Genomic DNA, 56,457 nt, shown 5'->3' with positions numbered 1-56,457 from the left:
TGCTACTGTTGGTGGAATTCTCGTTGGGACATTTCTTGCATTAATGCGTTTATCTGGTAAGCCTGCATTAGCTTATCCGGCAACCATCTATGTCAATACGATGCGATCCATTCCATTAGTCATGGTAATTCTTTGGTTCTTCCTATTGATTCCCATGTTAATTGGTCGGCCGATCGGCGCTGATTTATCGGCAACAATTACCTTTATTGCATTCGAAGGCGCATTCTTCTCAGAGATTGTTCGTGCAGGTATTCAGTCTGTACCAAAGGGGCAGGGATATGCAGCGCAGGCCCTGGGGATGACCTATAGTCAGAATATGCGCTTTATTGTTTTACCGCAGGCATTTAGAAACATGATTCCTGTCTTTATGACGCAGACCATCATTTTGTTTCAAGATACCTCGTTGGTTTACGCAATTGGCGCTTATGACCTATTAAAGGGCTTTGAAATCGCCGGTAAAAATTATGGTCGACCAATCGAGACCTATATTTTGGCTGCATTTACATACTTCATTATTTGTTTTTCACTTTCTAAGATTGTTCGTAAAGTGCAATCGAAAGTGGCAATCATTCGCTAATTTTTTAATGTCCACACCATAATTCATCATGATTGAACTTCAAAACGTTTCTAAGTGGTACGGCGACTTCCAAGTCTTAACGGATTGCAGCACCTCAATCAAGAAAGGTGAGGTTGTAGTTATCTGCGGTCCCTCTGGATCCGGTAAATCAACCCTCATCAAAACGATCAATGCATTAGAGCCTTTCCAGGCTGGACAAATTATTGTTGATGGCACGCCTTTGCACGACCCAAAGACTAATTTGCCTAAATTGAGGGCGAGGGTGGGTATGGTGTTTCAACACTTTGAATTGTTCCCGCATTTAAGCATTACAGAAAACCTCACTTTGGCACAAATGAAGGTATTGGGTCGTACAGCTGACGCCGCCAAAACTCATGGATTGAAATACTTAGAGCGCGTTGGCTTAATTGCGCACAAAGATAAATTTCCAGGCCAACTCTCTGGTGGACAACAGCAACGTGTTGCCATTGCTCGTGCATTGAGCATGGATCCCATTGTGATGTTATTTGATGAGCCCACCTCAGCACTTGATCCAGAAATGGTTGGTGAAGTTCTGGATGTGATGGTGAAGCTGGCAAATGAAGGTATGACAATGTGTTGCGTTACCCACGAAATGGGTTTTGCTCGCAAGGTAAGTAATCGTGTGATTTTTATGGATCAAGGCCGCATCATTGAAGATTGCCCTAAAGAAGAGTTTTTTGGCAATCCAGATGCGCGATCTGATCGCGCTAAAGATTTCTTGTCTAAGATTTTGGCGGGATAGTGTTAAACCTATCTTTGCCGAATGTTTTGAGTATTAAGTTCTGCATAACAGTTACTCTGGGTATTTGCATTACTGCTTGCTCAACAGCAAAACTAGAGGCTAGATTAGAAGCCAATCCTCAGTGTAAGGATATCGTGAATCCAAAGACTGGTGCTGTTATGCCATGTCCTGGATCTGATAAGGCGTTTTATAAATCAGTAGGACTAGAGGCAGCTAAACCAGCTCAAACCGCCGCAAGCGCGCCATCTGTTACCCAAAATTCAACTCAATTGTCATCTGAGGCCACTACTGCAGCTGCAGTTACTCCAAACCACTCTTCTCAAGCTACATCAGCAGACTGCAAGCCATCCTTACATAAAAAGACCGGCGGGATTCTGCCGTGCCCATCTCCTAATTAGCCCTCTCTTTAAAGAATATATATGCGCATCAATCATCGACTTTCTTTTGTGGCACTCATTATTACTGTCCTTGTGGCATGTAGTAATACTCCAAAGCTAGCATCAGAGCCAATGCCGCGATCCGGTTTTCTTCCCAATTACGCCTTATTGCAACCTGTAAGCATTATCCATACCGATACTCGCATTTGGAGATATCGCAAATCTGGAGTTAGCCCGACAAGTTATACAGCGGTAATTTTGGATCCCATTTACTTAAATCAAAGTGCAACAAAGGAAATTTCGCCTGAGGCGATTTCTCAAGCTCAAATTGCATTGCAAGATTCAATGGTTGCAGCGGTGAATGCTCGTGGCAATGTAAAAATTGTGACAAGCCCAGGTCCTGGCGTTGCTCGATTTACAGTTGGCATCACAGGTGCAGAAAGCTCAACTGATAGCTTGCAACCATGGAATTTCACTCCTATTGGTCTTGCAGTAAGTGCAGCTACTTATGCTGGTGGTGTGAATTCGAAAACACCAGCATTACTAGTGGAAAGCAAAATTACTGATAGCCAAACTAAAGAATTATTGGGCGAAGGGTTGGTCACCGTGCAGGGCGAATCTTTTAGGACTGCTTCAGGCTCGGTTGATTCGTTTATTGAGATGGCAAAAAAGGTTGTACGCGTTGCAATGGAGGTTTCTGCAAACGCTACTCCAACTAAATAATCAGCCTCTTATTTTTATTAAAATTTCATAACCTATGGCCGTTACTTTTCCAGGCTTTGAACAAAAGCAAGTTACCGTCTCATCGGATGATGGGCCTGTTGAAATCGCTTGTTTGGTTGGTGGCACTGGGCCAGCATTGCTTTTGTTACATGGCTTTCCACAGACAAAAGCAATATGGCATCAGGTAGCCCCGGAGCTTGCAAAATCTTTTACCGTTGTAGCTGCTGATCTTCGTGGATATGGCGCATCCTCTAAGCCGCATGGCAAACCTGATCATTCCACTTACTCCAAGAGGTCTATGGCAAAAGACCAGCATGACCTAATGAATGCATTGGGTCACAAGCATTTTTATGTTTTGGGTCATGATCGAGGAGCAAGGGTGTCACATCGCCTAGCGATAGATTTTCCGCACAGCGTTCTCAAGCTTATGCTTTTGGATATTTCGCCGACATTAACAATGTATGACAAGACCACAATGGCATTTGCAAGGGGTTATTGGCATTGGTTCTTTTTGGTTCAGCCTGAACCGGTACCCGAAACCATGATTGGTGCAAATCCAGAGTATTGGCTGAAGAATCACATGGGGCGTCATGCTGGTACAGGAATTTTTTCGCCTGATCGATGGTCTGAGTATCTTGCTGGAGCAAGCAATCCACAAAGCATGCATGCGATGTGCGAAGACTACCGCGCTGCTGCAACAATAGACCTTATTCATGATCGCGCGGACCGCAAGGACGGCAGAAAGCTAGAAATGCCGGTTCGAGTTTTATGGGGTGAGCATGGGCTGGTGAATCAGTGTTTTGCCCCTGTTGATGATTGGCGGGAGGTTTCACATGCAGAGGTCACCGGTAGGGCGATAGCTTGTGGGCATTACATCCCAGAAGAGCTTCCTGAGCTCGTTATCCAGGAAGCAATAGATTTCTTTCGGTAGAAAATTCAGCTTAGTAAGGAAAATCCCTAAATAAATCATTTATTTAGGGATTATGGCATTTGATTTTGCTTATTCTGGATGGAAATTGTTGCTAGCCATGAAGCTGATGGTGCGCTCAAAACCCAGAATTCGGATGTAACGCCATGCGATATCACGGTATTTGCTGTCTAAATAGCCAATCGCAACCTCAGGGGTCCTCTTGGATAGGTCAATTTGTTGAATAGCACGGGCCCAACGTTTAAGTCTTGTTGACATATTTGCCACCTCCATACCCCTTTAACGCAACAAAAAGGGTTTGGGATGACAAGAATCACAAATAAATCTGAAAAAAAGGGGGCTGAAGTCTTTAAATAGACACAACCTTGTGGGGATTCAGAAGATTTTGGGGGTCTAGAGCCTTTTTTACGCTTTTCATGAGTTCATGGGCAACTTCGCCCTTATGAGCCCGTAAACCCTCTAATTTGAGCTGCCCAACCCCATGTTCAGCGGAAATTGATCCTTTAAAGCGCTCTACTTGGGCGTAGACCATCTCATGAATAGGTTTTTCGTTTAAGCGATTGAACTCCTTCGGCTCAACCCCATCAGGGGCGGCGATGTTGTAATGCAGATTCCCATCACCCAGATGTCCAAAATTGATAATGCGCACACCTGGATATTGAGTTCTGATCAATGCATCAGTCTCGCGCATAAAGTCATCCAAAGCAGATAGGGGGATGGTGATGTCATGCTTCAGGTTTGCGCCTTCTTCTGCTTGAGCAAGCGTGATGTGCTCGCGCATATGCCAAAACGCATTTGCTTGAGATAAATTGCTAGCAATAACTGCATCGGAGATTAGTTCGGATTCAAATGCTTCCTGCAATATATCTTCCAAGAGTTGCCGAACATGGGCCTCGCTCTCATGGTCTGATAACTCGATCAACACCGTATATGGTGGATTACCTTTCAAAGGATTTGCCTTCTGAGGAAAATGCTTTTCAGTGAGGACGAGCGATTCATTGGTCATCATCTCAAAACCGGTTAGCAGTGAAGTAGCGCGTTTTTGGAAAAGATTGAGCAGGGCAATTGTTGAGGCAACATCGTCGGCTGCCACAAGGGTTGTCCATTGAGAAATTGGCAACGGGTACAGCTTCATTACGGCTGCAGTAATAATTCCCAGAGTGCCTTCAGACCCAACAAAAAGATCACGAAGATCATACCCTGTGTTGTCCTTACGTAAACCTTTTAAACCATTCCAGATTTCACCTTTTGCGGTAACCACTTCAAGACCCAAACAGAGATCGCGAGTATTGCCATAGCGCAATACATTTGTGCCGCCAGCATTAGTGGCCAAGTTTCCGCCAATCATGCAGCTTCCTTCTGCACCCAGGCTTAATGGAAACAAAAATCCTTTTGCTGCTGCAGCTTCTTGAATATTTTGCAGAATGCAACCAGCCTCTACAGTAATAGTTTGGTTTGCTTCGTCTATCTCTAGAATGGAATTCATGCGCTTGAAATTCAAAACGATCTGATTTCCGGTTTGATCGGGTGTGGCAGCGCCGCAAAAGCCCGTGTGACCACCTTGAGGAACGATGCAAATCTTATTGGTCGCACAAAGCTGAACTATCTGGGCAATCTCTGAAGAAGTGCGTGGAAGAACGATTGCAAGTGCTTTACCAGTGTAGCGTTTACGCCAATCAGTAAGGTAGGGCTCTTTGTCATGATCGGCTGTTAAAACATATTGCTGATCAATGATTTGTGATAATTGTTCTAGGAATTTATCTGTCATGAAGACGATTCCTTGTTATTCTTTGCCAAGTTTTTTGCTTCCTTCTTGATTGGTTTCAAGTAAATTAAGAGGCAAATAAAAGCGGTAGTTGCTAAAACCGTCTCCAACAATGCCAACCAAAAATTTGCACCACTTTCCATTATCCTGACTAAGCCCTCGGTCACGAAGAGCAATATCATCATTGATGCCCATTGCATGGTGTAAACCTTGCCTTTCCATATTCCCGGAATTGCAAATAAAAGGGGGATCCCCTTCAATATGAGCCATGAGCCACCTGGGCGCAGTGGGGAAATAAACCATTCCCACGCAACGCACAAAATAAAAAGATCTACGAATGCCGCTGCAGCAAGTAATTGGTATGGGTTTTTGTTGAGAATGAGTTTATCCATTGCCAGTTGATCTAACCAATCAGTTTTAAAGCTGTCAAAGCAAGGCGCTTACCTTGTGCCTTGGCTAGCCTTGCTTCCTCTGGGCTAATAGGAGCACGACCATCAGCATGCGCATGATGAGTTACACCATAAGGACTGCCACCAGTGGTTGATGACATGAGATCTGGCTCACTATAGGGTAGACCCAACACCATCATGCCGTGATGCAGCAGTGGGATCATCATTGTTAGTAGGGTGCTTTCTTGGCCGCCATGCATGCTTCCCGTGCTGGTAAATACACAAGCCGGCTTTCCAATTAAGGAGCCGCCCATCCATTCTGAAGAGCTACCATCCCAAAAATATTTCATTGGCGCTGCCATATTGCCAAACCGAGTAGGGGAGCCCAGAGCTAGGCCTATGCAGTCTTTTAAATCGGAATACTCTACATAAGGCGCCCCATCAGTTGGTACAGATGGTTCTGATGTCTCACAAACGGTGGATACAGCAGGAACAGTTCTGATTCTTGCATTGACCCCCGGAACAGTCTCAATTCCCTCGGCAATCAGCCGTGCCAGTTCTTTGGTGGCTCCATAGCGGGAGTAATACAAAACTAAAATGTCATGATTATTCATAGTCTTTTATGATACGGCGATGCGTCTAATTCGTAACCCCCAATTATGGCTCTCTCTTGCAAAAGAGATCTGGGAGGGTAATCGCGACCAAAAACTCAATCAAATTGCCGCTAGTCTGGCCTACACCACGATTCTTTCTTTGGTTCCCATGATAACGATTGCAACAATTTTGATCGGGTATTTGCCCAGGGTGATACAGGTTAAGAATGCATTTAAAACTTGGTTGCTAGATACTTATATGCCAGGCGGCATCAATCAACAAGTATTTATCTATCTGGATCAATTCTCAGCTCAAGCCAGAGGGCTGACGCTTTTGGGTATTGCTGGGTTATTTGTGACTGCCATCATGACCTTATCTGTTATCGAAAAGGCGTTTAATCAAATTTTCAAAGTTAATCGAAGTCGACCTTTATTTAAAAAGGTGCTGATTTATTCTGCAGCCACGTTTCTTGGGCCAATTCTTCTTGGTGCTGGCATTTACCTTAGTGGCGCTTTATTCAGCGCTACCGAAGGCTGGACAGAAGCTCTGTCAATAGGATTTAGCTTAGTAGCCACAATTGCCCCGATTGTTTTGGCGGTATTGGTATTCGCAGTGGTTTATAAAGTTTTGCCTTATTCGCAGATTCTGTGGAAAGACGCAATCTCTGGGGCATTGTTTGCTGCTATCAGTTTTGAGCTCATGAAGTTTGGTTTTGCTTTGTTTCTCACCCACACCGCGTTCTATAAGACGGTTTATGGAGCCTTTGCCATATTTCCTTTGGCCTTACTCTGGATCTATTTGACGTGGTGGATTACTCTCGCAGGAGCCGTCCTGGTGGCCAATCTACCCGCCATACGAAGTGGCGTCATTAGGGTTATTCGTTACTAAAACGAAGACTTAAACCCTTGATTCAGCAGATAGTTGGGTCTATATTGAGTCTATAAATCCACCGCATTCGGAGACAAAATGAAAGTTCGGGACATCTTACGCGTTAAAGGGAGCACTCTATTTACGGTTGCACCAGACACTGCATTGCAAACAGCGGTGCTCGTGATGAGCGAACATGATATTGGCTCTTTGGTTGTTATGGAATATGACAAGCTCGTCGGCATCTTAACCTTCCGCGAAGTGATTGCAGCATTAGCCAAGCATCATGGCAAATTGGATGGTTTGCAGGTGAGATCCGTCATGAATCAAAAGCCCCTGACTTGCAATATGGAAACCGAAATTGATGAGGTACGTCGCATGATGCTGGTTGACCATGCTCGCTACTTGCCTGTAATGGACCAGAAGGTGCTCATGGGCGTCATCTCCTTCTATGACGTAGCAAAGTCAGTTGTAGAGGCTCAAGATTTTGAAAACACCATGCTCAAGGCCTATATTCGTGACTGGCCTGAAGATGCAGAAAAAACGACAAATTAAGGCTTTCTAGTCCAAGATTTCCGACAAATGACATAATGTTGATATGTCAGGAAATACATTAGGCCTTCTCTTTACTGTTACTACTTTTGGCGAATCACACGGTCCAGCAATTGGGGCAGTGGTGGACGGTTGTCCTCCGGGCATGTCTTTAACAGAGGCAGATCTACAGGTTGATCTAGATCGCAGGAAGCCAGGAACCTCTCGTCACGTTACACAGCGCAAGGAAGAGGACAAGGTAGAAATACTTTCTGGAGTTTTTGAGGGAAAGACCACTGGTGCACCAATTGGCTTACTCATTCGCAATACAGATCAACGTAGCCAGGATTACGGCGATATATTGCAAACATTTCGTCCTGGCCACGCTGACTATGCATATCACCATAAATATGGCCTAAGAGATCCTCGTGGCGGTGGAAGATCTTCTGCTCGCTTAACCGCTCCAGTTGTTGCCGCTGCGGCAATTGCAAAAAAATGGTTGCGTGAACAATATGGCACTGAGTTTTATGGCTTCATGAGCCAGCTTGGAGAAATTGAGATTCCGTTTATTGATGCTGCTCATATTGAGGCAAATCCTTTTTTTGCCGCAAACAATCAAGTCATTCCTCAATTAGAGGCTTACATGGATGAACTGCGTAAAGCTGGGGATTCTTGTGGGGCTCGCATTGAGGTGAGGGCGCGTAATGTACCCATTGGCTTAGGTGAGCCTTTGTTCGACAAACTTGATGCTGATATCGCTCATGCCATGATGGGCATCAATGCCGTCAAAGGAGTTGAGATCGGCGCTGGATTTAAGTCGGTCGCTCAAATGGGTAGCGAGCACGGCGATGAATTGTTCGCTGATGGATTCTCCTCAAATAATGCCGGTGGGACTTTGGGTGGCATTAGTACCGGTCAGGATTTGCGGGTATCTATTGCAATCAAGCCAACTTCTAGCATTATGAGTCCTAAGCAATCAATTGATTTGCAGGGGAAGCCTATAACCGTCCAAACCAAAGGCCGTCATGATCCTTGCGTAGGCATTCGTGCAACACCAATTGCAGAAGCCATGCTAGCACTAGTTATCATGGATCATGCATTGCGACATCGTGCACAGTGCGGTGATGTCAAGTTAGATCTTAAGCCAATTCCCGCTGCGAGACCAGGCGCAACACGTGATTAATTGATTGCTTAAATGACGCCTGTTCTTCGCTGGGCCTTCGGGTCCTTTTTCTTTTTATATTTTGCTTACGTAGGCTTGGTTTCTCCTTATGCAAGCCTTTTCTTTTTAGATCGCGACTTTAACGTTATTGAAATTGCAGTGCTGATGTCTATGCTGCAAATCACCCGAATTGTGGGCCCATTTAGCTGGGGATGGCTTTCAGATTACCTGTCAAATCGCATCGGCATCATCAGGGTCTGCGCCTGCATAGCGGCGCTGGTGTTCCTGTGCATTTTTTATATACAAACCTATATTGGCTTTTTCATTTGGATGTTTGTTCTACACACTATTTTGAGTAGCCAAATGCCTTTGGGTGAGACTGCAACTATCCACGCCTTATACAAAGACAATTCTTTTGATAAACGTTATGGGCGCTTGAGATTATGGGGCTCTATAGGTTTTATAGCGATGGTTCTCATTGCAGGCGAGTTATTCCAGCACAAAGGAATTGAGCTGTATCCCTATGTTGGTACTGTAATTTTATTTGCACTGGCGGCAATTACTTTTTGCCTTCACGAGCCTAAAATGGAACGTCGCAAAATGGTCAAGGGTGAGCTGTTCGCGGTGCTACTGAATCCTGATGTGCGTTGGTTTCTAGTTTCAGGCTTCTTTATGATTTTTGCTCATGCATCTTTGTATGTGTTTTATTCGCTTTATCTATCAAACTTGGGCTATGATAAATTTCAGATTGGGCTATTTTGGGCTCTGGGTGTTGCAGCAGAGGTTCTCTTCTTCTATTTCCAAAACAAAATACTTAGTCGTGTTGACTCAGAAGTCATTCTTCAAGGCGCTTTTGGTGTCGGGGTAATTCGATTTATTTTGATTGCATTCTTTCCAACAGCCATAGTACTTATTCTCGCTCAGCTCATGCATGCTGGAACTTTTGCCGCTCACCATAGTGCCGCAACTAAACTTTTGCAACGTTGGTTTACGGGACCATTGCAAGCAAGAGGGCAGGCCATCATGGCGACCGTATCCTATGGCTTAGGCGGGACGATTGGGGGATTGTGTGCAGGCTGGATATGGGACTTATTTCAGCCTAGAGATGTCTTTGTAATGTCCGCACTTGCTTGCGGTATAGCGGGTATGGCGATTCAGAAACTTCGACCTCGCCGATACCCATCTAGAAAAGCGTAACTACTACTATTGCTACCTTTATTGAACCCTGGCTTTAGAGCGCAGTTTTTGCATCATTTCTGCAAATTTAGCCTTTTGCCAATTCTGATCTGAGGTAATCATTTGCTTTAACTCAGCCTTGAGTTCATCAAAACTAGGTGCCTTCATATCTCGGGAGTCGACCATTTTGATAATGTGCCAACCGAATTGAGATTTCACCGGCTTATCAGTAACTTGACCATTTTTAAGCTGCACCATTGACTTGGAAAACTCTGGAACAAGCGACTTTTCAGTAACCCAGCCTAAATCACCGCCATTTGGCGCAGAGCCAGGATCTTTTGACTTGGACTTTGCAATATCCTCAAAATTTCCACCAGCCTTGATCTGGGCGATGATGGCTTTCGCATCAGCCTCTTTTTCTACCAAGATGTGTTCAACATGGTATTCCTTACCGGTGTATTGATTCTTAACAGATTCATAAGCGGCTTTTAGTTCAGCCTCTGTAACACCTTCTTTTTCAACATAATCCTCAAAAACAGCAGCAACTAATATGCCAACTCGAGACTGTTCTAATTGTTCACGAACTGATTCTTTTTGAATAACGCCACGCTTATCTGCTTCCTGAAGAATGAGTTCTTTGGTAACCAACATTTCACGTGCTTGATCGCGTACTTGAGGATTGTCAGGCTGGCCTGATTTCTGAACCAATTTATCAAGCTGCGCTTTAGGAATGGCTTTGCCATTCACAATAGCAGCGTTTTGAGAAAATGCAGATGTAGAGATAAGGGCGGCAATAGTGCTAATGGCTAGAAAGTGACGATTTTTTAACATGTTGACTGTAGGTTATGAATAATGAACCCTAGTGTAAAGCAGTCTAGAGACCTGCCTCCTTGGGGGTTAGGGCGGAAATAGTTAAGGCATGGATTTCCTTGGGAATATGCCGATTTAATGCGGCATATACAGCACGATGCCGGGCTACAGTGGATAAGGAGTCAAATTCAGGGGCGACAATTCTGAGTCTAAAGTGGCCGCCGCCGCTTGCTGCGCCGGCATGACCTGCGTGCAAGTGACTCTCATCCTCAATACTTAATTGCAAGGCAGTAAATGCCTGTTCAAGGTCTGTTTTAAATAGCTTGATGCGCTCCTCATTGATGCTCATGACTCAGGATGCTCCATGTGCTTGGATAGCCAGATACCTTGAGTAATAACAAAAACTATTAGCAGACCAGTACTACCAAATAACTTGAAGTTCACCCAGGTGTCTTCTGAAAATTCAAAGGCAATATAAAGATTTAGTGCGCCCATAACAAAAAAGAAAGCAGACCAAGCTAGATTGAGTTTGTGCCACACCGAATGTGAGTGATTGGGTTTAAGAGTCACTTGCTTGCCCATGAGAATTTGAATCCAATTCTTGTTAAAGAATTGGGCGCTGATTAATAGTGCGCCAGAAAAAAGCCAGTAAAGGGCGGTTGGCTTTAGTTGAATGAAAGTTTTGTCATGCAAAAAGATGGTTAAGCTGCCAAATACAATAATCATGACAAGGCTAACCCACTGCATAGCATCAATCTTTCGATGTCGATAGTAAACCCAGAGGATTTGGCCGATAGTAGCAACCATCGCAACGATGGTTGCTGTATAAATATCACCGAACTTAAAGGCGATGAAAAAAAGGATGATTGGGAAGAGGTCGAATAAGAATTTCATGGATGATTTATTGAGTTTGATATCTAAAGCTTTGGGATTTATTAATCTTTTTTAGTGTCTTGCGCATTATCACTCGGCTCGAACTTAAGTGATGCTGAATTAATGCAGTAGCGTAGGCCGGTTGGCATAGGACCATCATCAAAAACATGTCCGAGATGGGCATCACAATTTGCACATCTCACCTCGGTGCGAATCATGCCGTGCGATGTATCTCGAAGCTCCTTAATGGCGGATTCGTTCTGAGGCGCGTTATAGCTTGGCCATCCACAACCTGCATCAAATTTTGTATCCGATAAAAATAGTGGTGTACCGCAACATACACAAGAATAAGCGCCTCTATCCCAATGATCCCAATACTTTCCCGTAAAAGGCCTCTCTGTTGCAGCCTCACGTGTGACGCGGTATTCAATATCGCTTAATAACTGTTTGTATTCTGAATCGGTCTTTTTCATAGATAGATCTCCGTGCTTAGGACGAACAGCTCACTTCAACTCTTTCTAAATTGGGAGGAGGAGGCATGGCGTAGGCATCATATTCGGCCTGCTCATCATAAGGGTTGGTGAGTATTTTGAGTAAAGTTTGGATCTCTGAATAATCGTGTTGCTTAGCCTTATCAATTGCGACCTGGGCAAGATGATTTCGCAAGACAAATTTGGGGTTGACTAAATTCATAGCCTTTTGCCTCGCTTCATCAGAACTGTTTTCTGATTTCAAACGATAAATGTAATCAGCAAACCATTGATCAATTAATTCTCGATTCAAAAAATGATCTCTCAATACAATTGTTTGTAATTCCTGTTCTTTACGAACTTGACTTAGCATCCTAAAGAAATATGTGAAATCCACACTCGAATCATGCATTGCCTGGAGAAGGCGTTCGATCAGATGAGTATCCCCATCCTGAGCAGTCGTAAACCCCAATTTTTGTCGAAAAAGGGATTGCCATGCCTCTGCATAGCAAACCGCGAATTCCTCTAGCGCTTCACGTAACAGCGATTGAGCGTCATTGGGAGCATGAATAAACTCAAGCAGTGGTAAAAATGCACTAGCCAAGCAGGCCATATTCCAGTGCATGATTTGCGGTTGACGATGATATGCATATCGACCGTCTTGATCGCTATGATTGCAAATATGGTCAATTTGAAACTGATCCATAAATCCAAATGGTCCGAAATCCATAGTGATGCCAATAGCACTTATGTTGTCGCTATTGAGAACACCATGACAAAAACCCACCGCCTGCCATTGCGCCACAAGCTTGGCGTTACGGTTGCATATTTGCTTAAATAATTCTAAATAGGGCTCGGCAGTATTTTGACATTCTGGGTAATGATCTCGAATCAATAAGTCTGCAAGCTCTTTTAGGCGTGAAGTATCTTGTAGTGATGCAAAATGTTCAAAGTGACCAATTCGCAAAAAGCTTGGGGCAAGTCGAGCACAAACCGCTGCCGTTTCAATGATTTCACGTCGAACTGGCAATTCAGAGCCGACCACGGATAGAGCGCGGGTAGTTGGTATTCCCAATGAATACATGGCCTCACTACACAAAAATTCTCGGATAGAGGAACGTAGAACAGCACGCCCATCTCCCATCCGGGAATAGCGTGTTTTACCGGCACCCTTAAGTTGTAGTTCCTGGCTGTTCACTTCCCCCAGCAGAATCGCACGACCATCGCCCAGTTGGCCTGCCCACACGCCAAACTGATGCCCGCTATAAACGGTTGATAGGGGACTTCTAAATTGATAGCTTGCACTTATCAATGAGTTTCCTGCGCAAATCTCAAGCCATGCTGGATCGGCAGGCAATCCATTTGGGCCCAACTCTAGACCAATCAGTTTTGCTGCAGAGGATGAAAAAGCGACCCAATACGGATTGGGAATTGGGCTAGGGTGCGTTATCTGGCAGACATCATCGCCACTCAAAGTAAAAGCCATATGGATATTCTAGGTGACTTCCCAATTTGGCGCTAAAGACCCTAAAATCGTCTTATGAATAAACAAGTCCAAATTAATCCACAAACTCAACTCGCTAATTTAGGTGAGGAATTAAATGTTCCATTCTTAAAACTGTTGGGGGTACGTTTTCTTAGTGCTGAGATGGGCAAAGGGGAGATCCTTCTTGCCCTTAAGCCAGAGCACACCAATACTTGGGCTGTTGCTCATGGTGGAGTTTTGCTAACGCTAATGGATGTTGCCATGGCTGTAGCAGCCCGCTCTGGAGACCCAAGTGATCGAAGCGTGGTCACGATTGAACTAAAAAATAACTTTATGCAAGCCGCTAACGGGATATTGCGTGTGAAGGCAGATACCGTTCGTAGAACTGCCACAATGGCTTTTTGTGAATCCAAGCTCTACAACGATCAGGGCGAGATTTGCTGTATGGCTACAGGAACATTTCAGTATATTAAAAGACTGCCAACTAGGAATTCAAAAGGTGAACGTGTAGTTAACGAAGATCTACGTTCCGAGTAAGCAACTTCTCTAAATAATTAAACCGAAAGGTTTGAATCGGGTGCGGTGCTGAGGGCGCCAATTATGACGTCGTGCCCAACTGTGCCGGTAGCATCAAAGCGACGCTCTACCATTTCAAAGTTTCCATCTTTGCGCACCCTGAGCAAGGTGCTCGAACGCGTTCCATAAGAGGGCGTTTTAATAAATGCTGGGGAGAGGGCTTTTTCCCACTCCTTGCTGACACCAGTGCTAGGTAGTTCGTGATCGCTGGCATAACGCGTATCAGCTAGCACTTTGAGGTATTGGTCAGCATTTTTAAGTTCGCCATGATCCATTGCGAGAGCTTGAGCGAATGCGGCAACACGATGATTTACTTTGGGCCACGGGGTATCCAGCATGGCATTGGACAGCCCATAGACACCAGGGGCTAAGGGTTGATGTGGAAATACTTTTCTAGGGCGAATACTTTGCCCCATCAACATCCGATTGCTAACCCAATGCATCTCTGCATTTTTAGGGTCACTTAAGTCGGCCATCAACAAATTAAATCCGTTATAAAGACTAAAGCGCTTAGATTGTTGCTCTACAAAAGATGAAGGCTTGTCTTTACTAGTCAAATACATTAGCGATAGTTCGCCTCTAGTGCGTGCATCAGGATTTTTTTCGCTAGGCGCTCGTACATTAGTAAGAGCAGCAAACTTACCGGCTTTGCTAAAGCCAAGCCAAGTTCCTGGACTTCCCAATACATCTGCTCGATCTCTTCCAGCAAGAATATCTGGGTGCTCTGACCAATAAGAAATTCCTTCGGTATCGCGTTCATAAAACTCATCACGATTCGCAGCTACTACTAGCGAGTAGTCTGGATGAGAATTCCAGGCGAAAAGGATGAGGCACATAGTATTGGCGGGCTTTTTAAATTTCGATCAAAGGGTAGGGCAATGGATCCATTTTTAACACAGGCCCATCGATACTTCCTAGTCGTATTTCCCCATGCTTCAGGGCTTCCAATTTGCACTCAATTTGAAGGTCTATGCGGCTGGGGTCAAAAACACTTTGCGCTGATAAAACAACGATTCCGGCCGGCTGGCTAGCATCATCCCCATGAAAAATCTCGACGCCAGGATTAAAAGAAGCCCCATTAAGTTGATCCCTCGAAACATGAGCCAATCTTAAGCGTCGTTTAATAACGCCACGATACTGACTGCGGGCCACAATTTCTTGGCCTGGATAACACCCCTTTTTGAAATCCACCCCCGCTACGGACTCGAAATTAATCATTTGCGGCACAAATTGCTCTTGCGTCGCCTGAACAATTCTAGGGATGGCACTAAGAACCTCTAAGTCATTCCAAGTTTCAAAAATTTCATTTTGAATGACTTTTGGGTCTGTAGAATTGGGTTGGGCAATTAATGCTCGACCATAGACTTGATCATGGACTCGAACATCAGGAAGTTGAAGGCCAATTTGCGAGTCTTCAAGTGTCAATGGATTTAACTGATTGTCTGTGGAGCAAAATCCTAAAACACTCCAATCATTCGATACATCAATTACCTTTACTTTAGAACGCAATACGTACATTGATAAACGTTTAGCAGTGCTTGCAGCGATATCTTTAGAAATAAACAGCGCAAATCGATCCTCTGAAGAAGAGTCTCTTGGAGCTAATGTTAGCCAAGCACTAGCTAGCAATCTTCCTTTTGGGCTGCAGTATCCAGCTAATCTAACTGAAGATGGCGTACGCGCCATTTCAGGTGGAATGGTCTTATTCAGGCCTAAAACGGAATTGGTTAGTTGATTTTGTAGAAAACTAACAGCATCAGACCCCTCAACGAAAATCAAGCCCCAGTCGGGTAGGGCACAAAGCCCGATATCAATTGGCATATCGCGTTCAAGGGAGTTTTGGTCCTTAGTAGTCATCTTCCTTTTATCATAGCCTGATGCGTAAAAAAATTCAGGGAAGGTCTCTTTTTCACCGAAAGAAGTCCAAAGCCCCCAAGCTGCTTTCTTACACTTTAGCCCTCATTGGATTTGTAGTTACCATTTATGCTGCCATCTTCTTATGGCCGGTGGTGCCAAGTTACTCTAATGCGCAGAATGATTTAGCGTACAAGGTAAAGATTGCCCCTCAATCTGGTCTAGCAAGTATTTCAGAACAGCTAAAAGAGCAGGGGCTGATTCTTTCAAGCCTTCCTTTTCAAATAAGTGCGCGAGCCTTATTTGTTGGATCAAAACTAAAGCCAGGAACTTATCTGCTACCCAAAGGTGCCAGCCTTGGAAAGGTATTGCTACAGATAGCACGCGGTGATCGAGTACGCGAGAGTATCGCAATCATCCCAGGCATGACAATTTGGCAGGTCCGTAATTTAATAGACTCACACCCTGCACTAATCCATCAAACAAAGGGTATTAGCTCAAAAGCGTTACTGCAGGCATTAAAACTTAACTATTCGAGTGACGAAGGTATTTTTTATCCGGATACATACGTCTTTGATCCCGATGAGATTGATATCAACATCTATCAACGCGCATCTCAGGCCATGCAAAGGCAGCTTGACCTGGCATGGCAGCAAAGATCACCTGGTTTGCCACTAAATAGCCCCTACGATTTATTGATACTTTCCTCAATTATTGAAAAAGAAACTGGTAAATCTAGCGATAGAGACTTAATTGCAGCTGTTTTTGTAAATAGGCTTAATAAAGGGATGATGCTCCAAACCGATCCAACCGTCATTTATGGTATTGGGCCTCGATTTGACGGTAATCTGCGTAAAGCAGATCTACGCAAAGATAGTCCCTACAATACCTATATGCGCAAAGGTCTACCACCAACCCCTATAGCCATGCCTAGCAAAGAATCGCTTTTGTCTGCTACACATCCCGCACAAAGCAAGGCTTTATATTTTGTCGCAAAGGGCGATGGTAGCAGCCACTTTTCAGATACGCTGAATGAGCATGAATCGGCCGTTGATCGATATCAACGCAAATTAATGCCTAAATCAGATTAGCAAAATAGACTTATATAATTATGAATTCAGGATATTTCATTAGTTTTGAGGGCATTGATGGTGCGGGAAAAAGTACGCACATCGATAGCTTTTGCAAGTTGATGCAAGGTCGCCACCCAGAACGAGAGGTGGTTGTAACTCGCGAACCTGGCGGAACTGCTTTGGGCGAACAACTGCGAAGCCTGTTGCTTGACTCTCCCATGAATATTGAAACAGAAGCGCTCCTTATGTTTGCAGCGCGACGCGAGCATATTGCACAGGTGATTGAGCCCGCCTTAAAGGCTGGAAAGATTGTGATTTCAGATCGATTTACTGATGCCAGTTTTGCATACCAAGGGGGAGGTCGGGGTTTGAGCATCACCAAATTAAATGATCTAGAACGTTGGGTTCAGGGCCAATCAGATGGCTCATTGCTTCAACCAAATTTAACTATATTGTTTGATTTGCCCGGTGAAGTGGCAGAGGCTCGTCGCTCAAAAGTACGCGCTCCAGACAAATTCGAAAAAATGGATCTCAACTTTTTTGAAAAGGTTCGGCAAGAGTATTTGAGGCGAGCCAAAGAAAATCCAAAGCGCTTTCATTTGGTAGATGCGACCCAAACCCCAGAAGCAATCTGGAACGGGTTAGAGGGTCTAGAAATAAAGATTTGATCGACATTTAATGATTCCTGCTATTGAACAAGAAATCAAAATTGCTCCGTGGCTTAAGCAGCTGTGGTCGAGCTTGGATTTTGATCATTTTCCCAATGCTGTTTTGATTCATGGGCAATCTGGAATAGGTAAATTCGCATTCGCTATCGAGCTAGCCAAAGCGTTGTTATGCGAATCCACCAATCCATTAGGAAAGCCATGCAATCTATGCGATGGTTGTCATTGGTTTAATACAGGAAATCATCCAGACTTTACGGCTTTGGTCCCAGAAACTCATCGCAAATTGCTGCCACAATCAGACTACGAATCGGATGAGCCAACCAAGAAATCACGCAATACAAAAGATAACGATTCAGAACCTAACGAAAAAAAAGAAAAAAAGAATATTTCAATAGAGGAGACCAGAAGCGCCATTGAGGGCCTATCCATAGGATCCCATCGAGGCGGCAATCGCGTCATTTTGATTTATCCGTTGGAGATGTTGCGCTCTGACTCTGCTAATACCTTGCTCAAGTCCCTTGAGGAACCGCCAAATAAAACTATTTTTATCTTATTGGCTGATAGGGTAGATCGGGTTCTTCCAACAATACGTTCGCGTTGCAGATTATTAACCGCTCCTAGACCCGACCGATCGGCTGGCTTAGCCTGGCTTAAATCCCAACTAAGCGCTTCTCCAGAAATCAACGTTGCTGATAGCGATGTTGAAACTATTTATGACGAGCAGGGCGGGGCACCCTATGCGGTTCTGGAATCCTTGATTGCTAGACATTACAAAGATGACAAGGATGAACTCACTATCTCTATTGCAGCATCTCGACTGTTGCTTCAATCCATGGCGCAGGGCGGTCGAATTAATTGGCTGGAAACTTCAGAGAAAATTCATAAGGCGCAATATGCATTCCTATTGGCCACTATGCAACGCTGGGTTTCGGATCTTCAACTGGTGAATGGCGGTAGCATACCCCGGTACTACCCAAAGCATATTAGTACGCTGATGAGTCTCTCGCAATCAGCCCACACTATAAAACTGCTTCAATTTTGGAAATCTCTCATTCAAGCCCGACGATCTGAAAATCACCCCTTGGCCGCCCGTATCCAACTTGAAGCTTTACTGTCTCAATACCAACAAGTTTTTGAGGTCTAGACTAGGTCCTTAACCAACCCAGACAGTCTAAAATGGGGCTCATGTTCATTGATTCCCATTGCCATCTCGATTTTCCAGAGTTCCAAAGCCGCCTACCTGAAGTATTGGCGAACATGGAAGCTGCCAAAGTAACTCATGCACTTTGTGTTTCAGTAGATATTCCAGATTTTCCTAATGTCCTGAAACTGGCTCAGGAGCATGACAATCTGTATGCCTCGGTAGGAGTCCATCCAGATTATGAAGATACTCCAGAGCCTACAGAAGAATTTTTAGTAGATACCGCTTCTGCAAATCCCAAAATTGTCGCAATTGGTGAAACTGGCCTCGATTACTACCGCATGGGAGATCGAAGCTATGATTCCATGGAGTGGCAACGTGATCGATTTAGAACTCACATCCGCGCTGCTTTAAAGGTCAGGAAACCATTAATCATTCATACCCGTTCAGCTTCAGCCGATACCATTCAAATCATGAAAGAGGAGGGTGCTGATGCTATCGGCGGTGTAATGCATTGCTTTACCGAAAGCTATGAAGTGGCTAAGCAGGCAATGGATTTAGGCTTTTATATCTCTTTTTCTGGAATTGTGACCTTTAAGAGCGCTAGAGAGCTTCAAGAGACTTGCAAGAAAATCCCCCTTGAACGTATCCTAATTGAGACTGATTCCCCATATTTGGCACCCATTCCGTATCGCGGCAAAACCAATGAACCAGCTTGGGTATCCAAAGTGGGTGAATTTGTTGCGAATCTTAAATATGTACCTGTTGATGTTCTTGCAGATCAGACTGCAAAGAATTTTTATCAATGTTTTCAAATAAATAGAGTAATTAAATAATGTATTTACTTAAGATTCAGTCCATTACTTTTAGCTTTCTTTTTAGTGTAGCGAGTCTCCAGACATTCGCCCAAACTCCATCGCAAGCAGAAGATTTTGCAAAAGCAGCGAAATTTGATGATGTTTCTGAAGTGAAATCTTTGATTTCCAAGGGTGTCAGCCCAAATACGGTGGATTCAAAGGGCAACCCCATGCTGGTATTGGCTATCAAGGACCGATCTGCCAAGGTTACAGAATTGTTACTTCAAAACCGCAATATTGACGTAGATTTATCGAATAAATATGGTGAAACGCCTCTAATGATGGCCTCCATTGAAGGAGATTTGCCTGTAGTCAAAACACTAGTTCTGCAAAACAAGGCTCGCATTGACCATATTGGCTGGACACCTCTACATTACGCATGCGCCAAAGGAAATCTGGATGTTGCTAAGTTTCTCGTGGCAAATGGTGCCGTAGTAGATTCAAATGCCTTGAATGGTACGACACCATTAATGATGGCTGTTCAGTCTGGCAATGAGGATCTTATCCGCTTCCTGCTTGAGAACGGCGCTGATATTCGTTTGCGTAATACACAGGGGTTCTCGGCTATTGATATTGCTGATATCTACGATAAGCCCTGGATTGCTGACGGCCTTAAATCACGCTGGCTGAAGTTATATAAGCAGCCATATCCAGGCCCTTTAAAACAACTTCCTACTAAAGCCTCATAATTGCTATTTGCGTATAATCATTATTATGTCAAATAAGATATCTTTGTAATAAAGCATATAAACCTAGCCATGTTCAACTTCATTCAGAACGCTGACCTTCCGAGCTTTGTCACTCTATTCAACGAGATCAATGCGGATATCGCCAATAGTCATATATGGATAGTATTGATCAGCGCATGTCTAATGCTGGCAGTTCACGCAATTATTGTTTTAGGAATTGCTGGTGCATTTCATTGGATTGACGGCGTAATGACTCGCCATAGAATTTTTGGGGCAAGCTTTCTTTCCTATTTCATAGCAATCTTCTTAGTTATAGCCATCCATTTCTCTGAAATTATCATTTGGGCCTACATTTGCGTAGGCATGAAGGTATTTCCTACAAACCCGCAAACTTTCTTCTTTGCTGGCGAAATGTATACAACCGTCGGTTATGGTGATTACAAGCTGACTGAACAATGGCGCATATTGCCAATCATCATCTCTTTCACGGGCATTTTTGCCGTATCCATGTCTGGCGCAGCCTTGTACACCATGATGGGATCGCTAATTAATAAAAGCAGTTCCCAAAACGGAAGCATTGGAGGTTAGTTAAATCCAGGTATTGGGCTTGGATTTAGGGCGATTGGATTCTTTTGTTTAAAGACCAGCTCAAGCACCCGTCCATTAGCCTCGAGTGAGCGAATGCGCCCAGGAAGCCACTCTAAGTCTTTTGCTAACCAAATGTCTACCTGTCGTTTATAAGGGTCGTTTTCTCGTTGCATCAATGCGTAATGTCGATTTACTGACTTACCTAAGCTCGGTATGTCTTCGTTAATGGCCTCCCCATAGCTTTTGAAATGCCACTGATCTAGGGTGTTGTAATCAACAACGGGAATGGATCGAATAGTTCCTGGCTCATCAATTTTGCTGTCACCGTTAAGAAGCGATGCTAATTGAAACATTAGACTAAATCGATCTTGAGTACCCGGAACAATATTGGGGGTAAATTCGGGCTTCTCCGAAAAGAACATCTGCCCTCCTCCATTTAGATCTCGATCAAAGCGGGAATAACGAGGCGCTCTAGTGCCACGTTGTGACCAATAAATAGCTGGGGCAATGCCGAATGAGTCAACGGTTCCTCTTGATTCAAAGATAAATGGTCCAACAAATGCATAAGGAATGTTTACGTATAGACGATAGAAGTTGCCATCCACAATCCAATCAATTTCGCCTGTTTGGAACTTTTGACCATCAACGAAGGAATCGTAATAAATGGTCCCTGATTCTGGCAGCTTAAATGGAACTCCAGCCTGGTTGAATGCGCCTCCTTGGGCGCTTGAGTATGAGGATTGGTTATTCAACAAATCATTTGAAGAACTTTGCTCCTTAGGTTTCCGTTTGGGAGCACTAGTCATTTGAATTTTCTTCGGAGGCTCCGATTTCAATTCAGATCTGATGATCAAATCATCAGAGACATCCGAAGTGGTAGAAAAGGAAATGAATGGCAAGCCAAAAAATAGAACGAGATGCCCCAACAAGGACAGGAGCAATGCAATTAGAAGTACACACAAAGATTGTTTGCGAAAAAGTGAGCTCATACTAGATCGCAATACTAGCAAAGCGCCGATTTTATGTGAGACCCTCGAGGAGGCGGCTATTTTTGGGAAGATTTGCCGCTAAGAAATCCATTTGATCCGCCAAGATATTGCGCCCCTTCAGAATCATATCTTCATAGAGGCTGGGTAGATACGGCGCATACAGCAAACTCATTCCAGCCTGCTCGGGAGTTCGATTGCCCTTGCGTTGATTGCATGGCCTGCATGAAATGGCTAGATTCATCCAAGAATATTTTCCACCCTTGCTATTGGGAATAATATGCTCAGCTTCTGCACAGCTCTCAGAAATTGCATCTCCACAATAAGCGCAGAGACCGCGATCGCGTTTAAACAATTTGTGTTTAGTAATTATTGGGGCTACATCAAAAAGATTAATTTTTGAACTGCCCTTAACGGCAATGATGGAATGGAGCTCAATAATGGATTGCGTACCACTGACTCGTGATATGCCGCCACGCATACGCATAATGGGATCACCCAAAGTCCAAAGAACACTACTCTCTGCATAATGCTTAGTAGCGCCTTCTGCGTTCACCCAGCCTTGGGGAATGCCACCAGCGTCTAATTTCAAGATGCTCAGCACAATCTCTCCTTTCTAGGCCGCCTCTATAAGCTCTATCCTCAAGCGGTCGTTTTGAACATCTTACCGAAGAAGGAAAATGCAATCAACAGAGGAAATTTTTTAGGTGGAGATAAATTTCAATACTTGCGGAAGATGGTCTGCATATTCCGCAATTCCATGGTCGCTACCTTCAAGTACAAGGTGTTTAGCTCCTGGGTAAAAGCCAACCATCTCTTGCCAGTCTAGGAGCTCATCACCCTTGGCGGCAATCAAAAAATACCGGGATGGATTGCTAATTTTTTCGACCTGCAAAGCTCTAAGTTCATCAATGTATTCAGGGCGAAAGTCAAAAGGCTCATCACTATCATAAGCAGTCATCATGCCAACGTGTGGAGCCAACTCTCTAGCCGCCCTAACTGCAGGATTTAAAACGATAGCCTTGCAGCCATATTTTTCAGCAAGGTAATTTGCATAGAATCCACCTAATGATGAACCCACAACAACCATTTGATCGGCACCAGATCGCTTAATGTAATCCTCGACCATGGCCATGCTCTCCTTGGGGGATGCAAGTAATTGTGGGCAATACCATTCGATTGGATTTTCTGAATTGGAAATGGATTTAATTCCCTCGCCCGTCATCATCGCCTTACTGGATCGAGGCGAAGAACGAAACCCATGCAAATAAACTAATAGCGTTGTACTCATAGAGATTGGGGCCGATTAGGACTTCTGCCCTACTTCAAAGTTAGCCATCATCTCAAGAGCTTTAACCATTGCTGAATGATCCCAAGCCTTGCCACCATGAGCTGAGCAAGAATTGAATAATTCTTGTGCTGTAGCAGTATTAGGCAGGGATACACCAAGTGATCTTGCGCTATTCAGAGCTAAATTCAAATCCTTCTGATGGAGTTCGATGCGAAAACCAGGATCGAATGTGCGCTTCACCATTCTCTCTCCATGAACTTCTAGAATCTTTGAGCCAGCAAAGCCACCCATTAGTGCCTGGCGAACTTTGGCTGGATCTGCACCCGCCTTTGAAGCAAATAACAATGCCTCTGCAACAGCCTCAATATTCAATGCAACAATAATTTGGTTTGCAACTTTTGTAGTTTGCCCATCGCCATTGCCGCCAACTAAATTGATGTTCTTTCCCATTAGGTCTAGAACTGGCTTGACCTTATTAAATACACCCTCTTCGCCGCCGACCATAATAGAAAGAGTTGCATTCTTAGCGCCAACTTCACCGCCAGATACTGGGGCATCTAAATAATCACAGCCGAGCGCATTTATTTTTTTAGCGAACTCTTTTGTAGCGATTGGAGATATGGAACTCATATCCACCACAATTTTTCCCTTACTCAATCCTGCAGCAACACCATTCTCCCCAAATAGTACTCTCTGAACATCTGGAGTATCAGGAACCATCGTAAAAATAATATCGGCATTCTGCGCCACTTCCTTTGGGCTAGAACATTGCTTAGCATTTGAGGTAGCAAGCAACTCAGGTACTTTGCTGCGCGTATTAATGAAAACAGAATGTCCAGCATTTACAAGATGACTGGCCATAGGTGCCCCCATAATTCCAAGTCCAATGAATCCAAGGTTTAATTGATTGCTCATAATGTCTCCGACTTTAATTGTTATGCCTTAATGTTTTAAGAAGTATGCTCATTTAACCAAGCAAGACCTGCCTCAGTAGTGGTTGCCGGCTTATATTCACAGCCAATCCACCCCTTGTAATCAATTCGGTCAAGATGCGCGAAGAGGTAACGATAGTTAATCTCGCCAGTGCCTGGCTCATGGCGACCGGGATTGTCAGCAAGTTGAATATGGGCAATACGATGTAGATATTTTTGAATGGTATTTGCCAGCTCGCCTTCCATGCGTTGAGCATGATAGATATCATACTGAAGATAGAGGTTATCAGCTCCCACTTCATCCATAATTTCAATTGCTTGGGTAGTTTTAGATAGATAAAAACCAGGAATATCGAACGTATTGATTGGTTCAATTAATAGACGCAAATTTGCTTTCTTTAGCTCAGAGGCGGCAAAGCGCAAATTATCAACAAAGGTAGTGCGCATAACATCAGGCTTTACACCTTCTGGCGTCTTGCCTGCTAAGCAATTTAACTGCCCTACGCCAAGAGTCTTGGCATATTCTATTGCCTTAGAAACACCTGCACGAAACTCATCAATTCTTTCAGGATGACATGCAATACCACGCTCACCTGCATCCCAATCTCCAGCAGGTAAATTATGGAGGACCAATTGCAATTGATTCTTGTCTAATTGGGCTTTTATTTCTTGAGCAGAAAATGCGTAGGGAAAAAGGAATTCAACCGCTTTGAATCCTGCTTTACCAGCCAAGTCGAAGCGCTCTAAAAATGGGGCTTCATTAAAAAGCATAGTTAAGTTAGCGGCAAACTGTGGCATTGGATCCTTTTGAAATGCTGAATAAATAGGAATCTTAACAAAGATAGACACATTCATCCCGAGCACGAATCAGGTCTTAAATAGCTAATTTTGAAGAAAATTGCGCTAATATTGATAGCAAGATCGTTTACTTATAAGGAACAGAATGAATATTCAATTTATCAAAGCCTCCTTAGGGCTTATAGCTGCAACCACTCTCTCAGCCGCAGCTGTTGCGCAAAGCAATTCGACCCCGACCCCTTCTAAGCCTATGGTGATCGATGCTGCAGTTGTCGACAATAGTTATTCCCTTTATGAGGGCGATGTTATTAAGGTTGATAAAAAAACTCGTACTATCACTTTTAAAAATAAAGAGGGTGAATCTAAGTTTGTTGCTGGACCTGAAATCACCAATTTCAATCAAATTAAAAAAGGTGATCACCTCAACGTGACTTATCAACTTGCTGTGGCAATTGAGTTAATTAAGACTAAGAGCGATGGCGTACGTAGTAAGGTAGAGACCAACACAGTCACAAGCTCCAAGGCAAATGAAAAGCCGGCTGAAACTATCGCAAACAAGACGACTATCATTGCTGATATCGTTGAAGTAAACCGCGAGAAAAAACTGGTTTCAGTAAAAGGTCCTAGCGGGAAAGTGACAACTGTTACTGTCAAAAATCCAGCTTTACTAGCTGACGTTAATGTGGGCGAGCAAGTAAAGGTAATCTACTACGATGCTATGGCTGCTTCAATAACAGCTCCTAAGAAGTAACTGGATGCAGTTTTTGGTTGTATGCAGTAAGGTTTTACTTTGTCTAGCTTTAACCACCCTGCTTCTGGCCTGTGCAAATGCAACAAGGTCAGGAGCAGTAGGCGTTAATCGCTCCCAATTTCTGGTGGTATCAGCTTCTGAAGTTGATCGCCTGTCTGCTGTTAGTTATAACGATCAGAATCAAAAGGCTAAGGAGAAAAATATTCTCATCACCTCCGGCCCTGCCTACGATAGGCTAAAGACTATTTCCAATCGACTTATCGCTCAAACTGGGGTTTTTCGTGACGATACCCAACAGTGGAATTGGCAACTCGTACTTATCAATGCACCAATACTTAATGCGACATGTGCCCCAGGCGGAAAAATTACCTTTTATACAGGGCTGATTGAGCAACTAAACCTCAATGATGATGAAATTGCTGCCATCATGGGTCACGAGATTGCGCATGCATTAAGAGAGCATGGACGTGAGCGTTTATCGCAAGCCATGGCCCAAAGCGCTGTTGCTAATATCGCAATGGCTGTAGCTGGACCCTATGGCTCGGCTGTAAGTGCCGCAAATCAAGCTGCCCAGTATGTGTTGGTTTTACCAAACTCACGTCAGAATGAATCTGAGGCAGATGCGATTGGATTGGAGTTGGCCGCTAGGGCTGGTTACAACCCAAGGGCGGCCATTAGTGTGTGGCAAAAAATGAATAAGGCCAATGAGGGCAAAGGCACATTTGAGTTCTTATCTACTCACCCTTCTGGCGACACTCGAATTGAGCAACTTACGGAATTGATGCCGGCTGTTGAACCCCTATATATTGCAACACTTAATGCAAAAACAATTCCCAAAAACCAAATGCAAAAGTCTCAAAAGTGATTGGGTTTATTTTTTGGCTGGGGTATCGCCAGGGTTGCTTGCTTGAGGAGGCTGCTTGGGTGATGTTGCTGGCAAAGGAGCTGGCTTCGCCGGTGGAGCTGCAGAAGGAGCAGGCGCGGCTGGTGCTGGTTTCGGGCTGCCGGTCGCCGAAGTAGGAGAGTTTCTATCAAATGGGTTGAATCCCAACCCAGCTGAAAAAGCAGGAGCGGAAATCAACACAGAGATTAAAATTGCTGAAAATTTAAGCATCATGCCATTGTGACACGGTTTCCTAAAAATTGCATTAGCACATAGCAAATTCATAGAAATACTAAGAAGACTGGTCTTTTGCCCTCTTAATGGTACTGCTAGCCTCGCTGAGCAACTGGAAGTTGCTATTGCTTACCCTGCCCATCAGGTCTGCCTTGTACCGCTCGCGCTGAAGCCATTCCACAATACCTACAGCTATTAAGGCAATCAATATGTAAGAAGCAAAAACGAATCCATCCTGGGGGGTTGGCATGTCAAAAGAGTCAAATGGGGGCACAAAGAAGAAAAAGGCCAAGGGTACTGACAATGCAATAGTCAAAACGCTAGGCAAATAACCGTAAAAAAGGGCTATTACTATGGTGTTCAGAATGAAAAATGTCATTGGGATGTTGCCCTGCAAAAATCCATGCAAGCTAAAACGTATGCAAAATGCAACAAAAACCCCGAATATTGCGAAGAAGTAAGCCTCGGGGCCACTATTTGCCCAACGTTTCGAATTAAGTAATTTCATGGGTAATAATGAAGTCTTATTGAATGGGCCAATCAAGCACCCGTATGAACGATTTATCAAACAAACAAGAACTATTTGAATCATTCTATCAAGGTAAAACCGGTAATGCAGTAGTTTTGCTCCCAGGTCTTTGCGGTTCGGCATTGGAAATGGGTGCCATTCCCCGCTTGCTTCAACAATCGGATATCAGCTACTTCATTCCTAAGATACCCGGTTATTCTGCGCACTCAAACCTGACCAAATACCCTGAATGGATAGACTTTATCGATCAACTGGTGATCGACTTGAGAAGAAGCCATAATTCAGTCTCACTTGTTGGGCTAAGCATGGGTGCCACTTTAGCGATCTCGGTTGCCAGCAGAAACCAGAAAATTCAGAGCCTTTGCCTTTTATCTCCAGTTTTATTTTTTGACGGATGGTCAGTTCCTTGGTACCACCCTTTTCTCTCACTTATATATAAGATCGGCATAAGAAATTGGCACTACCGGGAAACCGAGCCATATGGCGTAAAAAACAAGGAGTTAAGACGCCATATTCGAAAAGCCGTTCTGGCTAATAGCGTCAGCGAATTAGGAGCTGCTCATTTACCTGCTCGACACCTCTATCAATCATTGCAACTAATTAAGGACGCTAAAAAATCATTAGGCGAGATCAAGGCTGATGTTTTGGTCATCCATGCAATCGATGATGAGACGGCATCACCCAAAAACCCAGATCTCATCCTTCATGAAATTGCATCAGAAACCAGACGCGTAATTTGGCTTGGTAATTCATATCACATGATTACTGTTGATAATGAGAGGGAGATCGTTGCCAACGAAGTCATTAATTTCATTAAACAAAATAACGAAAAGTCTATTTTGGTGCAGCATTTAAATGCCAATACTCCGAATCTGATTATTAAAAACAGAGGATCCAACTAATATGGATCGCAAAAATTTAAGCTCGGTCGCTGGCTTTTGCGTTTTTTTGTATTGCTCTATTGCGTCAGGGCAAAGCTTTCCTCCTTATAAAACTCAAGACACCAACTTTCAGGCAATCACGCTATCCTCCTACCTAAATGAATTGAATGAAAAAAATTCGAGCATTAAGGTAAAAAAACTCAACACTGAATCCGCTTTATCTATTGCCAAACAAGCTGGCACACCCCGTCTCAGCCCACTATTGACCTACTCAAAAGGTAGTATCTATACACAACAGCCTTATGTTGGATATACGAATCCCTCATCTAATACTTTTGGCGCGACAGTAACGATTGAAGGATGGGGAAAGCGATCTGCACGGGAAGCATATGCCCAAGCCGAGGCTAATCGTCAACTTGCTGAAACGGTGAATGAGTCGCGATCTGTAGAAACGCAAGCAATATTTAATTACATCGATGCCTTGCGTACAAAGCTCCTATGGCAATCCTACCAAGGAGCTATAGACCAGTTAAGTTCAATCAAGGGTGGCGAGTCAACCAGATACAAAAATGAATTTATTTCCACCCAAAAAACTCTTAATAACGATTTGAAGTTTTTTTCATACGGATTGCTAAATTACTTGGGTGAGACCGATAAGGCTCTTCCACTCCCTGTTGGCAACCTCAATATTGAACCTAAGAAATTTAACGTTAGCGAGCTAGTAGCGCATGCTCTTGAAAAAAGGCCGGATGTATCCACAAATAGGGCATCCATTGAATCTGCATCCGCGAATTTGGAGTTGGTGCAAGCAAATCGAAATATCGACTTTATGCCAGGCGTTTACTACACTGAAACGCCACCCTACACATCGAGTGGCATAGGATATGGATCCCAGAAATCGTTTAGTTTTATTTTGACCGTGCCTCTAGGCAATGGCTTTGTGGACAATTCAGATGTTTTGGCTGCATCCAACACCGTTACAGAGCATGAAATTAACTTAAGCTCCACAAAAACTAAGATACTCACTGAGATTAACCAAACTTATTTGCAATATGAGTCTGCTCAGGAACGGTTAAAAAATGCGAATTTAGCGTTTAAACAGGCAATTAGCCAAAAAAATAGTGGCATATCAGGCATTTTGAAGTATCGAGAGACTGAAGGAGAGCTGATAGAGGCCAGAGCCATTCACGCGAAAACACTGATACTATTAGAACGATTGGGCGGTAATTTTGAAGTCCCGAGCATGAATTGAAACAGAAAGGTAGCAAATGAAATCTATTGATAGTTTCTTTAGGAAAGTTGCATTTCTGTCAGCAGTCTCATTTGCAGCCATGAGTTTTTCAGCATTGGCTACGGAATCTCAGACTTTAGCTCAACAACAAGCAGCAGCAAAAGCAGCTGCGGCTGCGGCAGCAGCAAAAGCAGCTGCGGCTGCGGCAGCAGCAAAAGCAGCTGCGGCTGCGGCAGCAGCAAAAGCAGCTGCGGCTGCGGCAGCAGCAAAAACTTCGGCAACTATCGCTGCAACAGCAAAACCCGTCGTTAGCCCCAGCTCTGCTGCATCCACTACAAGCACAAGTTCAACCAAAGCAGTCTCATCACCTGCAACAACCTCTACATCCACTCCTGCTACTGCAAACAAAACTACTACCGCCACAACTCAAACTGTTGCCGTGAAACCATCAGTCAACTCAGTTTCTGGAAGCTATGACAAATCATCTGGTCAGTCTGCAAATCCGGGCGGTCCTACAGATAGTAATAATTTTGCGAGCACCTCACCGACGTCGCAATAGTATCTAGAGTCAATAATTAAAAAGCCTCCGAATGGGAGGCTTTTTAATTAGGAATTTGGCGGAACGGACGGGACTCGAACCCGCGACCCTCTGCGTGACAGGCAGATATTCTAACCAACTGAACTACCGCTCCAAATTACTTCAAGGTACCGCAACTACAGCAACCAATTATTTGGCGTCCCCAGGGGGATTCGAACCCCCGTACTCACCGTGAAAGGGTGATGTCCTAGGCCTCTAGACGATGGGGACCTAGACTACTTTGTACGTCTTCTGTTTTGAAATCTTGGTGGAGATAAGCGGGATCGAACCGCTGACCTCTTGCATGCCATGCAAGCGCTCTCCCAGCTGAGCTATACCCCCGAAATCTCGCAACAAAACCACAAGACAATCAAAACAATCCAAGATTTTAGCCTATTTTTGTGCAACTGCGCAAATTACACGCTAGACCAGCCTGGAAAGCCGATTTATCACCTCATCCTTGCCCAATACAACCAAGACTGCATCGATGGCTGGGGTCTGGGTGGTAGCAAATAATCCATAGCGAACAGGCATAGCAAGCGCAGGCATTTTTAGTTGATACTTAGCCAAAACTTGTTTAAAGGCAGCGCTATAAGATTCTTTATTTGGCTCGGCAGCATTAATTGCCTCAATCAAATCTTTTAGAGCCGGAACAATTGTCTCTGGAATATTTTCTGCAATTTGCTCAGCAGTTAATTGTGGTGCAGGTAAATAAAAAAGTTTTGAGCCCTCTGCAATTTCAATTAAGGTGTTTGCTCTGTCTTTTAATAATCCAACTACTTGAACAAAATCTGGGCCATGTTCAGTGTCAATTCCTAATTCATGGGCAAATGGTTTAGTTGCTTCCGCTAACTTAGCTGCATCTGCATTTTGAATATATTGATGATTCAACCAAAGCAATTTTTCTGGATTGTGTTGAGCGGGAGAGCGTCCGAGACTCTCTAAATCAAACCAGTTTACAAATTGCTCTTTTGTAAAGACCTCAGCATCTCCATGGGACCAACCCAATCTAGCAAGGTAATTCAAGATGGCTTCTGGCAAATAGCCAGCCTTTTGATAGTCTCTAACGCTCATTGCACCATTGCGTTTACTCATCTTTTCGCCAAGATCATTTAATACTGTTGGCAAATGCGCATAGATTGGTGGTGTACCGCCTAAGGCCTTCATGATATTGATTTGTCTTGGTGTATTGTTCACATGATCATCGCCTCTGATCACATGAGTGATCTTCATATCGAGGTCATCAACCACGACACAAAAGTTATAAGTAGGTGTCCCATCGGGTCTAGCAATGATGAGATCATCTAATTCATCGTTAGAGATTTCAATCTGACCTTTAACCGCATCATTCCAAATAACCGATCCGCCAATAGGATTTTTAAAGCGGATTACTGGCAATACACCCTCAGGAATTGTTGGCAAAGTTTTGCCTGGCTCAGGCCTCCACAAACCGTTATAGCGTGGCTTTTCTTTGTTTGCCATTTGTTGGTCGCGAAGATGATTCAACTCCTCTTCACTCATATAGCAGGGATAAGCCAAACCAGCATCCAGCATTTGCTTGATTACTTCGCGATAGCGATCAATGCGCTGCATTTGGTAAATAGGACCCTCATCGATATCCATGCCAAGCCAAGCCATTCCCTCAATAATCACATCAACAGCCTCTTGAGTGGATCGCTCTAGGTCGGTATCTTCAATGCGCAAAATGAAGTCGCCCTTATTGTGACGAGCAAAAGCCCATGGATAAAGCGCGCTGCGCAGGTTTCCCAAATGTATAAAGCCCGTGGGACTTGGGGCAAAGCGTGTACGAATATGCATAAGCCCTATTATCTCAGGTCGGCTAAATGGGCGGTATTTTCAAAAAAAGTGGATACTTTCAACCATGAATGAACTACTTGTATTTATTTGTGATGGTGCACCCGTTCGCGGGGAAATAGTTTCCATTGGCTCTGCCTGGCAGGCTGTTTTGGAGCGACGCAATGACCCTCCAGCGGTTCGCAAAATACTAGGTGATTTTGTTGGAGCCGCCACCCTTCTTAGCGCCAGCCTTAAATTTGATGGCACTTTAATTATCCAAGCCCAGAGTAAAGGCCCTATTCAGCTTTTAGTGGTTGAGTGCAAATCTGATCTCAGCATGCGTGCGACTGTAAAGCTTTCAGTGGAACCTTCGGAAATTGACCATAAAGCAACTCTAGGCGAATTATTAGATGCCAGCAACACTGGGAGACTAGTCATTACGCTTGATCCGGCAGATCGAGAGCCGGGACAGGCACCTTACCAGGGAATTGTTGCTCTTCAGGAATATTTCGGTGATGAGCTCAGGCCTGTTGCAAATGCTGCTGAAGCAATTGCTTTGTATATGCAAAATTCAGAGCAGTTAGATACACGCATCTGGCTTAGCTCAGATGATAAAAGTGTTGGCGGCCTACTCTTGCAACGACTACCAAACTCTGGGGGTCATAGCCATCTTGACCCACAATCAGCGGCGGAAGGCTGGTCTCGTATTCAGACTCTTGGCGAGACTATTACCAATGAAGAATTGCTTACCCTGCCCCCACAAACAACCTTGAGAAGACTTTTCCTAGAGGAGTCTATGGAATATGGGGTGCGGAGCTTTCCAGTGCGCCCTATTCGGTTTTCATGCACCTGTTCACGCAATAAAGTAGCTGATGTACTGAGGATGCTTGGCGAAGAGGAAGTTCAGGGCATCCTAGAAGAACGTGGATCCGTTGAAACGATTTGCGATTTTTGCGCTAAGCCCTATCGCTTTGATGCAGTTGATTGCCTGCAGGTATTTAAAACGGATTTATTAAGCGATGCTACAAGGCCCCCATCGAAGGGTCACTAAGTTAGTTAGTCAGTTAAGTCTGCTTACTGCTTTGTAGGGGGTGCAGAATTTGATTTGTCTGCTGGCAAGATTTGCACAAAGAACTCACCCTCCTTGATGAGACCATGTTCAACACGTGCACGCTCTTCAATTGCGCGGGTTCCATCCTTTAAGTCCTTTACATCACCAGAGAGCTTTGCATTGCGAAGAGCCAAGAGACTATTTTTAGCCTCTTGTAGCTCTACTTGCTTCTCCATTTCATACACTTTTAGCCATCCACCCTTACCTAGCCATAGCGGGAACTGGATTGCAATTAGCAATACCAGCATGGAGTAGATGACAATGCGCATAAATAACGAATGTATTAGCGACTTAGGTTATAAAAAACAGACTTGCCTGGATAAGTAGCGACATCACCCAAATCTTCTTCAATACGGAGTAATTGATTGTATTTAGCAATACGGTCTGAGCGGGACAGAGAACCAGTCTTAATCTGGCCAGCATTTGTACCAACTGCAATATCCGCGATAGTACTGTCTTCAGTTTCGCCTGAACGATGAGAAATCACAGCAGTGTAATTCGCACGTTTTGCCATCTCAATCGCAGCAAAAGTCTCGGTTAATGTGCCGATCTGATTGATTTTGATCAGAATGGAATTAGCAATACCCTTCTCAATACCTTCTTTCAAGATACGAGTATTGGTAACAAAAAGGTCATCGCCAACCAACTGAATCTTCTTGCCAAGCTTCTTCGTAATGTCAGCCCAACCATCCCAATCGCTTTCATGCATGCCATCTTCAATAGACACAATCGGAAACTGATCAGCCAAATTACCTAGATAGTCTGAAAACTCACTAGAGCTCAGTTGCAAGCCCTCTCCTGACAAATGATATTTGCCATCTTTGTAAAACTCGCTTGCTGCGCAATCTAGCGCCAACAATACATCTTCACCAGCTTGATATCCAGCACCTTCAATAGCTTTCATAATTGTTTGCAAGCACTCATGATTACTCTTGAAGTTTGGTGCAAAGCCACCTTCATCGCCAACAGTTGTTGGCATACCTTGAGATCCGATAATCTTTTTGAGTTCATGGAAAATCTCAGCGCCACATCGCAGAGCATCGCGGAAGCTTTCAGCGCCTACTGGCATGACCATGAATTCTTGGATATCTAAACTGTTATTTGCGTGGGCGCCACCATTCACAATGTTCATCATTGGAACTGGTAACTGCATGCCACCGGAGCCACCAAAGTAACGATATAAAGGCAATCCAGCCTCTTCAGCAGCAGCTCTTGCTACTGCCATAGATACTGCCAATGTTGCATTAGCACCTAATCGAGCCTTATTGTGAGTGCCATCTAAGTCAATCAGGGTCTTATCTAAAAAAGCCTGCTCGCTCGCATCTAAACCAAGGATAGTTTCAGCGATTTCGACATTGATGTTTTGAACGGCTTTTAATACACCCTTACCTAGATAGCGAGATTTGTCGCCATCACGCAGTTCAATGGCTTCGCGTGATCCAGTTGACGCACCCGATGGCACGGCCGCACGACCCATCACGCCCGATTCAAGCAAAACATCACACTCTACCGTTGGGTTGCCGCGTGAATCTAAAACTTCTCTACCGATTATGTCAACAATGGCGCTCATGCACCTTCTCCTTAAAACAATATGAAATTGGGTATCTAATAAACTTGGTTACTTAAAGCTATCTTCTAAAAAAGCATTGCTTGATTTCACAGCGCTATCAATTGAAAGCAAGGACTCCAGCAGTTCTCTCATGCGATTAAGCGGTACGGCGTTAGGGCCGTCTGATAGCGCTTTAGCCGGATCCGGATGTGTTTCCATAAATAGCCCACTAATGCCAACAGCAACGGCTGCACGGGCCAATACAGGAACAAATTCTCGCTGACCACCGCTGGAGCTTCCTTGGCCTCCAGGAAGCTGGACAGAGTGGGTGGCATCAAAGACTACAGGCGCCTTTGATTCTCGCAATATTGCAAGACTACGCATATCCGATACAAGATTGTTGTAGCCAAATGACGCACCGCGCTCACAAACCATAAATTGATCAAGAAGACCTTTCTCAGCCGCAGCAACTCTAGCCTTCTCAATCACATTGAGCATCTCATGTGGAGATAGAAATTGACCTTTTTTAAAGTTGACTGGCTTACCGCTCTGAGCACAGGCACGTATAAAGTCTGTTTGTCTGCAAAGAAATGCGGGTGTTTGTAGGACGTCTACTACCTGGGCGACTGGTGCAATCTCTGCAATGTCATGAACATCAGTTAAGACAGGTACACCTATTTGCTTTTTCACTTTAGCAAGAATCTCAAGACCCTTATCCATTCCCAAGCCACGATATGAATTACCTGATGATCGATTGGCTTTATCAAATGAAGATTTGTAAATAAAAGGGATGTTAAGTGAGGATGCAATTTCTTTTAGCTGTCCGGCTACATCGATAGCTGACTGCTCCGACTCAATGACGCAGGTTCCAGCAATCAGAAAAAAACGTTGGTCTAAGCCAATGTTGTAGCCACAAAGCTTGAAGGCGCTCATATTAGACTACCTGCTTTAATGCGGTATCTTGATGTACAAGTGCCGCCTTGATAAATGCCGAAAACAAAGGATGTCCATCACGCGGCGTAGAAGTGAACTCAGGGTGAAACTGAACGCCAAAGAACCATGGGTGCATAGAATCAGGCAACTCCATCATTTCAGGCAATGATTCGTTAGGTGTTCTGGCTGAGATAACCAAACCTGCTTGCTCGAGTTTTGGCACGTACACATTATTGACTTCATAGCGATGACGGTGACGCTCATTTACCTCGGCACCATAAATGCGATGGGCAAGTGTATTTGGCTTGATTGGGCAGCGCTGTGATCCAAGACGCATTGTTCCGCCTAAATCTGAATCATTGGTACGTTTTTCAACGCGACCTTCGCGATCAAGCCATTCGGTTATCAGTGCAACTACTGGACTATCCGTATCAGCGTCAAACTCTGTGCTATTTGCTTTGGCGATATTGGCCACATGACGTGCAAACTCAATTACAGCCAGCTGCATTCCCAAGCAAATACCTAAGTAAGGAACATTGTTTTCACGTGCATATCGAATCGCAGCAATCTTACCTTCTGTTCCGCGCTTACCGAAACCTCCAGGAACCAGAATGGCATCTAGCTCATTAAGGCACCCTACTCCATCCTTTTCGATTTGCTCAGAATCAATGTAGTTGATATTGACGCGTGTGTGCGTATGGATGCCAGCATGGCGCAAAGCCTCGATAAGCGACTTATAAGACTCTGTCAGCTCTACATACTTGCCAACCATACCAATAGTCACTTCATGCTTAGGATTGGCAAGCTCATAAACCAGATTTGCCCATACCGAGAGATCAGCAGGTTTAGCAATTAGCTCCAGCTCGCGGCAAATGAGATCATCCATCCCTTGAGAGTGCAGCATTTCAGGAATCTTATAGATTGTGTCGACATCCCAAACGGAGATCACAGCCTCTTCTCTTACGTTTGAGAAAAGAGAAATCTTTGCACGCTCATCATCTGGTATTGGACGATCTGCGCGGCAGAGAAGCACGGTTGGCATGATGCCAATTTCTCTTAACTTCTGAACAGAGTGCTGTGTTGGCTTTGTCTTGAGTTCGCCAGCGCTGTTGATATAAGGGACAAGGGTTAAATGCACAAAAGCGCAGCTATGAACTGGAAGGCGCAAGCTCATTTGTCTTGCAGCCTCTAGAAATGGGAGGGATTCAATATCGCCTACGGTACCGCCAATCTCACAAATAGCGACATCCGCTTTACCATCGTGACTTGCCTTAGCACCACGCTCTATAAATGCCTGAATCTCATTGGTAATGTGTGGAATAACTTGAACCGTTTTTCCTAAATATTCACCACGACGCTCTTTGCTAATGACAGATTCATAAATCTGTCCCGTGGTGAAGTTATTGCTCTTGCGCATCTTTGCAGAAACAAAGCGCTCGTAGTGACCCAAATCTAAATCGGTTTCTGCGCCATCTTCGGTAACAAAAACCTCGCCATGCTGCAATGGGCTCATGGTGCCCGGGTCAACGTTGATATATGGATCTAATTTTAGGAGGGTGACTTTCAGGCCGCGGGATTCGAGAATCGCGGCAAGCGAGGCAGCTGCGATTCCTTTCCCTAAAGAAGAAACCACACCACCAGTGACAAAAACGTATTTGGTCATCGCTTAAGCTCTGTTGGAAAAAGTAATTATAACGATAGCTGAGGGTAAACAGCCGATTTGAAACAAGTTAATATGGCTGTAAATGATTAAAAAAATAGCACTCCCCCTTATGTTCTCTACCCTCCTAGGGTTAGCAGGCGCGGCATCCGCTCAAACTTATGACTCAATCACGGGTCTCTGGAAAACCTTTGATGATGAGACAAATCAGCCCGCTGCCCTAGTGCAGATTATTGAAAAAAATGGTGTTTTTTATGGGGCGATTACCAAACTGCTGGACACATCGGGCCCCTCCATTTGCGAAAAGTGCACGGATTCTCGAAAAGGGAAGCCAATATTAGGCATGGAGATCCTAACCGGCCTTAAAAAGACCGGGGAAAGCTACACCGGCGGTCAAATTCTGGATCCTGATGACGGCGAAATTTATAAGGCTGAAATGAAATTAAAAGATCAAGGGGCTAAATTGGATCTAAGGGCCTACATTGGCATTCCCCTGCTTGGCAGAACCCAGACCTGGATTCGAGAGAAATAAGCTCAATGCGTCTACTATTTGCCGTTCTTATTGCCCTACTATCCCTATTTTATTTCATGCCTTTTGCGATTGCTTTCAACCGTAAACGTGCCAACACTGGGGCTATTTTTGCCCTAAACCTGTTTTTGGGCTGGTCACTCATTGGCTGGGTAGTTGCCTTGGTTTGGTCTCTAAAAGAAGAAAATGTGGTCTAGAACTACCCACTAAAACCCTTAGGGTTTAAACTCTTATATAAGACTTAAATTAGTAACTATAATTGGCTTAATCGGGTAAAAATACCCTTTTGGCTTGTCTTTTATCACTTTTACCGCATAGGAACCACCATGTTAGACGCCTATAACGCCCAAGTTGCTGAACGTGCCGCCCTTGGCATACCCGCTCTCCCGCTAACCAAGGATCAAGTAGCGGAATTAGTAAAGCTGCTCAAGAACCCACCAGCAGGCAAAGAAGCAGAGTTAGTTGACCTAATTACTAACCGAGTTCCAGCTGGCGTGGATGAGGCCGCAAAGGTAAAAGCTGAGTTTTTGGATGCAGTAGCCAAAGGCACAGAAAAATCTCCGCTGATCTCTCGTGTAAAGGCAACTGAATTACTCGGCACCATGCTTGGTGGCTACAACATCAAACCATTGGTTGAACTTCTCTCTGATGCTGAGTGTGGCTCCGCTGCTGCTGCAGCTCTAAAGAAAACCTTGTTGATGTTTGACTACTTCCATGACGTTCAGGAATTAGCCGAAAAAGGCAATGCAAATGCCAAGGCTGTTTTACAAAGCTGGGCTGATGCCGAGTGGTTTACAAGCCGCCCTGCTGTTCCAGAAAGCATGAAGTTGACTGTATTTAAAGTTACTGGCGAGACCAATACAGACGATCTATCTCCAGCACCTGATGCTTGGAGTCGTCCAGACATCCCATTGCATGCAACGGTAATGCTCAAGAACCCACGTCCTGGCATTGAACCTGATGAGCCTGGTGTACGTGGCCCAATGAAGCAAATCGAAGCCCTACAAAATAAAGGTAACTTGATCGCTTACGTAGGCGACGTTGTTGGAACTGGTTCATCCCGTAAATCCGCAACCAACTCAGTATTGTGGTGGACAGGCGAAGATATTCCATTTGTACCTAACAAACGTTTTGGTGGCGTTTGCTTGGGCACTAAGATTGCTCCAATCTTCTTCAATACCATGGAAGATGCTGGTGCATTGCCAATCGAGTTAGATGTGTCGCAAATGAATATGGGTGACGTTATTGAATTGCGCCCATATGAAGGAAAAGCCTTCAAAGATGGCAAAGAAATTGCGACTTTCTCACTCAAGTCTCCAGTGATTTTTGATGAAGTACGTGCCGGTGGTCGTATTCCATTAATTGTTGGGCGTGGCTTAACAGCAAAAGCTCGTGCTGCACTAGGCTTGCCTGCTTCTACAGAATTCCGCGTACCAGTTAGCCCTCCTGATAACAAAAAAGGTTTCAGCTTGGCACAAAAAATGGTTGGTCGCGCATGCGGTCTGCCAGAGGGTCAAGGCGTACGCCCAGGAACCTACTGCGAGCCACATATGACGACTGTGGGCTCACAAGATACGACTGGTCCAATGACTCGTGATGAGTTAAAAGATTTGGCTTGCTTAGGCTTCTCTGCAGATTTGGTAATGCAATCTTTCTGTCATACCTCTGCCTATCCAAAACCAGTCGATATTCGGACTCATCATGAATTGCCTGCTTTTATGACTAATCGTGGTGGCGTTGCATTGCGCCCAGGTGATGGCGTGATTCATAGCTGGCTCAATCGCTTATTACTCCCAGATACTTGCGGAACTGGTGGCGATAGCCATACTCGCTTTCCAATTGGCATCTCCTTCCCAGCTGGTTCTGGCTTAGTTGCATTTGCTGCAGCCACTGGCGTAATGCCGCTTGATATGCCTGAATCTGTATTAGTGCGCTTCAAAGGAAAAATGCAACCAGGCATCACATTGCGTGACTTGGTAAATGCAATTCCACTGTATGCGATCAAAAAAGGTTTGCTGACAGTTGAAAAGCAAGGCAAGAAGAATATTTTCTCTGGTCGAATCTTGGAAATCGAAGGCTTGCCCGATCTCAAAGTTGAGCAAGCATTTGAACTATCTGATGCATCAGCTGAGCGTTCTGCTGGTGGTTGCGCAGTTCAATTGAACAAAGAGCCAATCATCGAATACATGCAGTCTAATATCACATTAATGAAGTGGATGATTGCTAATGGCTACGAAGATAAGCGTACCCTAGGTCGCCGTATCAAAGCAATGGAGGCTTGGATTGCTAAGCCCGAATTACTCAAGGCCGATGAAAACGCAGACTATGCCGAGATCATTGAAATCGATATGAACGATATCAAAGAGCCAATCCTAGCCTGCCCTAACGATCCAGATGATGTGAAGTTCCTCTCTGAAGTTGCTGGCGAGAAAATCGATGAAGTATTTATCGGTTCTTGCATGACCAATATTGGCCACTTCCGTGCTGCAGGTAAAGTGCTTGAAGGCAAATCAGATATCCCAACACGCTTGTGGATTGCGCCTCCTACCAAGATGGATCAAATGGTTCTAACTGAAGAAGGTTACTACGGCATTTTGGGTCGTACTGGTGCACGCATGGAAACCCCAGGTTGCTCACTATGTATGGGTAATCAAGCGCAAATCCGCAAGGGCTCTACTGCTGTTTCAACTTCAACACGTAATTTCCCAAATCGTCTTGGTATTGATACACGCGTGTTCCTGGCTTCTGCCGAATTGGCATCTGTTGCGGCCTTATTAGGACGCCTACCAACTCCAAAAGAATATTTGGAGCAAGTTGAGTCTCTGAATGCGAAATCAGCCGAAGTCTATCGCTACATGAACTTTGACAAGATCAAGTCATTTAGCGAAGTGGCTGATACCGTTACGGTGTAATGGAATTACGCCGATATAGTCGGCTTAACAATAAAAAGGCGATCTAGTGATCGCCTTTTTATTTAGACATTAATTACCAAAAACAAATCTAAATGCTTAGCCTATTTTCTTGGCGGGCATTGGCGCGACTGAGGCCCGATGCCCATGTATTTGTTGGAAGCCCAGTCTTGTTCATGATCAATTTGGCACGTTTTCCAACATCTTTCCACTCAACGTCTAATTTGGGGCCTTTGAACGCCATTGCTACAACGTTGCAATCATGTGATTCTGGAAACAATAAAACGCGATTATCAAAAGCCTCGCAAATATTCTTGAGGTTGATGTCGAAGCTTTTATGACGTGAAAACAGATTCACTGTCATTACGCCTGGACTTTTGAGAATGTTGAAGCAGCCCTTGTAGAATTCAAGCGAGCTAGCAGCTGGTCCATCACATATAGCATCGTACAAATCTACTTGTACGGCATCGAACTGATTCTTATAGCGACTCGATTGAACAAATGCTTTCGCGTCAGTTTGTAGGGTTTCTAACCTACGATCATCATTAGGGGTAGAAAACATGGAGCGCGCAGACACAATAACTGCTGGATTTAACTCCACCACCGTAGTTTTAACTGCAGGGCAATGACGATACTGAAACTTAGTCAAAGCACCTGTTCCAAGGCCTAGTTGAGCAACCCTCATTCCCGGCTTTGTTTCAAGAAACAGTAGCCAGGCCATCATCTGCTGGTTGTACTCGAGATAAATTTCGTCAGGGTCACGAATGCGCATTGCACCCTGGATCAAATCTGTACCAAAGTGCAAATAGCGAATTCCCCCGCTTTCGGAGAAAGTTACTGGTTCCATCGCTAGCAAGTTTATTTTGCCCAAACGCGAGCGTTACGGAACAAGCGTAACCATGGGCTAGCACCATCAGGCGAATCAAGCCACTCAGGTGGGCACCAACTCATTTGCGCCGCTCGGAAAACTCGCTCTGGATGAGGCATCATTACCGTGAAACGACCATCAGGAGTGGTAACCCCTGTTAGACCGCCAGGTGAACCATTTGGATTCATTGGGTAAATCTCAGTTGGCCTACCAGAATGATCCACAAATCGTAGAGCGGATAAGCCTTGGCTTTGAATTTTCTCCAAATTTCCTTGTTGACTGAAATTAGCAAACCCCTCGCCATGAGCGATAGCAATTGGAAGCCGACTTCCTTCCATGCCTTGAGTAAAGATCGATGGAGAAGCCAATACCTCAGCCATTACTAAGCGGGCTTCATACTGCTCTGATTGATTGCGTGTAAATTTAGGCCATGCTTCAGCACCCGGAATAATTCCCGCAAGATTACTCATCATCTGGCAACCATTACAAACACCTAAAGCAAAACTATCTTGTCGATTGAAGAATGTCTCAAATTGATTACGCAACTGCTGATTAAACAAAATAGTCTTTGCCCAACCTTCACCCGCACCAAGAACGTCTCCGTAGCTAAATCCACCACAGGCGATTAAACCCCTGAAATCATCTAGCTTAGCCTTGCCCCTCAGGAGATCCGACATATGCACGTCATAGCTATCAAAACCAGCCCAGTTCATGGCATAAGCCATTTCGACGTGTGAGTTCACACCCTGCTCACGCAAAATTGCCACTTTAGGTCTAGCGTTTTTATTGATAAATGGCGCAGATACGTCATCAGCAATATCGAACGTCAATTTAGGCGACATGCCAGGGTCAGCTAGGTTGTCTAATAGCGCAAACTCTGAATCAGCGCAGTCTGGGTTGTCACGCATACGAGCAATTTGATAGCTCGTATTAGTCCACATCTTTTGCAATACCTCACGTGGTTCAGCAAATATACTCTTTGCATCACGCCAGATTTCTATACGGCCATTTGTATTAGGCTTGCCAATGACATGACTAAACGCACTTAGACCAAGCTTACGCAATGTAGCAAATACAGCATCTCGATCGACTCTGCGAACCTGAATTACCGCGCCAAGCTCTTCATTAAATAATGCGCGCATAGTTTGCTCGTGACGACGACCAGAAACTTGTTGCGCCCAATTCTTGGCATCGCCGTGATCTGGTTCTTGACCAGCATCAACTGCAATCATGTCGACGTTTATTGATATGCCTGCATGAGATCCAAAAGCCATCTCAGCAATACACGCTAGTAAACCACCATCAGAACGATCATGGTAAGCGAGTAATTGATTGTCTTTGCGAAGCTCAATAATGGCGGCGGCAAGATTCTTGAGATCTTCTGGATGGTCAAGGTCTGGAGCAGTCTTGCCTGACTGATTTAATACCTGCGACAAGATACTGCCTGCCATGCGATTTTTACCGCGACCCAAATCAATCAAGATCAATTCAGTTTCCAGGGGCGAGCCGTCTGAATTATTAAACTTAAGCAATGGGGTTGCAGTTTTGCGAACGTCGTGTACCGATGCGAATGCAGAAATGATCAAAGAAACTGGAGCAACTACCTTCTTGGCTTGACCACCCTCTTTCCACTCTGTAGCCATGGACAGGGAATCTTTACCCACAGGGATTGAGATTCCAAGGGCAGGACAAAGTTCCATTCCAACTGCTTTAACAGAGTCATAAAGCTTTGCGTCTTCACCGGGCGCACCACAAGCCGCCATCCAGTTTGCAGAAAGCTTTACATCTTCAAGTCGATTAATATCGGCAGCTAATAAATTCGTTATAGCCTCACCAACTGCCATACGAGCAGCCGCAGGTGCATCAATTACCGCCACCGGAGTACGCTCACCCATGGACATCGCTTCACCGCGATATCCTTTGTAATCCATCATAGTGACGGCGCAATCTGCCACAGGAACCTGCCACGGACCGACAAACTGATCACGCGCATTTAAACCACCAACTGTGCGATCACCAATCGTAATGAGAAATGATTTACTGGCAACTGTTGGTTGTTGTAGCACCCAAGCAATAGACTGAGCCAAATCCACATCAGTTACATTCAACTCTGCAAAAGATTGGTGCTCACGCTTTACATCGCGATGCATGCGTGGTGGCTTACCTAATAAGACCTCCATTGGCATGTCAATCGGCAAGGCATCGTCGGATCCCGCGGGCTGCTTCGAATCAAGTAATCGCAATTGGCGTTCTTGAGTTGCTTCGCCTACAACCGCAAACGGGCAACGCTCCCGCTCACAGAAGGATTTGAATAGATCTAGGTCTTTATCTTCAATAGCCAATACATAACGTTCTTGGGACTCGTTACACCAGATCTCAGCAGGACTCATGCCGCTTTCCTCAAGCGGCACGCTGCGCAACTTAAATTGAGCACCCAACCCTGCGCCATCAGCCAATTCAGGGAAGGCATTTGATAAACCACCAGCACCAACGTCATGAATTGAAACAATTGGGTTTTGATCACCCAAGGCACGGCAAGCGTTAATCACCTCTTGAGCACGACGCTCCATTTCTGGATTGCCGCGCTGTACAGAATCAAAATCTAGATCCGCAGTGTTCGTGCCAGTAGATACAGAACTACCAGTTGCTCCACCCATACCAATTCGCATTCCAGGGCCACCCAGCTGAATCAACAAATGGCCAGACTGAATTTCTTTTTTATGTGTATGAATTGAATCAATACTGCCGATACCGCCAGCAATCATGATGGGCTTATGGTAACCACGTCGTAAGCCGCCAAGTGTCTGCTCGAATACTCTGAAATAGCCACCTAGAATTGGTCGCCCAAACTCATTATTAAATGCAGCTCCCCCCAGAGGTCCCTCAGTCATAATTTGCAGGGGTGTTGCAATACGTTCAGGTTTTCCGTATTGCTCCTCCTCCCATGGAAGATTAGTTCCGGGAATATTGAGATTAGAGACAGAGAAACCAGTTAATCCAGCTTTAGGGCGCCCGCCAATTCCAGTGGCACCCTCATCTCGAATCTCGCCACCGGCACCAGTTGATGCACCAGGAAAAGGGGCAATTGCAGTTGGATGATTATGCGTCTCTACCTTCATCAAGGTGTGAACTAGACGAGTGTCTTTTACATAACGATGTTCATTACCTTGTGGAGCCCATGTCTCTGCTTCACATCCAGCCATAATCGCTGAGTTATCTGAATACGCAACAATCGTACCTTCAGGCTGAAGCTGATGAGTATTGCGAATCATGGCGAACAATGATTTATCTTGCTCTTGGCCATCAATCGTCCAGCTGGAATTAAAAATTTTATGGCGGCAATGTTCACTATTAGCTTGAGCAAACATCATTAGCTCTACATCACTGGGATTGCGATTGAGTCGCGCAAAATTATCCGCAAGGTAGGTAATTTCATCATCAGACAAGGCCAAACCAAGCTCTTGGTTTGCTTTGTCTAGAGCCGATTTACCCTCTGTCAATACTGGTACACGCGCCAATGGGCGATCATCTAATGTTTGATACAGCTGATTGGCCGATTCAACGGAATCAATCACTGACTCCGTCATCCGATCATGAATTGTCGCCAAGACAAGCTGGTGTTGCTCAGAATTTAAAGGCTTTTTTGATTTCCATGAGAACTGAACGCCACGCTCAATTCTCAAAACATCTAAACCACATTGCCGAGTAATATCTGTCGCCTTACTAGCCCATGGTGAAACGGTGCCAAATCGAGGAACAACAATTGCACCCTGAATATTGCCTGAACCTTTTCCAAACCATGATTTCCCAGCAGACAATTGAGAAACAAAAGGCTGACCATAAGTCAAAAGATTCTGAAGAACTTGTTCCTTATCTTGATCAACCTTTTCTTCGGACCAGATAAAGTGTAAAAATTGCGCCTCAATTGAGTCAAGATCTACTCCCTGAGATTTCAAGGAGGCCAATAGGCGTTGTTGGCGGAAGGCGGAAAGCGCAGTTGCGCCGGGCAAAAAGTGGAAAAAAGACATTCCTAGATTATAAGGTTTTACCTACGCCAAACGACCGCCCCGGAGGTGGATTTGGCGTTGACACCTACCAGCCAAGGCTGGGTCATGGGTAACCAATATCAGGGTGGATTGGTTGGCCTCATTTAGGTCAAAAAGCAAGTCAATGACCCGATTACCACTGGCTTCATCCAGACTTCCTGTGGGCTCATCCGCAAAGAGGATTTTAGGTTTAGTAATAAAGGCTCGTGCCAGCGCTACTCGCTGCTGCTCTCCCCCAGATAGCGTTTTCGGAAAATGATTAAAACGACCTTGAAGACCCACCTTCTCTAAGCATGCCATAGCCTCACTGAGTCCATTTGGATGACCTTGCATTTGAGCTGGCAAGGCAACATTCTCAAGGGCTGTCAAATGAGAAAGTAACTGGAATGACTGAAACACAAATCCAATGTGCTCCCCACGTAATTTCGCCCTTCCGTCCTCATCTAATTCACCAAGGTTTTGCCCCATTAAGGAGACATATCCGGAACTAGGAAGATCCAATCCAGCCATAAGACCGAGTAATGTGCTCTTTCCAGAGCCTGACGCTCCAGTAATGGCGACGCTCTCTCCATGATCTATAGCAAAGCTAATGTCGTGCAAAATAGTCAAAATACCATCACTTGATGAAACCTCTTTATCAAGATGATTAGCGATAAGGGCCTTTGCAGAAATAGTCATATATGCATCAAAAACGTATAGCCAAACTGTTTGAAAAATATACTTTAATTGGTCTATTTTGCCTGTTATTTACATTCAGCTCTTGGGTGAGCGCTAATCCTGTGATCTTGGTCCTGGGGGACAGCCTTTCTGCTGAATATGGCTTACCGCGTGGGAGCGGTTGGGTAAAACTGCTAGAACAAGAATTGCATAAGCAAGGAAGTAAATTGTCTGTATTTAATGCCAGTATCAGCGGGGAAACCAGCTCTGGCGGACTAACAAGACTCCCCGCCCTCTTAGAGTCTAAAAAACCTGGAATTGTGTTTTTGGAATTAGGCGCAAATGATGCATTACGGGGCTTAACGATTGAACAGACTAAAGAGAACCTACAAAAAATGATTCAGCTGTCTAAACGGTCTGGAGCAAAGGTGCTGCTATTTGGCATGCAGATACCACCAAACTATGGACAGCAATACACCAAACAATTTAAGGATTTATATCCAATGCTTGCATCACAAGAAGGTATTCAACTTCTGCCATTCTTTTTAGAGGGCGTAGCTCAGCATAAGGATTTATTTCAGGCGGATAACATTCATCCAAATGTTGCAGCCCAATCCATTCTCTTCAAAAACGTATGGGGCGCTATGGCCCCATATCAATCGATATTATTTCCTAATAAATAATATCGAAATTAACTGCCAGAACCGCTGGATAGTGGTTTAAGTGGATTAATAACTTTTACGCTAGCAGCATCACGCCAGTAAGCCATGAAGCCAGCAAACTCAGACTGAGCTGCAAGCGCCTGTATTTGCTGAGCCTGGGCCTTATGAACCTTAGCATCCACCCCGGTTGGTTGACGAATTTGATCAACACGGTACAGTGTCGCGCCAACCCCAGGATTGCTTACCGAAACTACGGCTGGGAATCTATCTGGGTTAATCGACATCACATCATCTAAAGCTGGGCCTACCAAATTAGTGGGCTTGTTTCGAGATACCCATACAGGGGGAGCAAAACCAGAAGCATTTTTAGGATCCTTTTCCAGTGCTGAAAATTTCTCAGCAGCTGCAGCCACTGCAAGCTTTTCAGCAGCACGCTGACTTACTTGTCGTTTCACTTCACTTGCAACATCTTTAAATGGAAGGATTTGTGCTGGATGAAAAGTAACGACTCGAGCGGATACAAAAACTCCTGGTGAAGTTTGAACGGCCTCAGTGTTACGTTTATTTTTTATCGCTTCGTCACCAAACAGAGACTGAACCACTTTAGGATTGGCCAGGGGGTGATCTTTCGATACACCGGTGGGACCAGATCGAGTCATCCCCTTTTGGCTTTGAACAGTCAATTTCAACTTATCAGCGGCTGGCTTCAAACTATCAGACTGGTCGTAAGTCATATTAGCGAATTGATCGGCCTTCTCGCTAAACACTTTGGCATCTTCTTTAGGATCGGCTTTAAGTACGATGTATTCAACATCGACGTATTCAGGGTTTTCAAATAATTTACTATTCGCGTCATAGAAGGCCTGAAGCTCCTCTTGCGATGGATTCACCTTACTTAAATAATCTTTTGCATTAAAGGATAGTGATTGCACCTGACGTTCAGTTTCATAAAGCGTAGAAATCACTTCGGATAATTTTGGGGTACCGATCTCGGTGCGCGCAACAGAGTTAACTAATTGGTTAATTTTTAAATCAAATGCTTGGCTTGCATAGAACTGCTCTTCATTTAAACCATTACTAGCAAGTAACTGCTTAAAACGCGCATCATCAAAGCTGCCATCCTGACGATACAAAGCGCGAATTTGTGGAATGCCCTGCAAACTTTTAATCAATGCTTCTTTACCAACTTGTAAACGTAAATTTTGTACAGCGAACCCAAGAATACGTTGTTGTAACAACTCATTTAATATGGCTTGACGAAATTGCAGACTTTGCGCAATTTGCAAATTACCACCAACTCTTTCCGCTTGACGCTTGGCCGCGTTATCGACTTCTTGAGCGGTAATTGGCTTGCCGCTGACCTTGACCAAGTCAGTTTCCTTATCCATAAAACTGGAATAACTGGAAATCCCGAACATCACAAATGATGGAACGATAAACAGCATCAGAACCAATTGAAGTATTTTTTGGTGTTTTCGAACGGTATCAAACATGAATATTCTGGCCAATAAAGTTAAGCAATTAAGCGTGCAACTTTAAGAGTTTACTAGGCTATGGAGATTCAGAGGGTAAAGCCAAGAACAGGCTTTCGAGGTAATTTTTGGTGGGCGCTGAGAGGCTCGAACTCCCGACATTCTGCGTGTAAGGCAGACGCTCTACCAACTGAGCTAAGCGCCCCAAAACATTACAGGTGAGATTGTAACCCAAGCGCAGAATTCTTGATAAAAACCGCTAAACCTGACAACTTCAGTAGCCAAATTTAGCGGTTAGATATTAGCAAACAAGGGGATTAGTGCTTTAGCACCTTACTCGACGCAGCAGCTTCAGAAGCTTTACTTGCCTCGGCAGCCTTTTTTGCCAGCTCTTCAGGTGTGGGCTCTGGGAGTGCCTCAGGCATACGCTCTAAAGCCAGCTCCAACACTTTATCAATCCAGCGCACAGGAACAATCTCAATTGCATTCTTGACGTTATCAGGAATATCAATCAAATCCTTAACGTTTTCCTCTGGAATCAAGGCAAGCTTGATTCCACCTCGATGCGCAGCTAATAGCTTTTCTTTGAGACCGCCAATTGGAAGCACTTCCCCACGCAATGTGATTTCGCCAGTCATTGCCACGTCAGAACGAATTGGAATTCCCGTAAAGACGGAAACCAAGGCTGTAGTAATGGCAATTCCTGCTGAAGGACCGTCCTTAGGGGTTGCGCCATCTGGGAAGTGAATGTGAATATCTTTTTTCTCAAAAGATTCATCTTCAATACCAAGGCGTCTTGCTCGTGAACGTACAACTGTACGCGCAGCCTCTACAGATTCTTTCATCACATCACCAATAGAGCCAGTTCTAGTAATCACTCCCTTACCAGGCATCACCGCAGCCTCGATAGTCAGAAGATCACCACCGACCTCAGTCCATGCAAGGCCTGTAACCTGTCCAACCTGATTCTCTTTGCCTGCCAAGCCAAAGTCGAACATGCGTACTGATAAGAACTTCTCTAGATTTTCCGCATTCACCACCACTGGCGCAGCCTCTTTCTTCAGAAGTAGCAACTTCACCACCTTGCGGCAAATCTTGCTAATTTCTCTTTCTAGAGAGCGAACACCAGCCTCGCGTGTGTAATAGCGAATCATATTACGCACAGCGCTATCTTCAATCTTGAGCTCATCCTTCTTCAAACCATTGTTTTTGATTTGCTTTGGAATTAAGTAGTTAACAGCGATACTGGTCTTTTCATCTTCCGTGTAGCCAGCTAAACGAATGATCTCCAAGCGATCAAGCAAGGGCCCAGGAATATTTAAAGAGTTTGATGTGGCTACAAACATCACATCAGACAGATCAAAGTCCACTTCTACATAGTGGTCTTGGAAAGTGTGATTTTGCTCTGGATCCAAAACTTCCAACAATGCACTTGCAGGATCTCCACGGAAATCCATACCCATCTTATCCACCTCATCCAATAGGAATAATGGATTGCGCACACCCACTTTAGTCAAGCTAGTCAAAATCTTACCGGGCATTGAGCCGATATAAGTACGACGATGTCCACGAATCTCAGATTCATCACGCACGCCACCTAAAGCCATGCGCACAAACTTACGATTGGTGGCCCGCGCAATAGATTGACCCAATGAGGTTTTGCCCACACCAGGAGGGCCGACTAAGCAAAGAATCGGTGCCTTTACGCGATCTACACGTTGTTGAACTGCGAGATATTCCAGAATACGCTCTTTGACCTTATCTAAGCCATAGTGATCCTCATCCAACACTTTCTCGGCATTGGAAAGATCATTGTTAATCTTGGTCTTTTTCTTCCAGGGTAGATTCACGAGCGTATCAATAAAGTTGCGAATCACCGTTGCTTCGGCAGACATTGGCGACATCAACTTCAGCTTCTTCAGTTCGGATTCAGCCTTTTTCAAAGCTTCTTTAGGCATACGAGCAGCCTTAATGCGCTTCTCAAGCTCTTCAAGGTCGGCACCCTCTTCCCCTTCGCCGAGTTCTTTCTGAATCGCTTTAACTTGCTCATTCAAATAGTACTCACGCTGACTCTTTTCCATCTGACGCTTGACGCGACCACGGATACGCTTCTCCACTTGAAGAATATCAATTTCACTTTCGAGATCGGCTAAGAGACTTTCGAGACGCTGAACGACGTCAGTCATCTCAAGCAAGCGCTGCTTTTGTTCTAACTTGACTGGCAAGTGCGCACAAATGGTATCAGCCAAGCGGCTTGGGTCATCAATGCCGCCTAAGGAAGACAAAATCTCTTGAGGAACCTTCTTATTAAGCTTCACGTATTGATCAAACTGCGCCATGATCGCGCGTCTCAACGCTTCTGTTTCATGGGCATCTATTGCATTGATTGCAGTAGGCGTAGCTTCGCAATTGAAATAACCAAGACTGTCTTCAATTTGACTGACCTCTGCACGCTGCACACCCTCAACCAGAACCTTTACAGTTCCATCAGGCAGCTTGAGCATCTGCAAAATATTAGCAATGCACCCAACCTCGTAGAGATCTTCAATTCCAGGCTCATCTTTGGCAGCAGTTTTCTGGGCCACCAAAAGGACGTTTTTACCAGTTTCCATTGCAGCTTCAAGAGCCTTGATGGATTTTGGGCGTCCCACAAAGAGCGGAATCACCATATGAGGAAACACCACCACATCCCTTAGAGGAAGCAATGGCAATTGAATCGGTTCAGAGGGTAGTAATAAGTGGCCAGGCATAAAGGCAATTCCTCCAAGTAATTAATCCTCAAGCGTCTTTTCTAGTGGCTTGATGATGCGCAACCACTAAATAGAGACATTATTTTTGAGTAGCATACTACCTATATGGGTAGCATTTTGAGAAATTCAAGAGAAAAAAGTGCAAAAAATGGGCAAAAATGCCCAAAAAATAGCGAAAACCCTAAGAATTTAGGCTTTTTTGCTTAAATCAGCCTGTTCAAGATCTTGCTTGTAGACCAAAAGTGGTTTGCCACCCTCAGCAATGCAAGATTCATCAATAACAACTTTTTGAACGTTCTTTAAAGATGGTAAGTCATACATCACATCCATTAAAGAGCCTTCTAGGATAGATCTGAGGCCGCGCGCACCAGTTTTACGGGCAATTGCCTTCTTAGCGATCGCAGATAGGGCTTCACGACGCACTTCGAGCTCCGAGCCTTCCATGGTCAAAAGTGCTTGATATTGTTTGACTAGAGCGTTTTTAGGTTCGGTCAGAATGGCAATTAATGCTGCTTCATCCAATTGAGCCAAAGTAGCAACAACAGGCAAACGTCCGATCAACTCAGGAATTAATCCAAATTTAATCAAATCCTCTGGCTCCACTTCAAGCAGCAAATCACTTACTCCGCGATCATCTTTGCCGGGAACAGTTGCATTAAATCCAATACCAGTCTTCGCAGTACGTTGCTGAATCACTTTTTCCAAGCCATCAAATGCACCGCCACAAATGAAGAGAATATTGGTAGTGTCAACTTGTAGAAAATCTTGATTGGGGTGCTTACGTCCACCTTGTGGTGGCACGGATGCCATCGTGCCTTCGACTAATTTCAGCAAGGCTTGTTGAACACCTTCACCAGATACATCGCGAGTGATAGATGGGTTATCAGATTTGCGTGAAATTTTATCGATCTCATCGATATAAACAATTCCGCGCTGCGCTTTCTCTACGTTGTAATCGCAAGCCTGCAACAATTTTTGAATGATGTTCTCAACATCTTCACCAACATAACCAGCCTCGGTTAAGGTGGTGGCATCAGCCATCACGAATGGAACGTCGAGCATGCGAGCCAATGTTTGCGCTAGCAAGGTCTTGCCAGAACCTGTTGGTCCAATTAACAAGATATTGCTCTTTGCCAACTCAACACCATCAACAATTGCTTTTGCAGGTGCTTTTGACTCTTTTTTATCGCCTGCTTCTACAGGCTTGCCATCCTTATCTAACTTCTCTCTTTTAGGTTTTGGCAGATACCGCAAACGTTTGTAGTGGTTATATACGGCAACAGCTAATGTCTTTTTCGCCTGATCTTGGCCAATCACATATTGATCTAAGTTTTCACGAATTTGATGGGGCGTAGGCAAAGAATCATCGCCCTCTTCTTTTGGAAGCTTAGCAATCTCTTCTTGAATAATATCGGTGCATAGATCAATGCACTCGTCACAGATAAATACTGAGGGTCCAGCGATCAGCTTTTTTACTTCATGCTGACTCTTACCGCAGAAAGAGCAATACAAAACTTTATCGCCTGAATTTGTTGTTGTTTCGCTCAATCTATTTACCCATAGAGTAATTAAAAGAAAATTTTATGGACGCTTTTCGATAACTGTATCGATCAAGCCGTATTCACGAGCTTGCTCGGCGGACATAAAGTTATCGCGATCAGTATCTTTAGCAATTGTTTCAATCGACTGGCCAGTGCGATCAGCCAAAATTTTGTTCAAGCGTTCACGCAAATACAAAATCTCACGGGCTTGAATTTCAATATCAGACGCCTGGCCACGAGCACCGCCCAATGGCTGGTGAATCATTACGCGAGAATTTGGTAACGCAAAGCGCTTGCCCTTTTCGCCCGCACATAATAAAAATGCACCCATGCTAGCAGCCATACCCATACACAAAGTGCTTACATGTGGCTTGATGAATTGCATAGTGTCATAAATTGCCAAGCCAGCAGAAACGGATCCACCAGGAGAGTTAATGTACAAAGAAATGTCTTTGTCTGGGTTTTCGCTCTCCAAGAACAATAACTGCGCAATAACGAGATTAGCAGTTTGATCATTCACTTCGCCGACTAAGAAAACAACACGCTCACGCAAAAGGCGCGAGTAAATATCGTAAGCACGCTCACCACGACCAGAGGTCTCAATCACCATCGGAACCAAGCCCAGACCTTTTGACTCTAGACTTTCAGCTTGTAAATGGCTCTGACTCATATAAGACCCCCTTTAAATAATTGAATTAGTTTAGCTTGCTTAATTCTTCGAAGCTAATTGCTTTTTCATTTACCTTAGCAAGTGATGTGAAATGCTTAATCACATTGTCCTCAAGTACTAAATTTTCGATATCTTTTAGGCGGCTTGGGTTGCTGTAGAACCAACGCACCACTTCTTTTGGATCTTCGTAAGTGGCGGCCTGCTCATCGATTTCAGCCTTAATTTGGTCTGCTGTAGCGGCCAAATTGTTTTGCTTTACCAAATCACCCAAGATCAAGCCGAGACGAACACGCTTTAGGGCTTGCTCAGCAAAAATCTCCGGAGGAATTGGTGCATCTTTTGCATTTGGCACGCCGCGCTGAATTAGATCTTGTCGGGCACCCTCTACCAAACGATCCTGCTCAGAAGATACCAAAGATTTTGGTATCTCTAGCTCGCACAATTCGTTGAGCTTATCCATTACATCATTCTTTAATAAAGAAGTGATGCGACGTTTTACTTCGCGATCTAAATTCTGTTTCACTTCTTCACGCATCTTTGCTACGCCACCTTCAGTCACGCCCAATGAAAGCGCGAATGCATCGTCAACTGCTGGCAAATGTGCCCAATTAACGGATTTAACTGTAATTGTGAACTCAGCAGTTTTGCCTGCAACATCTTTGCCGTGGTAGTCAGCCGGAAAGCTAAGCGGGAATGACTTGCTCTCGCCAGCCTTTAGGCCCAAAGTAGCCGCTTCAAACTCTGGAAGCATGCGACCTTCACCCAACACATATTCAAAGTTCTCTGCTTTTCCGCCAGCAAATTCAACTCCATCGATCTTGCCAACAAAGTCAATCACTACTTGGTCGCCATTTTGAGCAGCAGTATTAGAGCCACCATCTCCATGAGGACCAGCCTCACCACGTGGGTGATAGTGAACCTGCTGCTTACGCAATACATCCAATGCGCGATCAATCTCAGCATCGCCAATTTCTGTTGTGTACTTAGTCACTTCAGCTTTGCTGAAGTCACCAATCTTCACTTCAGGTAAAACTTCAAAGAATGCATCAAACACAATGGTGTCTGCATCTAATTCGCTTTTTGGCTCAAGACGTGGCTGACCAGCTAAAGCAATGCCTTCTTTTTTGCTGTGCTCAAAAAAGAGTTCAGATGCTTTATCGAATTGAAGTTCAAAATCGACTTGCATGCCGTACTGCTTTTCCACCATGCTCTTAGGAACTTTGCCTGGACGAAAGCCAGCCATTTTCATGGTCTTACCCACTTTAGCCAAACGCGCTTCGCGTGCTTTCGCTAAATCAGCGCGAGCAAACTCCAAAGTCATTTTGCGATCCAAGGAACCTAAATTTTCTATCTGCACAGCCATTCTCGTCTCTTAATTGAAGATCTGGAAATATGAAGTCCAAGCCAAGTAGTAATCTTGTGGTGCGAGGAGGGGGACTCGAACCCCCACACCATTTCTGGCGTCAGGACCTAAACCTGGTGCGTCTACCAATTTCGCCATCCTCGCGAATTCCGCAAACACTACCAAGCTCAAACTTCACTCTAAAGACCGTAATTCTACAATGTTTAGGGTTTTAGAGCCTGTTTTAGGCCTTATAGAGCAAAGCGACTGCATGCACTGCAATCCCCTCTCCCCGTCCTAAATGACCCAGGGATTCATTGGTTTTGGCTTTGAGGTTGATATGACTAGGGGTTACGGCTAAATCAGAGGCGATATTTCGCACCATTTCAGGCAAATACCCTGCCAATTTAGGCGTCTGGCAAATGATGGTGGCATCAACGTTACCCACATGGTATCCGGCTGCCTGAACCTTCTGTAAGGCAGCTCTTAATAGGATTCGGCTATCCATATCCTTAAATTGAGGGTCATCATCTGGAAATAGTTGGCCAATGTCATTGAGGCCTGCGGCACCCAACAAAGCATCCGTTAAAGCATGCAATAAAGCATCAGCATCAGAGTGACCTAGTAAACCTTTTTCATAAGGGATATGAACGCCACCTAAAATTAATTTACGATCGGAAACCAATGCATGAATGTCGTAGCCTTGGCCAATTCGAAATTGAGGAATGTGGATATTTGATTGAGTCATATTAAATAGACTAGCCCAGTAAGAGTTGCATGAGCTCCCAATCTGCTGGATGCGTCACTTTAAAGTTTCGAGTTGCACCTTCAATCAGCAAAGGCTTTTCTCCTGCCAATTCCATAGCACTGGCTTCATCTGTTACATCAGACTCTTGTCTAATTGCCTCTTCCAATGCGGAGTGCAGCCTTTTTAAAGCAAACATTTGTGGGGTCTGAGCTTGCCAAAGATGATCACGAGGAATCGTTCTAACAGAATGCGGAAGATTCCCAGCAACAACTGAATTGAGATCGGCTTGCTTCAAGGTATCCGCTAGAGGCATGGCCAGCAAGCCTCCCGAACTCGAGCTCTGAACAGACTGAATCAACTTAGCGATCAAAGTGGGTGTAATTCCCGGTCTTGCTGCGTCATGTACTAACACCCAATCGTTCTCACCAATTCCTGAACTCATTAAGGCTACCAATGTATTTCTAACGGTCTCTTGTCTGGTGGGTCCGCCTGTTGGCAAGAAATGAACGGGCTTACCTAAATTGGCAAATTCTTTCAAGATCGGATGATCGATAAAACCGGGTGAAACACCTACCCAAATGGATTCAATCTGCGGAACTTGAGCAAATGCATTTAATGCATAGGCAAGCATTGGTTTTCCAGCCAATTGCTGGAATTGCTTTGGTAGTTCACCGCCCAATCGAGAGCCAATACCCGCGGTTGGCAATACCGCGTGACATCCTTTAGATTGGTTGGGGACTTGGTTTCCAGAGCTCATACCTGATTCTATAATGAGCACAGATGTCTGATGCATTAAATCTAGCACCCCCCATACCTGCTCCGCGGGCTGGGCAGCGCTTTACCTTCTCGGGGCTAATTGGCTCAGCAGATGCTGCCCTACTAGCCCAATCAGCCATACGCTATCGCAATGATTTCTCTGTCATGGTCGTTTTTTGCGCCCAAGCTCAAGAAGCGCAAAGACTGGCAGAAGAGATACCTGCTTTTGCCCCTCAGCTAAAGGTACGCCTATTACCAGATTGGGAAATCCTGCCTTACGATCATTTTTCTCCACATCAGGATTTGGTATCCGAGCGTTTAGCAACCCTATATGAACTTCTGAATGGTAGTTGCGACATTGTTTTGGTTCCTGTGACCACAGCATTGCAACGCTTAGGTCCACCACAATTTCTGTCTGGCCATACTT

General features: G+C 44.6%; 60 protein-coding genes and 5 tRNA genes (2 of these 65 running past the window's edge). 28 read left to right on the top strand and 37 right to left on the bottom strand.

From position 1 onward, the window contains the following. The 5 genes in view from ICV39_RS08100 to ICV39_RS08080 are tightly spaced (at most 34 nt apart) and all read left to right on the top strand, a layout consistent with a single transcriptional unit that may run on beyond the window. On the top strand, positions 1-577 hold the 3' portion of the coding sequence (locus tag ICV39_RS08100; RefSeq protein ID WP_215389596.1) for an amino acid ABC transporter permease. Its footprint begins 92 nt before the window's first position; the window shows 577 of its 669 coding nt (coding positions 93-669); its start codon lies beyond the left edge, outside the window; its stop codon occupies positions 575-577. Between the two features lie 28 nt (positions 578-605). Next, a complete protein-coding gene (locus ICV39_RS08095; protein WP_215389595.1) occupies positions 606-1,340 on the top strand; it encodes an amino acid ABC transporter ATP-binding protein in 735 nt (244 codons plus the stop codon). Then, entirely contained in the window at positions 1,340-1,738 is a 399-nt protein-coding gene (locus ICV39_RS08090; protein WP_215389594.1) for a hypothetical protein, read from the top strand. The genes ICV39_RS08095 and ICV39_RS08090 overlap by 1 nt, the downstream gene beginning before the upstream one ends. 21 nt (positions 1,739-1,759) lie before the next feature. Continuing rightward, positions 1,760-2,440, top strand: coding sequence for a DUF3313 domain-containing protein (locus tag ICV39_RS08085; RefSeq protein WP_215389593.1), 681 nt, complete (start codon positions 1,760-1,762; stop codon positions 2,438-2,440). 34 nt (positions 2,441-2,474) lie between these two features. Then, positions 2,475-3,371 (top strand): alpha/beta fold hydrolase, encoded by an 897-nt coding sequence (locus ICV39_RS08080; protein ID WP_215389591.1) that lies wholly within the window; start codon positions 2,475-2,477, stop codon positions 3,369-3,371. 69 nt (positions 3,372-3,440) lie between these two features. Here the strand turns inward: ICV39_RS08080 and ICV39_RS08075 are convergent, their stop codons facing one another. The 4 genes from ICV39_RS08075 to wrbA form a co-directional block, all read right to left on the bottom strand. After that, a complete protein-coding gene (locus tag ICV39_RS08075) occupies positions 3,441-3,626 on the bottom strand; it encodes a hypothetical protein (RefSeq protein ID WP_015420997.1) in 186 nt (61 codons plus the stop codon). A gap of 91 nt (positions 3,627-3,717) precedes the next feature. Beyond that, positions 3,718-5,136 carry an FAD-binding oxidoreductase gene (locus tag ICV39_RS08070; RefSeq protein ID WP_215389590.1) on the bottom strand — a complete coding sequence of 473 codons (1,419 nt, stop codon included), beginning with the start codon at positions 5,134-5,136 and terminating at the stop codon, positions 3,718-3,720. After that, positions 5,133-5,525 (bottom strand): DUF2069 domain-containing protein, encoded by a 393-nt coding sequence (locus ICV39_RS08065; protein WP_215389589.1) that lies wholly within the window; start codon positions 5,523-5,525, stop codon positions 5,133-5,135. The genes ICV39_RS08070 and ICV39_RS08065 overlap by 4 nt, the downstream gene beginning before the upstream one ends. 11 nt (positions 5,526-5,536) lie before the next feature. Beyond that, a complete protein-coding gene (gene wrbA / locus ICV39_RS08060) occupies positions 5,537-6,136 on the bottom strand; it encodes an NAD(P)H:quinone oxidoreductase (RefSeq protein WP_215389588.1) in 600 nt (199 codons plus the stop codon). Between the two features lie 19 nt (positions 6,137-6,155). Between wrbA and ICV39_RS08055 the strand changes: the two genes are divergently transcribed. From ICV39_RS08055 to ICV39_RS08040, 4 genes are all read left to right on the top strand, one after another. After that, positions 6,156-7,004, top strand: a complete 849-nt coding sequence (locus ICV39_RS08055) for a YhjD/YihY/BrkB family envelope integrity protein (RefSeq protein WP_215389587.1) — start codon at positions 6,156-6,158, stop codon at positions 7,002-7,004. Between the two features lie 78 nt (positions 7,005-7,082). Then, complete coding sequence (locus ICV39_RS08050; protein WP_215389586.1) at positions 7,083-7,538, top strand: CBS domain-containing protein; 456 nt, start codon at positions 7,083-7,085, stop codon at positions 7,536-7,538. A 43-nt stretch (positions 7,539-7,581) separates the two neighbouring features. After that, complete coding sequence (gene aroC, locus ICV39_RS08045; protein ID WP_215389585.1) at positions 7,582-8,697, top strand: chorismate synthase; 1,116 nt, start codon at positions 7,582-7,584, stop codon at positions 8,695-8,697. 12 nt (positions 8,698-8,709) lie between these two features. After that, positions 8,710-9,873, top strand: a complete 1,164-nt coding sequence (locus tag ICV39_RS08040; RefSeq protein ID WP_215389584.1) for an MFS transporter — start codon at positions 8,710-8,712, stop codon at positions 9,871-9,873. A gap of 18 nt (positions 9,874-9,891) precedes the next feature. Here the strand turns inward: ICV39_RS08040 and ICV39_RS08035 are convergent, their stop codons facing one another. Genes ICV39_RS08035 through ICV39_RS08015 form a run of 5 tightly spaced genes read right to left on the bottom strand, consistent with a single transcriptional unit; the run spans position 9,892 to position 13,491 of the window. Continuing rightward, positions 9,892-10,683, bottom strand: a complete 792-nt coding sequence (locus ICV39_RS08035; protein WP_215389583.1) for a peptidylprolyl isomerase — start codon at positions 10,681-10,683, stop codon at positions 9,892-9,894. Between the two features lie 43 nt (positions 10,684-10,726). Continuing rightward, positions 10,727-11,011: a BolA family transcriptional regulator gene (locus tag ICV39_RS08030; RefSeq protein WP_215389582.1), complete on the bottom strand. Its 285-nt coding sequence runs from the start codon at positions 11,009-11,011 to the stop codon at positions 10,727-10,729. Continuing rightward, the gene (locus ICV39_RS08025; protein WP_215389581.1) at positions 11,008-11,556 is read right to left on the bottom strand and encodes a septation protein A; all 549 of its coding nucleotides are present in this window, start codon (positions 11,554-11,556) and stop codon (positions 11,008-11,010) included. Before ICV39_RS08025 ends, ICV39_RS08030 begins: the two co-directional genes overlap by 4 nt. Positions 11,557-11,597: 41 nt before the next feature. Beyond that, positions 11,598-12,008 carry a peptide-methionine (R)-S-oxide reductase MsrB gene (gene msrB / locus ICV39_RS08020; RefSeq protein WP_215389580.1) on the bottom strand — a complete coding sequence of 137 codons (411 nt, stop codon included), beginning with the start codon at positions 12,006-12,008 and terminating at the stop codon, positions 11,598-11,600. Positions 12,009-12,024: 16 nt separating this feature from the next. Then, positions 12,025-13,491 carry a YdiU family protein gene (locus ICV39_RS08015; RefSeq protein ID WP_215389579.1) on the bottom strand — a complete coding sequence of 489 codons (1,467 nt, stop codon included), beginning with the start codon at positions 13,489-13,491 and terminating at the stop codon, positions 12,025-12,027. Between the two features lie 54 nt (positions 13,492-13,545). Here ICV39_RS08015 and ICV39_RS08010 point away from each other — a divergent pair, with 54 nt between their 5' ends. Continuing rightward, positions 13,546-14,028 carry a PaaI family thioesterase gene (locus tag ICV39_RS08010; protein ID WP_215389578.1) on the top strand — a complete coding sequence of 161 codons (483 nt, stop codon included), beginning with the start codon at positions 13,546-13,548 and terminating at the stop codon, positions 14,026-14,028. Between the two features lie 17 nt (positions 14,029-14,045). Here the strand turns inward: ICV39_RS08010 and ICV39_RS08005 are convergent, their stop codons facing one another. Further along, positions 14,046-14,903: an NRDE family protein gene (locus tag ICV39_RS08005; RefSeq protein ID WP_215389577.1), complete on the bottom strand. Its 858-nt coding sequence runs from the start codon at positions 14,901-14,903 to the stop codon at positions 14,046-14,048. 16 nt (positions 14,904-14,919) lie between these two features. Next, the gene (locus ICV39_RS08000) at positions 14,920-15,924 is read right to left on the bottom strand and encodes a folate-binding protein YgfZ (protein WP_215389576.1); all 1,005 of its coding nucleotides are present in this window, start codon (positions 15,922-15,924) and stop codon (positions 14,920-14,922) included. Between the two features lie 20 nt (positions 15,925-15,944). On the opposite strand from ICV39_RS08000, the gene mltG reads away from it, so the two are divergent. From mltG to ICV39_RS07970, 6 genes are all read left to right on the top strand, one after another. Next, positions 15,945-17,012 (top strand): endolytic transglycosylase MltG, encoded by a 1,068-nt coding sequence (mltG, locus tag ICV39_RS07995; RefSeq protein ID WP_215389575.1) that lies wholly within the window; start codon positions 15,945-15,947, stop codon positions 17,010-17,012. A gap of 20 nt (positions 17,013-17,032) precedes the next feature. Then, complete coding sequence (gene tmk, locus ICV39_RS07990; protein ID WP_215389574.1) at positions 17,033-17,662, top strand: dTMP kinase; 630 nt, start codon at positions 17,033-17,035, stop codon at positions 17,660-17,662. A gap of 10 nt (positions 17,663-17,672) precedes the next feature. Continuing rightward, entirely contained in the window at positions 17,673-18,806 is a 1,134-nt protein-coding gene (locus ICV39_RS07985; RefSeq protein ID WP_215389573.1) for a DNA polymerase III subunit delta', read from the top strand. 41 nt (positions 18,807-18,847) lie between these two features. Continuing rightward, entirely contained in the window at positions 18,848-19,639 is a 792-nt protein-coding gene (locus tag ICV39_RS07980; RefSeq protein ID WP_215389572.1) for a TatD family hydrolase, read from the top strand. After that, positions 19,639-20,349: an ankyrin repeat domain-containing protein gene (locus tag ICV39_RS07975; protein ID WP_215389571.1), complete on the top strand. Its 711-nt coding sequence runs from the start codon at positions 19,639-19,641 to the stop codon at positions 20,347-20,349. Before ICV39_RS07980 ends, ICV39_RS07975 begins: the two co-directional genes overlap by 1 nt. Positions 20,350-20,418: 69 nt before the next feature. Beyond that, positions 20,419-20,937 (top strand): ion channel, encoded by a 519-nt coding sequence (locus ICV39_RS07970; protein WP_215389570.1) that lies wholly within the window; start codon positions 20,419-20,421, stop codon positions 20,935-20,937. Here ICV39_RS07970 and ICV39_RS07965 read toward each other — a convergent pair. The 5 genes from ICV39_RS07965 to hyi all read right to left on the bottom strand — a co-directional run bounded on the left by ICV39_RS07965 (position 20,934) and on the right by hyi (position 24,944). Then, entirely contained in the window at positions 20,934-21,926 is a 993-nt protein-coding gene (locus tag ICV39_RS07965; RefSeq protein ID WP_215389569.1) for a DUF3108 domain-containing protein, read from the bottom strand. The two genes, ICV39_RS07970 and ICV39_RS07965, sit on opposite strands and share 4 nt — an antisense overlap. Positions 21,927-21,957: 31 nt before the next feature. Further along, on the bottom strand, positions 21,958-22,527 hold the full coding sequence (locus ICV39_RS07960) for an HNH endonuclease (RefSeq protein ID WP_371816532.1): 570 nt from the start codon (positions 22,525-22,527) through the stop codon (positions 21,958-21,960). Between the two features lie 99 nt (positions 22,528-22,626). Beyond that, positions 22,627-23,214, bottom strand: a complete 588-nt coding sequence (locus ICV39_RS07955; RefSeq protein WP_215389568.1) for a YqiA/YcfP family alpha/beta fold hydrolase — start codon at positions 23,212-23,214, stop codon at positions 22,627-22,629. Between the two features lie 15 nt (positions 23,215-23,229). Further along, positions 23,230-24,129, bottom strand: coding sequence for a 2-hydroxy-3-oxopropionate reductase (gene glxR / locus ICV39_RS07950; protein WP_371816531.1), 900 nt, complete (start codon positions 24,127-24,129; stop codon positions 23,230-23,232). Between the two features lie 35 nt (positions 24,130-24,164). Continuing rightward, positions 24,165-24,944: a hydroxypyruvate isomerase gene (gene hyi / locus ICV39_RS07945; protein WP_215390958.1), complete on the bottom strand. Its 780-nt coding sequence runs from the start codon at positions 24,942-24,944 to the stop codon at positions 24,165-24,167. 145 nt (positions 24,945-25,089) lie between these two features. Between hyi and ICV39_RS07940 the strand changes: the two genes are divergently transcribed. From ICV39_RS07940 to ICV39_RS07930, 3 genes are read left to right on the top strand one after another with little or no spacing between them, the layout of a single operon-like run. Continuing rightward, complete coding sequence (locus ICV39_RS07940; protein ID WP_215389567.1) at positions 25,090-25,695, top strand: hypothetical protein; 606 nt, start codon at positions 25,090-25,092, stop codon at positions 25,693-25,695. Between the two features lie 4 nt (positions 25,696-25,699). Then, positions 25,700-26,560 carry a M48 family metallopeptidase gene (locus ICV39_RS07935; RefSeq protein WP_215389566.1) on the top strand — a complete coding sequence of 287 codons (861 nt, stop codon included), beginning with the start codon at positions 25,700-25,702 and terminating at the stop codon, positions 26,558-26,560. A gap of 55 nt (positions 26,561-26,615) precedes the next feature. Next, positions 26,616-26,822: a hypothetical protein gene (locus tag ICV39_RS07930; protein WP_215389565.1), complete on the top strand. Its 207-nt coding sequence runs from the start codon at positions 26,616-26,618 to the stop codon at positions 26,820-26,822. A gap of 48 nt (positions 26,823-26,870) precedes the next feature. Here the strand turns inward: ICV39_RS07930 and ICV39_RS07925 are convergent, their stop codons facing one another. Then, positions 26,871-27,320 carry a DUF4118 domain-containing protein gene (locus ICV39_RS07925; protein WP_215389564.1) on the bottom strand — a complete coding sequence of 150 codons (450 nt, stop codon included), beginning with the start codon at positions 27,318-27,320 and terminating at the stop codon, positions 26,871-26,873. 44 nt (positions 27,321-27,364) lie between these two features. Between ICV39_RS07925 and ICV39_RS07920 the strand changes: the two genes are divergently transcribed. From ICV39_RS07920 to ICV39_RS07910, 3 genes are read left to right on the top strand one after another with little or no spacing between them, the layout of a single operon-like run. Further along, entirely contained in the window at positions 27,365-28,243 is an 879-nt protein-coding gene (locus ICV39_RS07920) for a carboxylesterase (protein WP_215389563.1), read from the top strand. A 1-nt stretch (position 28,244) separates the two neighbouring features. Beyond that, the gene (locus ICV39_RS07915; protein WP_215389562.1) at positions 28,245-29,474 is read left to right on the top strand and encodes a TolC family protein; all 1,230 of its coding nucleotides are present in this window, start codon (positions 28,245-28,247) and stop codon (positions 29,472-29,474) included. A gap of 16 nt (positions 29,475-29,490) precedes the next feature. Beyond that, positions 29,491-30,012, top strand: coding sequence for a hypothetical protein (locus tag ICV39_RS07910; RefSeq protein WP_215389561.1), 522 nt, complete (start codon positions 29,491-29,493; stop codon positions 30,010-30,012). Between the two features lie 56 nt (positions 30,013-30,068). On the opposite strand, the gene ICV39_RS07905 is transcribed toward ICV39_RS07910, so the two are convergent. The 4 genes from ICV39_RS07905 to gltX all read right to left on the bottom strand — a co-directional run bounded on the left by ICV39_RS07905 (position 30,069) and on the right by gltX (position 31,848). Beyond that, positions 30,069-30,145: transfer RNA gene (locus tag ICV39_RS07905), tRNA-Asp, on the bottom strand. Between the two features lie 40 nt (positions 30,146-30,185). Further along, a tRNA-Glu gene (locus ICV39_RS07900) sits at positions 30,186-30,261 on the bottom strand. 35 nt (positions 30,262-30,296) lie between these two features. Beyond that, positions 30,297-30,372: transfer RNA gene (locus tag ICV39_RS07895), tRNA-Ala, on the bottom strand. Between the two features lie 81 nt (positions 30,373-30,453). Further along, positions 30,454-31,848, bottom strand: coding sequence for a glutamate--tRNA ligase (gene gltX, locus ICV39_RS07890; protein ID WP_215389560.1), 1,395 nt, complete (start codon positions 31,846-31,848; stop codon positions 30,454-30,456). Positions 31,849-31,912: 64 nt separating this feature from the next. Between gltX and ICV39_RS07885 the strand changes: the two genes are divergently transcribed. After that, positions 31,913-32,878 (top strand): Hsp33 family molecular chaperone HslO, encoded by a 966-nt coding sequence (locus ICV39_RS07885; RefSeq protein ID WP_215389559.1) that lies wholly within the window; start codon positions 31,913-31,915, stop codon positions 32,876-32,878. A gap of 23 nt (positions 32,879-32,901) precedes the next feature. On the opposite strand, the gene ftsB is transcribed toward ICV39_RS07885, so the two are convergent. Genes ftsB through ICV39_RS07865 form a run of 4 tightly spaced genes read right to left on the bottom strand, consistent with a single transcriptional unit; the run spans position 32,902 to position 37,083 of the window. Next, the gene (gene ftsB / locus ICV39_RS07880; RefSeq protein ID WP_215389558.1) at positions 32,902-33,207 is read right to left on the bottom strand and encodes a cell division protein FtsB; all 306 of its coding nucleotides are present in this window, start codon (positions 33,205-33,207) and stop codon (positions 32,902-32,904) included. Positions 33,208-33,221: 14 nt separating this feature from the next. After that, positions 33,222-34,508, bottom strand: a complete 1,287-nt coding sequence (eno, locus tag ICV39_RS07875) for a phosphopyruvate hydratase (RefSeq protein ID WP_215389557.1) — start codon at positions 34,506-34,508, stop codon at positions 33,222-33,224. Positions 34,509-34,556: 48 nt separating this feature from the next. Further along, positions 34,557-35,420 (bottom strand): 3-deoxy-8-phosphooctulonate synthase, encoded by an 864-nt coding sequence (gene kdsA / locus ICV39_RS07870; RefSeq protein WP_215389556.1) that lies wholly within the window; start codon positions 35,418-35,420, stop codon positions 34,557-34,559. Between the two features lies 1 nt (position 35,421). Next, on the bottom strand, positions 35,422-37,083 hold the full coding sequence (locus tag ICV39_RS07865; RefSeq protein ID WP_215389555.1) for a CTP synthase: 1,662 nt from the start codon (positions 37,081-37,083) through the stop codon (positions 35,422-35,424). A gap of 109 nt (positions 37,084-37,192) precedes the next feature. Between ICV39_RS07865 and ICV39_RS07860 the strand changes: the two genes are divergently transcribed. The 3 genes from ICV39_RS07860 to ICV39_RS07850 all read left to right on the top strand — a co-directional run bounded on the left by ICV39_RS07860 (position 37,193) and on the right by ICV39_RS07850 (position 40,521). Further along, positions 37,193-37,612 carry a DUF2147 domain-containing protein gene (locus ICV39_RS07860; RefSeq protein ID WP_251372661.1) on the top strand — a complete coding sequence of 140 codons (420 nt, stop codon included), beginning with the start codon at positions 37,193-37,195 and terminating at the stop codon, positions 37,610-37,612. Between the two features lie 5 nt (positions 37,613-37,617). Beyond that, complete coding sequence (locus tag ICV39_RS07855) at positions 37,618-37,806, top strand: superinfection immunity protein (protein ID WP_215389553.1); 189 nt, start codon at positions 37,618-37,620, stop codon at positions 37,804-37,806. Between the two features lie 129 nt (positions 37,807-37,935). Further along, on the top strand, positions 37,936-40,521 hold the full coding sequence (locus ICV39_RS07850) for a bifunctional aconitate hydratase 2/2-methylisocitrate dehydratase (protein ID WP_215389552.1): 2,586 nt from the start codon (positions 37,936-37,938) through the stop codon (positions 40,519-40,521). A gap of 88 nt (positions 40,522-40,609) precedes the next feature. On the opposite strand, the gene ICV39_RS07845 is transcribed toward ICV39_RS07850, so the two are convergent. From ICV39_RS07845 to ICV39_RS07835, 3 genes are read right to left on the bottom strand one after another with little or no spacing between them, the layout of a single operon-like run. Beyond that, positions 40,610-41,365, bottom strand: a complete 756-nt coding sequence (locus ICV39_RS07845) for a spermidine synthase (protein ID WP_215389551.1) — start codon at positions 41,363-41,365, stop codon at positions 40,610-40,612. A gap of 11 nt (positions 41,366-41,376) precedes the next feature. Further along, a complete protein-coding gene (gene purL / locus ICV39_RS07840; protein ID WP_215389550.1) occupies positions 41,377-45,414 on the bottom strand; it encodes a phosphoribosylformylglycinamidine synthase in 4,038 nt (1,345 codons plus the stop codon). A gap of 21 nt (positions 45,415-45,435) precedes the next feature. Beyond that, a complete protein-coding gene (locus ICV39_RS07835) occupies positions 45,436-46,110 on the bottom strand; it encodes an ABC transporter ATP-binding protein (protein WP_215389549.1) in 675 nt (224 codons plus the stop codon). A gap of 86 nt (positions 46,111-46,196) precedes the next feature. Here ICV39_RS07835 and ICV39_RS07830 point away from each other — a divergent pair, with 86 nt between their 5' ends. Then, a complete protein-coding gene (locus ICV39_RS07830) occupies positions 46,197-46,772 on the top strand; it encodes an arylesterase (RefSeq protein WP_251372660.1) in 576 nt (191 codons plus the stop codon). An 8-nt stretch (positions 46,773-46,780) separates the two neighbouring features. Here the strand turns inward: ICV39_RS07830 and ICV39_RS07825 are convergent, their stop codons facing one another. The 9 genes from ICV39_RS07825 to ispD all read right to left on the bottom strand — a co-directional run bounded on the left by ICV39_RS07825 (position 46,781) and on the right by ispD (position 56,031). Continuing rightward, complete coding sequence (locus tag ICV39_RS07825) at positions 46,781-48,244, bottom strand: peptidylprolyl isomerase (protein WP_215389547.1); 1,464 nt, start codon at positions 48,242-48,244, stop codon at positions 46,781-46,783. 108 nt (positions 48,245-48,352) lie between these two features. Further along, positions 48,353-48,428: transfer RNA gene (locus ICV39_RS07820), tRNA-Val, on the bottom strand. 112 nt (positions 48,429-48,540) lie between these two features. Then, a complete protein-coding gene (gene lon, locus ICV39_RS07815) occupies positions 48,541-50,973 on the bottom strand; it encodes an endopeptidase La (protein ID WP_215389546.1) in 2,433 nt (810 codons plus the stop codon). 189 nt (positions 50,974-51,162) lie between these two features. Further along, positions 51,163-52,521 (bottom strand): ATP-dependent Clp protease ATP-binding subunit ClpX, encoded by a 1,359-nt coding sequence (gene clpX / locus ICV39_RS07810; protein ID WP_215389545.1) that lies wholly within the window; start codon positions 52,519-52,521, stop codon positions 51,163-51,165. A 33-nt stretch (positions 52,522-52,554) separates the two neighbouring features. Beyond that, a complete protein-coding gene (gene clpP, locus ICV39_RS07805; RefSeq protein WP_215389544.1) occupies positions 52,555-53,184 on the bottom strand; it encodes an ATP-dependent Clp endopeptidase proteolytic subunit ClpP in 630 nt (209 codons plus the stop codon). A 25-nt stretch (positions 53,185-53,209) separates the two neighbouring features. Then, positions 53,210-54,547, bottom strand: a complete 1,338-nt coding sequence (gene tig / locus ICV39_RS07800) for a trigger factor (protein ID WP_215389543.1) — start codon at positions 54,545-54,547, stop codon at positions 53,210-53,212. A 57-nt stretch (positions 54,548-54,604) separates the two neighbouring features. Continuing rightward, a tRNA-Leu gene (locus ICV39_RS07795) sits at positions 54,605-54,691 on the bottom strand. Between the two features lie 79 nt (positions 54,692-54,770). Then, complete coding sequence (gene ispF, locus ICV39_RS07790; protein ID WP_215389542.1) at positions 54,771-55,274, bottom strand: 2-C-methyl-D-erythritol 2,4-cyclodiphosphate synthase; 504 nt, start codon at positions 55,272-55,274, stop codon at positions 54,771-54,773. 10 nt (positions 55,275-55,284) lie between these two features. Continuing rightward, complete coding sequence (gene ispD, locus ICV39_RS07785; protein WP_215389541.1) at positions 55,285-56,031, bottom strand: 2-C-methyl-D-erythritol 4-phosphate cytidylyltransferase; 747 nt, start codon at positions 56,029-56,031, stop codon at positions 55,285-55,287. A 23-nt stretch (positions 56,032-56,054) separates the two neighbouring features. Here ispD and mfd point away from each other — a divergent pair, with 23 nt between their 5' ends. Further along, a protein-coding gene (gene mfd / locus ICV39_RS07780) for a transcription-repair coupling factor (protein WP_215389540.1) crosses the window boundary here: on the top strand, positions 56,055-56,457 show its 5' end (the start). The gene runs 3,149 nt beyond the window's last position; 403 of the gene's 3,552 nt are visible here — the first part of the coding sequence; the start codon lies at positions 56,055-56,057; its stop codon lies off the right edge, out of view.

Origin of the sequence: Polynucleobacter sp. MWH-UH25E, assembly GCF_018687095.1 — a bacterium.
GTDB lineage: Bacteria > Pseudomonadota > Gammaproteobacteria > Burkholderiales > Burkholderiaceae > Polynucleobacter.
The sequence above is the reverse complement of the archived record's forward strand: the minus strand, read 5'-3'. Positions and strand labels throughout refer to the sequence as shown.

Coding starts and splice junctions, on each gene's coding strand:
- ICV39_RS08095 (WP_215389595.1), top strand. CDS start 606: ATGATTGAACTTCAAAACGTTTCTAAGTGGTACGGCGACTTCCAAGTC.
- ICV39_RS08085 (WP_215389593.1), top strand. CDS start 1,760: ATGCGCATCAATCATCGACTTTCTTTTGTGGCACTCATTATTACTGTC.
- ICV39_RS08080 (WP_215389591.1), top strand. CDS start 2,475: ATGGCCGTTACTTTTCCAGGCTTTGAACAAAAGCAAGTTACCGTCTCA.
- ICV39_RS08075 (WP_015420997.1), bottom strand. CDS start 3,626: ATGTCAACAAGACTTAAACGTTGGGCCCGTGCTATTCAACAAATTGAC.
- ICV39_RS08070 (WP_215389590.1), bottom strand. CDS start 5,136: ATGACAGATAAATTCCTAGAACAATTATCACAAATCATTGATCAGCAA.
- ICV39_RS08065 (WP_215389589.1), bottom strand. CDS start 5,525: ATGGATAAACTCATTCTCAACAAAAACCCATACCAATTACTTGCTGCA.
- wrbA (WP_215389588.1), bottom strand. CDS start 6,136: ATGAATAATCATGACATTTTAGTTTTGTATTACTCCCGCTATGGAGCC.
- ICV39_RS08055 (WP_215389587.1), top strand. CDS start 6,156: ATGCGTCTAATTCGTAACCCCCAATTATGGCTCTCTCTTGCAAAAGAG.
- ICV39_RS08050 (WP_215389586.1), top strand. CDS start 7,083: ATGAAAGTTCGGGACATCTTACGCGTTAAAGGGAGCACTCTATTTACG.
- aroC (WP_215389585.1), top strand. CDS start 7,582: ATGTCAGGAAATACATTAGGCCTTCTCTTTACTGTTACTACTTTTGGC.
- ICV39_RS08040 (WP_215389584.1), top strand. CDS start 8,710: ATGACGCCTGTTCTTCGCTGGGCCTTCGGGTCCTTTTTCTTTTTATAT.
- ICV39_RS08035 (WP_215389583.1), bottom strand. CDS start 10,683: ATGTTAAAAAATCGTCACTTTCTAGCCATTAGCACTATTGCCGCCCTT.
- ICV39_RS08030 (WP_215389582.1), bottom strand. CDS start 11,011: ATGAGCATCAATGAGGAGCGCATCAAGCTATTTAAAACAGACCTTGAA.
- ICV39_RS08025 (WP_215389581.1), bottom strand. CDS start 11,556: ATGAAATTCTTATTCGACCTCTTCCCAATCATCCTTTTTTTCATCGCC.
- msrB (WP_215389580.1), bottom strand. CDS start 12,008: ATGAAAAAGACCGATTCAGAATACAAACAGTTATTAAGCGATATTGAA.
- ICV39_RS08015 (WP_215389579.1), bottom strand. CDS start 13,491: ATGGCTTTTACTTTGAGTGGCGATGATGTCTGCCAGATAACGCACCCT.
- ICV39_RS08010 (WP_215389578.1), top strand. CDS start 13,546: ATGAATAAACAAGTCCAAATTAATCCACAAACTCAACTCGCTAATTTA.
- ICV39_RS08005 (WP_215389577.1), bottom strand. CDS start 14,903: ATGTGCCTCATCCTTTTCGCCTGGAATTCTCATCCAGACTACTCGCTA.
- ICV39_RS08000 (WP_215389576.1), bottom strand. CDS start 15,924: ATGACTACTAAGGACCAAAACTCCCTTGAACGCGATATGCCAATTGAT.
- mltG (WP_215389575.1), top strand. CDS start 15,945: ATGCGTAAAAAAATTCAGGGAAGGTCTCTTTTTCACCGAAAGAAGTCC.
- tmk (WP_215389574.1), top strand. CDS start 17,033: ATGAATTCAGGATATTTCATTAGTTTTGAGGGCATTGATGGTGCGGGA.
- ICV39_RS07985 (WP_215389573.1), top strand. CDS start 17,673: ATGATTCCTGCTATTGAACAAGAAATCAAAATTGCTCCGTGGCTTAAG.
- ICV39_RS07980 (WP_215389572.1), top strand. CDS start 18,848: ATGTTCATTGATTCCCATTGCCATCTCGATTTTCCAGAGTTCCAAAGC.
- ICV39_RS07975 (WP_215389571.1), top strand. CDS start 19,639: ATGTATTTACTTAAGATTCAGTCCATTACTTTTAGCTTTCTTTTTAGT.
- ICV39_RS07970 (WP_215389570.1), top strand. CDS start 20,419: ATGTTCAACTTCATTCAGAACGCTGACCTTCCGAGCTTTGTCACTCTA.
- ICV39_RS07965 (WP_215389569.1), bottom strand. CDS start 21,926: ATGAGCTCACTTTTTCGCAAACAATCTTTGTGTGTACTTCTAATTGCA.
- ICV39_RS07955 (WP_215389568.1), bottom strand. CDS start 23,214: ATGAGTACAACGCTATTAGTTTATTTGCATGGGTTTCGTTCTTCGCCT.
- glxR (WP_371816531.1), bottom strand. CDS start 24,129: ATGAGCAATCAATTAAACCTTGGATTCATTGGACTTGGAATTATGGGG.
- hyi (WP_215390958.1), bottom strand. CDS start 24,944: ATGCCACAGTTTGCCGCTAACTTAACTATGCTTTTTAATGAAGCCCCA.
- ICV39_RS07940 (WP_215389567.1), top strand. CDS start 25,090: ATGAATATTCAATTTATCAAAGCCTCCTTAGGGCTTATAGCTGCAACC.
- ICV39_RS07935 (WP_215389566.1), top strand. CDS start 25,700: ATGCAGTTTTTGGTTGTATGCAGTAAGGTTTTACTTTGTCTAGCTTTA.
- ICV39_RS07925 (WP_215389564.1), bottom strand. CDS start 27,320: ATGAAATTACTTAATTCGAAACGTTGGGCAAATAGTGGCCCCGAGGCT.
- ICV39_RS07920 (WP_215389563.1), top strand. CDS start 27,365: ATGAACGATTTATCAAACAAACAAGAACTATTTGAATCATTCTATCAA.
- ICV39_RS07915 (WP_215389562.1), top strand. CDS start 28,245: ATGGATCGCAAAAATTTAAGCTCGGTCGCTGGCTTTTGCGTTTTTTTG.
- ICV39_RS07910 (WP_215389561.1), top strand. CDS start 29,491: ATGAAATCTATTGATAGTTTCTTTAGGAAAGTTGCATTTCTGTCAGCA.
- gltX (WP_215389560.1), bottom strand. CDS start 31,848: ATGCATATTCGTACACGCTTTGCCCCAAGTCCCACGGGCTTTATACAT.
- ICV39_RS07885 (WP_215389559.1), top strand. CDS start 31,913: ATGAATGAACTACTTGTATTTATTTGTGATGGTGCACCCGTTCGCGGG.
- ftsB (WP_215389558.1), bottom strand. CDS start 33,207: ATGCGCATTGTCATCTACTCCATGCTGGTATTGCTAATTGCAATCCAG.
- eno (WP_215389557.1), bottom strand. CDS start 34,508: ATGAGCGCCATTGTTGACATAATCGGTAGAGAAGTTTTAGATTCACGC.
- kdsA (WP_215389556.1), bottom strand. CDS start 35,420: ATGAGCGCCTTCAAGCTTTGTGGCTACAACATTGGCTTAGACCAACGT.
- ICV39_RS07865 (WP_215389555.1), bottom strand. CDS start 37,083: ATGACCAAATACGTTTTTGTCACTGGTGGTGTGGTTTCTTCTTTAGGG.
- ICV39_RS07860 (WP_251372661.1), top strand. CDS start 37,193: ATGTTCTCTACCCTCCTAGGGTTAGCAGGCGCGGCATCCGCTCAAACT.
- ICV39_RS07855 (WP_215389553.1), top strand. CDS start 37,618: ATGCGTCTACTATTTGCCGTTCTTATTGCCCTACTATCCCTATTTTAT.
- ICV39_RS07850 (WP_215389552.1), top strand. CDS start 37,936: ATGTTAGACGCCTATAACGCCCAAGTTGCTGAACGTGCCGCCCTTGGC.
- ICV39_RS07845 (WP_215389551.1), bottom strand. CDS start 41,365: ATGGAACCAGTAACTTTCTCCGAAAGCGGGGGAATTCGCTATTTGCAC.
- purL (WP_215389550.1), bottom strand. CDS start 45,414: ATGTCTTTTTTCCACTTTTTGCCCGGCGCAACTGCGCTTTCCGCCTTC.
- ICV39_RS07835 (WP_215389549.1), bottom strand. CDS start 46,110: ATGACTATTTCTGCAAAGGCCCTTATCGCTAATCATCTTGATAAAGAG.
- ICV39_RS07825 (WP_215389547.1), bottom strand. CDS start 48,244: ATGTTTGATACCGTTCGAAAACACCAAAAAATACTTCAATTGGTTCTG.
- lon (WP_215389546.1), bottom strand. CDS start 50,973: ATGCCTGGCCACTTATTACTACCCTCTGAACCGATTCAATTGCCATTG.
- clpP (WP_215389544.1), bottom strand. CDS start 53,184: ATGAGTCAGAGCCATTTACAAGCTGAAAGTCTAGAGTCAAAAGGTCTG.
- tig (WP_215389543.1), bottom strand. CDS start 54,547: ATGGCTGTGCAGATAGAAAATTTAGGTTCCTTGGATCGCAAAATGACT.
- ispF (WP_215389542.1), bottom strand. CDS start 55,274: ATGACTCAATCAAATATCCACATTCCTCAATTTCGAATTGGCCAAGGC.
- ispD (WP_215389541.1), bottom strand. CDS start 56,031: ATGAGCTCTGGAAACCAAGTCCCCAACCAATCTAAAGGATGTCACGCG.